Consider the following 56,648-nt stretch of genomic DNA (forward strand, 5'->3'; position numbering starts at 1 on the left):
GCGTCGGCGCTCCGCAGGTGACCCTCAGCGGCGCGGTACGTGGTCGCGCCACCAGCTTCGACGCGGCGTTCCGCAGCCCGGCCGGCCAGGACGCCTCGGTGACCGTCCGGATCGCCTGCACGGTGTCCTACCAGGACCTGCGCCTGTCGGCTCTGCCGGGAATGCCCGCCGGCAAGCGCGTGTCGGCGAGCTTCACCTCACCCCTGGACCGCTACCGGAGCCGGGGATGATCGCCCGTCGCCGCCTGCCCGGCGGACACGACGACGGGCGGGTGAGTGTCTTCCTCGCGGTGGCGATGGTGGGGGTACTGGCCGTCATCGGCATGGCCTTCGACGGCGCGGGCCAGTTGCGCACGTTGCAGCGGGCCGACAACCTCGCGGCCGAGGCCGCCCGCGCCGGTGGCCAGGCCATCGACCGGGCCGCCGCCATCGAGGGCGGGCCGACGCGGATCGACCGCCCGCAGGCCCGCCGGGCCGTCGCGGACTACCTCGCCGCAGCCGGCGCCACCGGCCACACCGTCAGCTTCCCGCGTGTCGACGGGGAGACCCGGGTCCGGGTACGGGTCACCGTCACGCACCACCGATCCATGCTCGGCCTGTTCGGCTTCGACGAGACCGTCACCGTCTCCGGCGAGGCGACCGCGCGGCCGCTCACCGGGGCACCGTAGGAAGGAAGGCAGCCATGGTCGCATCGGGACGTTCCGCCGTACGGCGGACCGGACGGATCCTGACCGGGTTCGGCGCGCTCGTCGTGCTCTGCGCGGTGCTGGTCGGCGCGCCGGTGGCGCTGCTCGCCCTCGCCGGCAATCCGCTGCCCGACCACCTGCCCACCGTCGCGGAGATCGGGACGACCCTGACCAGCCGCGACGACGGGCGCCTCTTCCTGCGCGCCCTGGCGCTGGCCGGGTGGTTCGGCTGGGCCACCTTCGCCTTCTCGGTGCTGGTGGAACTCTGCGCGCAGGCGCTGCGCCGCCCGGCGCCCCGGCTGCCCGGGATGAGCCGCCAGCAGCGGGCCGCCGCCGCGCTGGTCGGTTCGGTCGCGCTGATCGTCGCGGCCAGCCCGGCGGCGAGCGCGGCCACGGCGGTCGCCGGCCCGTACGCCCTGCCGGCACCGACCACGGCGGCCCCGACGGCATGGGCGGCTCCGACCGCGTCGGCGGCTCCGGCGGTGTCGACGGCTCCGGCGACATCGACGGCATGGGCGGCTCCGACAGCTTCGACGGCGTCGGCGGCTTCGGACGACGGCCCGGTGGTGTACCGGGTGGCCCGGGGCGACCACCTGGGCACGGTCGCCGAGCGCTACCTGGACGACTTCGGCGACTACCGTGAGCTGGCCGCGCTGAACCGGCTCGCCGATCCGGACCGGATCCACCCGGGACAGTTGCTGAAGCTCCCCCAGGAGGCCGAGGACCGGGGTGCCCGCCGGCACGCCACCGGTCGCCTCGTCGCCCGTCCGGCAGCGCCGGCCCCGGCTCCCCGGCCCGCGCCCGAACAGGTCACCCCGGAGCAGGCGGCGCCGACCCCGCCGGCGGATGCCCCGGCCCCATCGGCGGAGGCCCCGCTCCCGCCGGCGGACGCGCCCGGCAGTGACGGTCCGACGGTGACGGTCGGGGCGGCTCGGCCCGGCGAGCCCGACCGGGTGAACCGGCCGCTCGCGGTCACCGCTGTCCTCGCGGTGGCGAGCATCGTCGGGGCGCAGATCGGCGCGGTCCTGGGTCTGCGCCGCCGCCCGGCACACGTGTCGGCGGGCGCGGCCCGCACCGGCACCACCCGCCGCTCGGGCACCGGCACCGCCCGCCGCTCGGGCACCGGCACCGCCCTTCGCTCGGGTACCGGAGGAGCGAGGCGCTCGGGCACAGCGGCGCGCTCGGGCACCGGCGGCGCGGGTCAGTCGGGCACCGGCGGCGTGGGGCACGGCGGAGGCGGGCGCGCGACCGGCCGCGGCGGCGCGACCGGAAGCGCGACCGGCGGAACGATCGTCGGTGCCCAGGCGCGGGTGCACGCCGACGCCGTCGGCGAGGCCCCCGTCGGCCGCCACCGCCGCCCCTGAACCAACCGGGACCACCAGTTGGCCGACGCACCCCGGCAGCGGGTGGCGGCATGGGGTCACGCGGTCACGTACACGTCGTCGCGGCGGTACGCCGGTCAGGACGGCACGCGATGCGGCGGGCGGGCGGTCAGGGGAGGCGGGCCTCCAGCATGCCGTCGACGATGCGGGTCGGCAGGATCTGCTGGTCGTTGCCGGACGGCCCGTGCACGACCTCGCCGCCGTTGAGCCGGAACGTGCTGCCGTGCCAGGGGCAGACCACGCACTCGTGCCCGTCGACCTCACGCACCTCGCCCTGGGCGAGCGGGCCGCTCTGGTGCGGGCACCGCTCCAGCATCACGGTGACCTCGTCGCCGTGCCGATACAGGATCACCGAGACGTCGTCGATCTCCCGGGTGATCAGCTTCCGCTGCGGCAGGGCTGCCATGTCGGCGAGCGCGTGCCAGCCGTCGCTCATCCGGTGCAGCTCGGAGATGCTCTGGTTGACCTGCGCACCCTGCTTGTACGCCAGGTGCCCGCCGATGTAGGCCCCCATGCTCGCGGCGCTGAGCCCGAGGAAGCCGAGCGTACGGCCGAGGTTGTGCCGGCCGGACAATCGGGCGGCGACGGAGCCGGCGTAGAACACCAGACCGACGCTGTTGGAAGCGGCGTGCACCAGGCCGATCCGGCGCTGGTCGCGGGCGAGGGCCGCCCAGTCGTTGAGCCCGGCCACCGCCGCCGGCAGGGCGCTGACGGTGCCGACCGCGCACAGCGTGGTGGCCGCCCGACGCTGCCCCGGCAGCACGTCCAGCACGGCGGTGCTGATCCACGCGCCAACCGGCACCTGCACCATCGCCGGATGCAGCGGGTGCCCCAGCCAGACGCCGTGCAGCAGGTCCCTGACCCGCTGCGGACGGAGGGTCGCCTGGACGGCACGCTGCAGCCGGTCGCCGATCCGGTCCAGCCCGGAGGCCTGCTCGATCTTCGTCATCAGTGCTCGCACCCGTACCGACTTCCCGGCAGGAGCGACCGCAAACCGGTCCCCGGTGACGGATCCGCAGCCGTACGTGACAAGGCCCCTCCCGGCCCACAACCGGGCGCGCGGTGCCGGGCGACGGGGCTGCCGGTGCTCGCCGCCGGGGTCCGGTCTCGATTCCGTGGCATGGCAGCACCGGCGAGCACTCAGCGCTGACGCCCGTCGGCGGGAGTGTCGACGGCCAGGGTTCGGACCCGTCCAAGCGACCGGACCGCTGCCTGTCCCGGTTTGTTCAGGCCCAGGTACCGGGGTTGCTCGGGACTGTCCCGACCGCTGTCTGCACTTCCGGGACGTGGGCGCGGACAAGTGTCATGGGACGCGTGGGTGCTGGCCGAGCTGCCATTCCCCCACCGGTCCGGGAACGAGACGGGCCGCCCTGCCGGCCAGGCGGCAGGTGACCACGGCAGGCGTGACCTGAAGGAGCAGCGATGAGAAACAAGCACGAGCGGTGCCGCCCTGAGCGGAGCGGATGGCTGTTGGCGCAGTGGATGACGGTGTTGCGTCGTCGGCTGGTGCCGATGGTGGCGGTGGTCGCCGTCGCAGCGGGTCTCCTGCTGGCCGCACCGGCCTCTGCGGCGGCCCCCGATCCGAACGAGCGCCCGGCAGCGGGCCCGACGCCTGGCCCGGCCGACGCCGGCGACCCGATGGGGCGAGCCCGGCGGCTGCTCCTGCAGCTCGGCTACGAGGTCTCGGCCCTGGGGTCACCGGACCCGGATGACCCGAACTACCAGAGGAAGATCATCGCCAACCAGGTCATGAAGAGGGTCCAGGCCTGGGTGGAGGATGGCAAGACGAGCTTCGGTTGGAAGGACGTCTACGTCGCAGTCCAGGACGCCGAGGAGATCTACCGCAAGTCGCAGAAGAGTCTTGAGAGGTTGAAGGGCAAGCTCAAGAAGTCCGAGCGCAAGCTGCGGAAGCTGACGGAGGCTGCGCGGGACACCACGCTGTCGCCGAAGCAGCAGGCCAAGGCTGAGCGAAACCTGAAGCGGGCAAGAGCGAAGCATGCCGCAGCACGCCGGGCGTACCTCAAGACCAAGGCCGCGATCGCCGGCGGCGAGGACGACCGGGAGATCAAGGATCTGAAGAGCCAGGTTCGGGATCTGAAGCGTGACCTGGCCAAGGCCAAGCGGAAGCGCGCTCTCCCCGTCGCCCAGCGGAGGCTGGAGGAGAGGCTCGACGCCGCGCAGAAGAAGCTGGACGAGGCCAGGGCGGCGAAGGCCGATCGCGACCGCCGCCAGGACGGCGACGACTCTGACTCCTCCGGCACCACGGCCCGTCCCCCGAAGGGGCCGAAGGGGTCGCCTACCGGTGAGACGAAGGCAGGGCCGGACCGATCGCAGTCCGTCGGACCCGGGGGACCGCGCCCGGGCCGCTTCAGGCTCTGGCCGCGTGGCACCCGGACCGACAGCGGTGCGGCGGAGCTGATCGGTCAAGGCGTCGCCGAGGAGATCCGCGCTCGCGGCCGGGTGGAGGACGAGAAGCTGCTGGCACGCGCGAAGGAGGACCCGGCACTGCGCAAGCGCATCATCGACGACTACCGCGAGTACCCCCGGCGCAGCCCGTGGGAGAAGACCATGCGCGACTTCGACACCTCGAAGGGTTTCCGGCAGACCGAGGCCCTGCGGATCGGTCCAGAACTGATGACCTACCAAGAGGCCGAGGACATTGCGAACCGGTCGAACTCCGACCCGGCGTACCAGCAGGCCCGCAGGGACTGCGGCGGCTACGACACCTGCGTCAAGGAACGCACCCGCAAACTCCGCGAACAAAACACCAAGCTCAAGAAGCAGGCCGACCGATCCAACAACGACCCCGCATACCAGCAGGCCCGCAGAGAGTGCGGCGGCTACGACACCTGCGTCAAGGAACGCACCCGCAAACTCCGCGAACAAAACACCAAGCTCAAGAAGCAGGCCGACCGATCCAACAACGACCCCGCATACCAGCAGGCCCGCAGGGACTGCGGCGGCTACGACACCTGCGTCAAGGAACGCACCCGCAAACTCCGCGAACAAAACACCAAGCTCAAGAAGCAGGCCGACCGATCCAACAACGACCCCGCATACCAGCAGGCCCGCAGAGAGTGCGGCGGCTACGACACCTGCGTCAAGGAACGCACCCGCAAACTCCGCGAGCAGCGGGCCGGTGTCGGCGACGGTAGGCCCGACACGAGGAAGACGAACGGCAGCAGGACCACCACGAAGAAGACCGACGCCCCCGCGAAGACCACCAGCAGCGACAGCAAGCACCGGCAGGCGTACGAGCAGGCCAACCGGGAGTGCGGCGGCTACGACACCTGCGTGAAGGAACGCACCCGCAAGCTCCGCGAGCAGAACGCGGACGCAGGCGACGGCGGGCGTACCACGAAGAAGGCGACCGGCAGCAGGACCGGGAAGAAGACGGGCAGCAGGAAGTAGTACGCAAGCACCTGGAGAACGGCACGCGCGCGGCCCGGACCGACCGGGCGAAGCCTTCGGAGATCAGGAGTACGGAGTGGGCGTGCACACCGTCGACGCCGTCCGCGCGTCGGACCTGGATGCGGGCCGCCGGGCCGAGGGCTTCGACCGCGGAGGGCTACGGTTTGAAGAGGAACACCTGCACGTCGTCGTTGAAGCACGGCACCTGGGCCACGGCGGTACCCGCGGTCCGGCCCCCGTCGATCGGGCCGATGCACATCTTCGGCGCGGTCGCGGCATGCAGCCGGTAGCCCCGGCCCGCGTTCGTCTGGACCGGTTCGAGGATGAACCGCTGGTCCGGGCGGCTGCAGTAGCGGCGCGGCGCCAGCAGCACCCCGTCGGCGGTCGATGGTTCGCCGTTCGGATCGGGGTCGACCTGCAGGCATCCGCCGCCCCCGGACGGGTGCGCCCAGTAGATCTGGTAGGTGTTCGCTGCGACCTTCCGCAGCTCGCTGGTGGCGGGCTGGGCCTCGGCACAGGGAACGAGGACGGCCACCTCCGGCCGGTCGTTCCCGGGCTCCGGACCCACGCCCACGCAGAACGACTTCCCGGCGGTGGCCGCTGGCATCATGCGGTACTTTCCGGGCGCGGGCAGCGCGGTGGCCGCCCTCGTCGGCGACACCCTGGGCGGACTCGGCGCGGTGCTCGTGGGCGCCGGCGCGGCGCTGCTCGGCCGAGGGCTGGGGCTGGGGCTGGATGTCTTCACGCCGGCATCTTCCGACGGCAGGTGTTCCTCGGCGCCGGGCCCGACCGTCTGCTCAGCGCGCACGTCCGCCGGACCGTCACCCCTGTTGGATTCGCGAAGTGTCCGGACGGCCACGCCGGCGGCCACCAGGACCAGCACGGCGACGAGCATGCCGAGGATGCGCCTCGGCCAGCCGGCCCGGAAGGCCAGTGGCGGCACAAAATCCCGCAGACCCAGCGGCTCGGCAGTTGCGGTCGGCTTGCGGTGCAGTCCCGACCAGGTGGCGTCGCGCCGGTTCTTCACGGCCGTCGCCAGCGGCCCTTCCGAATAGGTGGGGAGGCGGACCGGCTTGTCCACGCTCGGGGCCGACCTGCCCCCGGCCGGCTCGGGCCGCGCCTCCGTCGGGTCGGGTCTGTGGGTCGAGTCTGTCCCCGGGCGCTCGCTCGCGGTAGACGAACCCGGCTCGGCGGCGTCCCGGTGCGGCTCGCTGGTGGGTGTTTCGACGGCAGTTGGCTCGACGCCGGTTGACGTGCCGTCAACCGGCTCGGCGGTCAGCCTCGCGGCACCAATGAGGTCCGGGTCGCCGCCGGTCGCCGCCTCCAGCCGCTCCCCGCCGCCGCGTTCCCAGCCAAGCACCTGCGAGAGTTCGTCCGGTAAGGGAGGTACCTCGTCGAGTAGTCCCCACGGCGGGCGAACCCTCGGCTCGTCGACGGATGAGCCGGCGGCAGCCTTGCCCGCGGCGTCAGTGGCGGCGACCGGCTCGGGTTGGCCCGCCATGGCTGCGGCAAGCCTCTTGCGCACCGTGATCCAGCCGTCCACCGTTTCCTGGTCACCGCCGCAGGCCCGGACGAAAGCCGCGACCAGCTCCTCTCTCGGCAGGGTGGCTCGGCCCAACGCCGTGTTCAGCGTGCTGTGCGGCAGCACGTCGCCGGCTTCCCGCGCCTTCCTCGAAACCTGCCGGATGGTCAGTCCGGACCACTGACGTAGCGCGCGCATCTGGGCCACGAACTCGGCCGCTGACCCGACGGCCTGTGGATCAGGCGCCCGGCCGGCGGTGGGCTGCTCGTTCGCCATCGACCGATCCTCCCCCGCGCGTAGGTCCAGCGCGTACAGCCGCGCCGCCCGATTCAAGCCGATCAGTCAACGGATCGCTACCTCGTCAGGATCAATTCAGAACAATCCTCAATAGACAGGACCACATACTCGGACGTGACCAGTTCTCGCGAACCACGGCACGCAGCGGTTCGTCGCGACGGCGGGACGATCTACCCGGCGCGCTGGCCACGGGGCGGCCGGCCACGCACGTCCGGCCCCTGCCAGCCACCGGCGTGGTCCCGTACCGTCCGGCGGCCGCTGGACAGCGACAACCTCGCCGACCCTCCACAGACGATGGGACAGCGGGCGCTGACGATTCGAACCGCGACCGCGCCGCCCGTAGCCGGCCGCCCGGTGCACCGCCCGCTCGAAAACTGGACACCGCCAACACCCACGCGAAGCGAACCCAGGATCCGGACAACTTCCCGGAACAGTGGCCCGGGTACGTCCGTACGTCCCGGAGGCCACTGTTTCCGGGAATCGCGCCGCCACCCGCCCGACGGCGCGGTGCGGGGCGCGGGGGTGTCAGAGGGTCGGTCGGGTCCAGCGGTCGTGGTGGATCGCCTCGGCCAGCGGGCGCTTCTGCCGCCAGCCGTGCCGGGCCAGGTCGGGTACGCGCTCGAAGTGGGTGACCGGGCCGACGCAGAGCCACGCCACCGGCCGGACGCCGTCGGGGATGCCGAGCAGGTCGGCCAGCCACGGCTCCCGGTAGAACGACACCCAGCCGACGCCCAGCCCTTCGGCGGTCGCGGCCAGCCAGAGGTTCTGGATGGCGAGGCAGGCGGAGTAGAGCCCGGTGTCGGCGATGGCGTGCCGACCGAGCACGGCGGGGCCACCCCGGGCCGGGTCGTAGGTGACCACCACCGAGAGGGTCGACTCCAGCACGCCGTCGATCTTGATGCGGGCGAACCGTTCGGCGGCCTCCCCGTCCAGCGTGGCGGCGAACGTGGCCCGCTCGGTGTGCACGTGCTCGTGGAACCGGCGCCGCAGTTCCGGGTCACGGACGACGATGAAGTCCCAGGGCTGGGAGTAGCCGACGCTCGGCGCGGCGTGTGCCGCCGCGAGCACCCGGTGCAGCGTCTCCTCGGGCACGGGCGCCCCGGTGAACTGGGCGCGTACGTCCCGGCGGAGGTGGATGACGTCGTAGAGATCCAAGGCAGGCTCCCGCTGCGCTCGGCCCACGCCCCGGGCGTGGGCACCTGACGCGAGGCCGGTCTTCGGACTCCCGGATCGACGCCTGGCCGTCCGCCTTCCCAGCCCGTCGGGCCAGTGGCTGCGCTCTCGCGCGTGGACGGTGGCTCCCCGGTCACCGCGGCGGGCCCGTGCCGGATTCGCACCGGCTTCCCGATTCTCCCCGCTCGCGCGGGGCACCTCACATGATCGTGCCGCCCGGCATGGTAGCGGGACCCGCCGCGCACCACCGACGGCCGGGGCGCACCGGACCGGCGCCGCCGACAGCCGGCGAGCCAGAACCCACCGGCAGCGATCGCCGGGTCGGCGTGGAAATCCGGTCGCGGCGCGCGCCGTCGCCGAGCACCGTGGTCCGGGTGTACGCGCTCGCCTCCCGCCCCCTGCCGGCCGGGCACCCGGCTGCCCGCCTGACCGTCGCCCTCGGCCGACCCCGGGCCGTGCCTCCGCCGCTGCTGATGCTGCTGGGCATGCTCTCCACCCAGGTCGGGGCGGCCGTCGCCAAACAGCTCTTCGGCAGCACCAGTGCCGGCGGAACGACCACGCTGCGGCTCGGCTTCGCCGCGCTGATCCTGCTGCTCGTGGCCCGGCCCGGGCTGCGGCTGGGCTGGCGCGCCGCCGGCCTGGTCGGTGCGTTCGGGCTCAGCCTGGCGCTGATGAACCTCTCCTTCTACGCGGCCCTGCAACGCGTGCCGCTCGGCGTCGCCGTCACCATCGGCTTCGCGGGGCCGCTGCTGGTCTCGCTCGCCGGCAGCCGCCGCGCCGCCGACGTGGCGTGGGCGGCCCTGGCGGGCGGCGGGGTGCTGCTGATCAGCGGGCTGGGCGGTGCCGGGCTGGACGGGGTGGGGCTGCTGCTCTGCGCCGCCGTCGCGGTCGGCTGGGCCGGGTACGTGCTGCTCGGCAAGGCGGTCAGCGCCCAGGTACCGGGCAGCCGGGGCCTCGCGCTGGGGATGGCCGTCGCCGCGCTGGCGGTGCTGCCGTTCGGGGTCGCGGACGGCGGCGCGGCGCTGCTCGATCCGTGGACCCTCGCGCTGGGCGTCGCGGTGGCCCTGCTGTCGTCGGTGCTGCCGTACTCGGCGGAGCTGGCCGCGCTGCGCCGTATGCCGGCCCGGGTCTTCGCGGTCCTGCTCAGCCTGGAGCCGGCGATCGGCGCGCTGGTCGGGCTGGTCCTGCTGGGCGAACTGCTGGCCTGGTCGCAGGCGCTCGGGGTGGCCTGTGTGGTCGGCGCGGCGCTGGGCGCGACCCTGGTCCGGGGCAGTTCCACCCCCGAGGAACGCGACGCGCCCCGGCGGAATGGGCCACGCGCCCGGTGAGCTGAGGGCCCTGGCGCCGCCGACACCGCCGGGGGCATGCTGTCCCGATGGGCGTACGGGTCGAACGCGACGGGCCGGTGACCACGGTGATCCTGGACCGGCCGGCGGCGCGCAACGCGGTCGACGGGCCGACGGCCCGGGCGCTGGCCGACGCGTTCCGTGCCTTCGAGGCGGACGCCGGCGCGGCGGTGGCCGTGCTCTGGGGCGCGGGCGGCACGTTCTGCGCCGGGGCCGACCTGAAGGCCATCGGCACGCCGAGCGGCAACCGGGTGGAGCCGGAGGGGGACGGCCCGATGGGTCCGACCCGGATGGCGCTCGGCAAGCCGGTGATCGCCGCGATCTCGGGTCACGCGGTGGCGGGCGGGTTGGAGCTGGCGCTCTGGTGCGACCTGCGGGTCGCCGAGTCCGACGCGGTGCTCGGGGTGTTCTGCCGGCGCTGGGGGGTGCCGCTGATCGACGGGGGGACGGTCCGGCTGCCCCGGCTGATCGGCGAGAGCCGGGCGATGGACCTGATCCTGACCGGCCGGCCGGTGCCGGCCGAGGAGGCGTACGCCATGGGGCTGGTGAACCGGCTGGTCGCGCCGGGCGAGGCGCGGGCGGCGGCCGAGCGGCTGGCGGCCGAGATCGCCCGGCACCCGCAGACCTGTCTGCGCAACGACCGGGCCGCCGTGCTGGCCGGCGCGGGCCAGCCGGAGCCGGTGGCGCTGGCGACGGAGCTGGCGTACGGGATGGACTCGCTGGCCGCCGACGCGGCGGTCGGGGCGGCCCGGTTCGCGGCCGGGGCCGGCCGGCACGGCGCGGCGGTCTAGCGGAGGTTGCGCAGGGCGTCCTCGATCGCCCGGTGGAACGTCGGGTACGCGTAGATCATGTGCCGGAGCCGGCTGAGCGGCACGGCCGCGTGCACCGCCACCACCAGCCCGGAGAGCACCTCGCCACCGGCCGGTCCGACCGACGTCGCGCCGATCAGCACGCCCTGGTCGGCGTCGGCGACCAGCTTGACGAAGCCCTCGTTGCCGCTGCGGTGGATCCAGCCCCGCGCCGACGACGGCAGCTCGGCCAGGCCGACCTGCACGTTGACGCCCCGCTCGCGGGCCTGCCGCTCGGTGAGGCCGACCGCGCCGACCTCGGGGTCGGTGAACGTGACCCGGGGCAACGCCCGGTAGTCGGCGCGCGGCACCGCGCCGGCGGACCCGCCCGACCCGGTGGTACCCGACGCGCTGACCGCGCCGGCCGCGCCGCCCGTGACGCGGGCGGTGCCGCTGGCGTCCGGCCCGCTGTCGGCGCGCCGGACGTGGTCGAGCACGTCGGCGACGACGATCCCCGCCTGGTACATGGCGACGTGGGTGAACGCGCCCTCGCCGGTGACGTCGCCGACCGCCCAGATCCCCTCGGTGACGCGCATCCGGTCGTCGACGGCCAGGTACCGCTGGCCGGCGTCCGATCCGACGCTGTCCAGGCCCAGCTCGTCCAGGTGGGCCCGGCGGCCGGTGACCACGAGCAGCCGCTCGGCGGTGAACTCCGCCCCGCCGGCCCCGTGCAGGGTGAAGCCGCGCCCGTCGTGGCGGACCCGCTCCGCCCGTACGCCGGTGTGGATCTCGACGCCGTCGGCGCGCAGCGCGGCGGCGGCCACCTCGGACGCCTCCGGCTCCTCGACGGCGAGCACCCGGTCCGCCGCCTCGACGACGGTGACGCGGACCCCGAACCGGGCGAAGACCTGGGCCAGCTCCAGGCCGATCGCGCCGCCGCCGAGCACCAGCAGCGACTCGGGCAGCTCCTCGACCTCGATCGCCTGGCGGTTGGTCCAGTACGGAGTGTCGGCCAGCCCGTCGACGGGCGGCACGGACGGCTTGGTGCCGGTGCCGAGCACGATTCCGTGCCGGGCCCGGAAGACGCGGTCGCCCACCCGGACCCGGCCGGGGCCGTCGAGGCGGGCGCTGCCCCGGACGAACCGGCCGCCCTTGCCGGTGAAGCGTTCCACCGCCACCGTGTCGTCCCAGGTGTCGGTGGCCTCCTCGCGGATCCGCTTCGCCACCGGCGCCCAGTCGGGCCGGACCTCGGCGGCGCCGGCGAGCCCGTCGATCCGGCGCGCCTCGGCGATCGCGTTGGCCGCCCTGATCATCATCTTGCTCGGGACGCAGCCCCAGTAGGGGCACTCCCCGCCGACCAGGTCGCGCTCGACGCCGACGACGGTCAGCCCGGCCTCGGCGAGCCGTCCGGCCACCTCCTCGCCGCCGACTCCAAGCCCGACCACGACCACGTCCACCAGTTCCGGCTCCGCCATCCCGCCAGCATTCCGCACCCCCCGGTCGCGGGCCAACGGGTCGCCCCGAAATTCCGCTGCCCGTCCGGCACCGGCCCGGCATCGGCGCGATCTGCCAGGACCGGCGGGACCCGGCCCCGGCTACCCGGTCAGGACCGGGCAGGACCGGGCAGGACCGGGCAGGACCGGGCGACGGTCACGGGACGGCAACGGTGACCGGGGTGGGCAGCACGGCCGGTCCGGGGATCACCACCGGCGTGCCGGGCGGGGTGAGCAGGGCGCGGGCCGCCACCGCCAGCCGGCGGCGGCGCGGCACGAGCGCCCGGCCGGCGAAGACGTCGTAGTCCTGCGCGGCCACCTCGTCGAGGATGCCGCCGTAGAGCGCGTACGCCGTGCGCATGCACGCCTGCGAGGCGGGCGCGAGCAGCGTGATCCCGGGCGCGGCGGCGGCGTAGTGCGCCTGCGCGCGGCTCACCTCGTACGCGATCAGCTCCCGGATCCGGGGCGTGGCGCGGCCCCGGGCGCGGGCCTCGACCAGCTCCTCCCGGGTCACGCCGAACAGGGCCAGGTCGTCGTCGGGCAGGTACGTCCGCCCGCGGTCGAGATCCTCGGCCACGTCCCGGATGAAGTTGGTGAGCTGGAAGGCGAAGCCGAGCTGGCGGGCCGGCTCCCGGGCCGCGGCGGGGTCGGAGCTGCCCAGGATCGGCAGCATCATGGTGCCGATGACGGCCGCCGAGCCCTCCATGTAGTCGAGCAGGTGGTCGTAGCTGCGGTACGAGGTGACCGTGAGGTCCATCGCCATGCTCTTGAGAAACGACGCGAAGTCGTCGCGGTCGAGGTCGAAGACGGCGATGGTGTGCAGCACGGCGGGGAGCAGCGGGTCGTCGACGGGCTCGCCGTGCAGCCCGGCGACGAACCGGCCGGCCCAGTCGTCGAGTCGGGCGGCGCGCTCGGCCGGGGGCAACTCCTCGGTCCGGTCGACGATCTCGTCGGCGTAGCGGGTGAATCCGTACAAGGCGTGAACGTGCCGCCGTTTCCAAGCGGGCAGCAGCCGGGTGGCGAGATAGTAGGTGCGGCCATGGTGTCTGTGCAGCTCACGGCAACGGTCATAGGCAGCGGTGAGATCGATGTCCACCGGCCCTCCTCAGTTATCGACGCACCAACCGACGCAACACGTAACCCTAGGGTACTCTCAGCCGCATGGCCAACGACGCAGTTGCGGGTAATACCCTCCGCGTGGCCCCGACAGGCCCGGCCGACGGAGAAGATCCGGTCGGCGCGGTCCTGGCCGCGTACACGAAGGATCTGGTCGCGGCGGTGGACGACACCCTCGCCGCCTTCCTCGCCACCGAGGTCGACTCGCTCACCGAGATCGACGCGGCGATGGGCGGTTTCGCCGCGACGGCGCGCGACAGCGTGCTGGCCGGCGGCAAGCGGGTGCGCCCCACGTTCGCCTACTGGGGCTGGCGCGGCGTGGTGGGCGGCGCGGAGCCGCTGCCGCCCGTGCTGCCGGCGTTCGCCGCCCTGGAGCTGCTGCACACCTTCGCCCTCGTGCACGACGACGTGATGGATGCCTCCGCCACCCGGCGGGGCAGGCCCACCGTGCACACGGCGCAGGCCGCCCGGCACGCCGCCGCCGGGCACCGGGGCGACCCGCGCCGGTTCGGCGAGGCGGTCGCGGTGCTGGTCGGCGACCTCTGCATGGTCTGGGCCGACCGGCTCCTCGCGCACGCCGCCCTGCCGCCGGCGCGGCTGCTCGACGTCCGCCGCTGCTACGACCAGATGCGGGTGGAGACGGTGGCGGGGCAGTATCTCGACGTGCTCGGCGAGAGCGACGCGGCGAACTGGTCGGTCGACCGCGCGCTGCGGGTGGCCCGCTACAAGACCGCGAGCTACACGGTGCAGCGTCCGCTGCTCTTCGGCGCCTGCGTGGCCGGCGTCGCCACCGACGCCCCGCTGATCGCCGCGTACACCCGCTACGGGCTCGCCGTCGGCGAGGCGTTCCAGCTCCGCGACGACCTGCTCGGCGTCTACGGCGACCCGTCGGCCACCGGCAAGCCGGCCGGCGACGACCTGCGCACCGGCAAGCCGACCGCGCTGCTCATGCTGGCCCGGCAGCTCGCCACGCAGGCCCAGCGGCGGGCGCTGGAGCGGGCCCGCCCGGGGGCGGGAGACGGGGAGATCGCCCGGCTCGCCGGCCTGGTCGCCGACACCGGCGCGGTGGACCGGGTCGAGCGCATGATCTCCGACCGGGTCACCGAGGCGCTCGCCGCGCTCGACACCGCGTCGATCGACGAGACCGCGCGCACCGCGCTCACGGGTCTCGCCACCGCCGCCACCGACCGGCGGGCATGATGGGCAACTTCGCACAAGGAGGTGGTCGCGTGCGCACCGTTGACGGACGTACGGACCGGGTGGTGGTCGTCGGCGCCGGCCTGGGTGGGCTGGCGTGCGCGCTGCACCTGGCGGGCAGCGGTCGACAGGTGACCGTGCTGGAGCGCGAGCCGGTGCCGGGCGGCCGGGCCGGCCGGCTCGGCGTGGACGGCTACGAGTTCGACACCGGCCCCACCGTGCTCACCATGCCGGACCTGATCGCCGAGGCGCTGGGCGCGGTCGGCGAGGAGCTGGACGACTGGCTCGACCTGACCCCGCTCGACCCGGCCTACCGGGCCTACTACCCCGACGGGTCGACGCTCGACGTCATCACCGACACCACGCGGATGGCCGCCGAGATCGCCCGGGTCTGCGGCCCCCGCGAGGCCGACGGCTACCTGCGCTTCGTCGACTACGCCCGCAAGCTGTGGCAGTGGGAGCGCGCCGACTTCATCGAGCGCAACCTGGACGCCCCCACCGACCTGCTCACGGGCAACCTCGTGAAGCTGCTCGCGGGTGGCGCCTTCCGCCGGCTCCAGACGAAGATCAACCAGTTCTTCCGGGACCCGCGCACCCAGCGGATCTTCTCCTTCCAGGCCATGTACGCCGGGCTCGCCCCACACGACGCGCTCGCCATCTACGCCGTGATCGCGTACCTCGACTCGGTGGCCGGGGTCTACTTCCCGCGCGGCGGCATCCACGCGGTCTCCCGGGGGATGGCCGGCGCCGCCGAGAAGCACGGCGTGCAGATCCGCTACGACACCACGGTCACCCGGGTGGAGACCGCGAACGGGCGGGCCACCGGCGTGGTGACCGCCGACGGCGAGCTGGTCCCGGCCGACGTGGTGGTGCTCAACCCCGACCTGCCGGTCGCCTACCGCGACCTGCTGCCGCCGACCCGCCCGCGCCGGCTCACCTACTCGCCGTCCTGCGTGGTCCTGCACGTCGGATCGCGGCAGGGTTATGGAAAGATCGCCCACCACAACATCCACTTCGGACGGTCCTGGAAGGGCACCTTCGATGAGGTCATCCGGCGGGGCGAGCTGATGAGCGACCCGTCCCTGCTGGTCACCAACCCGAGCCGCACCGACCCGTCGGTGGCGCCCGCCGGCCGGCACACCTACTACGTGCTCGCCCCGGTGCCCAACCTCGACCGGGCGCCGTTCGACTGGCGGGGCGACCTCACGGACCGCTACGCCGCCCAGCTCGTCGGCACCCTGGAGGAGCGGGGCTACGTCGGCTTCGGCGAGGGCGTCGAGGTGCTCCGGGCGGTCACCCCGGCCGAGTGGGCCGAGCAGGGGATGGCCGCCGGCACCCCGTTCGCCGCCGCGCACAGCCTCTTCCAGACCGGCCCGTTCCGCCCGTCGAACCTGCACCGGACGCTGCCGAACGTCGTCTTCGTCGGCTCGGGCACCCAGCCCGGCGTGGGCGTGCCGATGGTGCTCATCTCCGGCAAGCTCGCCGCCGGTCGCATCACCGGGGGATCCCGTTGACCCTTTCCCGCACATCCGAAAGGCGCGTGTCGTGACCACCCGCGAGGAGCATCTCGTCGAGCTCGTCGACGACGCCGGGCGGGCGCGCGGCGAGACCACCGTGGCCGCCGCGCACCAGCCCCCGGGCCAGCTGCACCGCGCCTTCTCGGTGCTGCTCGTCGACCCCGAGGGCCGGGTGCTGCTGCAACGGCGGGCGCCCGTGAAGACGCGCTTCCCGCTGCGCTGGGCCAACGCCTGCTGCGGCCACCCGGCGCCCGGGGAGTCGCTGACGGAGGCCGCGAACCGCCGGCTGCGCGAAGAGCTCGGCGCCGACCCGGTCGAGCTGACCGAGGTCGGGGTGTACGTCTACTACGCGGAGGACCCGGCCACCGGCCGGGTCGAGTTCGAGTACGACCACGTCCTGCGGGGCGGGTTCCGGCCGGGCAGCCCGCTGCTGCCCGACCCCGACGAGGTGGCCGAGCTGCGCTGGGTCGACCCCGTCGCCCTGGCCGCCGACCTCGACGCCGACCCCCGCGCGTACGCGCCGTGGCTGGGCGGGGTGGTGAACCGGCTGCTGCGACCGACGGGGCCGGCCCTCGACCCGCCGGATGCGGCCACGACCCCCTCCGGCCTGCCGGCGGACGACGCCTCGGAGCGGTCGGGTGGCCGATGAGGCGCTGAGCGCGGGGGCCGTGGCCCGGCGACTCGGGGTCGCCGTCACCACCCTGCGCACCTGGCACCAGCGCTACGGGCTCGGCCCGAGCGAGCACGTCCCCGGCCACCACCGGCGCTACACGCCGGCCGACCTCGCGCGCCTGGAGATCATGCGGCGGCTCACCGCCCAGGGGGTCACGCCCGCCGAGGCGGCCCGGTGGGCCCGTGCGGCCCCGGACGTCGCGCCGGCCGGCGACCGCCCGCGCGCCCGCGCCGCCGGCACCCGGGACGGCGGCGGCGCGACCATCCCGGTCGGCCGGGCCGGGCCGGCCGCCCGGGGGCTGGCCCGGGCCGCCATGCGGCTGGACTCGGTGGCGATCAGCGCGGCGATCGCGCACTCCATCGAGGCGGACGGCGTGGTCGCCACGTGGGACGGGCTGCTGCGCCCGGTGCTCGCCGGCATCGGCGAACGGCACGCCGCCACCGCCGGCCTGGTCGAGGTCGAGCACCTCGTGTCGCGCTGCGTGTCCGAGGCGTTCGCCGCGGTCGCCCGGGCCGCGACGCCCGGCGACCCCCCGCGCATCCTGCTCGCCTGCGCCGACGAGGAGCAGCACAGCCTGCCGCTGGAGGCGCTCGCCGCCGCGCTCGCCGAGGCCGGGGTCGGCTACCGGATGCTCGGCGCGCGGGTACCGGTGGCGGCGCTGGTCGAGGCGGTCAACCGGACCGGGCCGGCCGCAGTGGTGATCTGGTCACACACCCGGGCCACCGCCGATCCCGCCCAGCTCGCCGCCCTGCTCGCGGCGCCCCGCCGGCCGCTGCTGGTGCTCGCCGCCGGGCCGGGTTGGCTGGCGGACTCGCTGCCCGCCGGGGTGGTGCGGCCGGTCGACCTCACCGAGGCGGTCTCGCTCGCGCTGGCCGTACGTGACTCGCTGGGCCAGTCGACGGCGGACTGACCGGGGGTGCCGGGACGCGACGCCGTCCACTAGCGTCGGGGGTCCGCTGACCCCGACCCCCTCTTCGGGAGCGAACGATGCGCCCACGCGCCGTACTGGCGTCCGCCCTGGCCCTGGCACTCCTCCTCGGCGGCTGCGGCGACACCACCCCGGCCGGGTCCGGGGCGGCCGGCCCCAGCCCCGTCGCCTCCGCGCCGCTGCCGCCGGCACCGAAGCCGAGCGCCAGTCCACGGCCGAGCCGCACCACGCCGCCGCCCAGGCGCCCGGTCCGGCCGCTGCCGACCACGCTGCCGGCCGGCCTGCACCGCACCACGGGCGCACGGGCGGTGGCGCTGACCTTCGACGACGGGCCGGACCCGGTCTGGACGCCGAAGGTCCTCGACCGCCTCCGCGCGGCCCGGGTCACCGCCACGTTCTGCGTGGTCGGCACCCAGGCCCGCCGGCACCCCGACCTGATTCGGCGGATCGTGCGCGAGGGGCACCAGCTCTGCAACCACAGCTGGCGCCACGACCTGGACCTGGCCCGGCGGCCGGTCGCCGAGATCCGCGCCGACCTCGCCCGCACCAACGCGGCGATCCTGGCGGCGGTGCCCGGCGCCAAGGTGCCGTTCTACCGGCAGCCGGGCGGCCGGTGGACGCGCGAGGTGGTGACCGTCGCCAAGCAGCTCGGCATGCGCTCGTTGCACTGGAACGTCGATCCGCAGGACTGGGACAAGCCGACCGCCCCGACGATCACCAAGCGGGTACGCGCCGCCGCCCGGCCCGGATCGGTCGTGCTGCTGCACGACGGGGGCGGTAATCGGGCCGCGACGCTGGCCGCCTGCCCGCACCTGATCGTCGACCTGAAGCGCCGGTACGGCATCACCCGGCTCCGCTAGACCGCCCCTGACCTGCGCTTTTACGGGCCTGTGTGGCTCGGGCCATACCGGTTTGGTCGACCGGGGGGCCATCACGTAAGCTATCCAAGCCTCCGGCGGGGCCGGATGGGAGCAAGTCCGCTTGAAGTTGCGAGTGTGCAATGATGGCGGGGCCGCCCTCATCGTCTAGCGGCCCAGGACGCCGCCCTTTCAAGGCGGTAGCACGGGTTCGAATCCCGTTGGGGGCACGGTCCGGCTTCGGCCGGAGGCAACAAAGCTAGGTCCTGTGGAGCAGTTGGAGTGCTCGCCGCCCTGTCAAGGCGGAGGTCGCGGGTTCAAGTCCCGTCAGGACCGCAGCGCTTACGCCGCGCCCATATGCGCGGCGTTCTGCGTATCGGAGCGTGCGACCCTCCCGGCGGCGAGCCCGTCGTGCGGGTAGCATGAACCGAACACCACGGCCAGGTAGCTCAGTTGGTACGAGCGTCCGACTGAAAATCGGAAGGTCGGCGGTTCGACCCCGCCCCTGGCCACATAGCCTTTCGCCGGGCTACTGAAGCGCCGACCAGCGGAAACGCCGGTCGGCGCTTCTGCGTTCGGGGTGGTCCTGCGCGGCTCCGGATGGGCGGTTGCACGCGGTTCAGCCCTCCTCGGTAACGTCTTGTGACAGTCGTGATCTTCGTTCAGGATGGGCGGCGGCACGGGCCCACACCGCGGGTCCCGTCCGGACCACCTGGGAGCGTCATGACAAGCAGATTCACCGAGTTGGGCATCGACTGCCACGATCCGGAGAGACTCGCGGCCTTCTGGTGCGAGGTCCTGGGCTTCACGGTGATCGACCGGAGTGCGGGCAAGGTCGAGATCGGTTCCTGGGTGCCGACCGTCGAGGACGTTCGGGCCCGCCAGATGCCGCCCACCCTGCTGTTCACCAGGGTGCCCGAGGGCAAGACGGTGAAGAACCGACTGCACCTCGACGTCAGCCCGGTCGACGGCAGCACCGAGGACGAGGTGAGAAGACTGCTCGACCTCGGCGCCACCAGGGCGGACGTGGGCCAGGGCCCGGACCGGAACTGGGTGGTCATGGCAGACCCCGAGGGCAACGAGTTCTGCGTCCTACGCACCCTCGCACCGCAGGAGTAGGCGCGAGCGACAGCAGCCGACAAGCCTCCGCGTCGCCGACCTCAGTCACAGCGCCCCGAACAGGGGACGGTCATCCCGGACGAGGCGGTGAACCAGCATGCTCGGGCCCTGACGAAGGTGGGTGCGCCCGCCTGTCGTTCGGGCGCGGTGCCGACCCCGGGCGGATCCCTACCGTCGACGCGTCACGACGGATCCCCTGGGAGGCAGCATGATCACACCAATGACGCGCGCCGGCTCGACGGCACCGGCCGGCGGCCGCCTTGCGTAGCGGCGGCCGGGCACTGCTCGTACTCCTGACGCTCCTGGCCACGCTGCTGGCCGGCGGCCCGGTCGCGGCCCGGGCGTCGGCGCCGGCGTTGACGTTGCCGGCGCCGACGGGCCGCTATCCGGTCGGCACCACCTGGCTGCACCTGACCGACGACGCGCGGCCCGACCAGTGGCGGCCCGAGGTGCGCCGGGAACTGATGGTGTCGCTCTGGTATCCGGCGGTGGCCGCGCCGGGCACGCCGGCGCCCTACACCACGGCGGCGGTCTCCGCGCGGATCATCGCCGCCGAGGGGTTGCCCCTCCCACCCGACCTGTTGACCAGCGTACGCACCAACGCCCGCCGCGACGTGCCGGTCCGCCCGACCGTCCGGGGCTGGCCGCTGGTGGTGCTCTCCCCCGGCTTCAGCCTCAGCCGGGAGTCGCTGACCGGGCTGGCCGAGGAGCTGGCCAGCCGCGGGTACGTGGTGGCCGGCGTCGACCATCCCCACGAGGCGCGAGGCGTCGAGTTCCCGGACGGCAGGGTCGCCGACTGCCTCGCCTGCGAGGCGACCGGGCCGGACCGGATGCCCCGCGTGGTCGAGGGGCGGGCGGCCGACGTGTCGTTCCTGCTGGATCGGCTGACCGGACCGCGTCCGGTGTGGCGCGGCGCCCGGTTCCTCGACCCGACCCGGATCGGCATGGTGGGGCACTCCGTCGGCGGCGCCAGCGCCGCCCAGGCGCTGCGTACCGACCGGCGGGTCGACGCCGGGATCAACCTGGACGGCACCCACTTCGTCCCGGTCCCGGCGGGCACGGTGGCCAAGCCGTTCCTGCTGGTCGGCTCGGAGGGGCCGACGGACGGGAGCTGGCTGCGCGACTGGCCCGGCCTGGCCGGCTGGAAGCGCTGGCTCACCGTCACCGGCAGCGGTCACCTCTCCTTCACCGACCGGCCGGTGCTGGGCGCCCAGCTCGGCATGGACCCGGGCGCCATTCCGGGCGACCGGCAACTGCTGATCACCCGCGCGTACGTCGCGGCGTTCCTCGACACGCACCTGCGCGGGCGACCGCAGCCGCTGCTCGACGCGCCGGCCCCGGCCTACCCCGAGGTGCGCTTCCAGGACGGGGCGCCGTCACCGGTCGCGGCGGGATGAACGATCCGGTCCCCACCCGAGCAGGACACGGGTGGGGACCGGTCGTCGCGGCGTCAGCGCCCCTGCTGGCGGCGCTGGGCCATCCCGCTCTGGATCGCCTCCCACACGCTTCGCCCGGCCTGCCGCAGCGTCTCGCCCGCCTGCTCCGCGAGCTGCGCCGCGCTCGGCGGCCCGTCACCGCCGTCCTCGCCGCGTTGGTCGTCCGGCCCGCGCCCGCCCTGCTCTCCACGCTGCGCGGGGCCGCCCGGTTCGCGGTCGGCCTGCTCCCCGCGAGCCTGCGCGGGGCCGCCCTGCTCCCCGCGCTGCGGAGGTCCACTCTGGTCCCGGGACGGCTGGGCGGCCGGGGCCGCTTCCCGCCCTGCCTGCTCCCGGGCGCGCTGGGCCTGGCCCTGTTCGCCGCCTCCACCCGAACCGCTGGCGAGACCGCCACCCCGCGCCGCCTGACCGGCGTCGGGCCCGCCGCCCGGCCCGCGACCACCGCCCGGCCCGCCACCCTGCTCGCGACCACCGCCCTGACCGCCGCCCTGCTCGCCGCCAGCGGCCTGGCCAGCGGCCTGGCCACCCGGCTTCCCGCCCGGCTCGCGCAGGGAACGGTCGGCGACCGCGCCGATCGCGCCGACCTGCTGGCCTAGTTCGTCGGTCGCCCCGCCGGGCCGCTTGACCGAGCCGACGACCTGCCGACCGGGTTCGTGGGCCTCCCCGCGCGACCGCTCCGCCGCCCCGGCGGCCTGTCCGCCCCGGGCGGTCATCTGCTGCGTCGCCCGGTTGACGTCGTCGATCGACTGCGCCGCCGTACGCGACAGCGCCTCGATGATCTGCGGGTTGCGGTCGATGGTGGTCAGCGCGCGTTCCAGGATGTCAACCACCTTCTCCAGTCGCACCTTGAGCTGCGCCTCGGCGTGCACCCCGGTGATGTCCAGCTCCACGCCCTGCAGGTGCACCCGGACACCGGCGTCGAGTTGGAGGAGGTTGGCCAACCGTGCCCGCAGGGAGAGGTCGGCGTCCAGCCCGTCGACCGCGAGGCGGATCGAGTCGACCGACACCTTCGGCACGTCGAGCAGGACGTCCGGCTCGGCCGCCTCCCGTCCGGCTGGCCGCTGGGTGGTGCGCTCCGGTTCCCGCTGCTGCGCGTTCTCGCTCATGCTCCCCGCTCCGCATCCTCCGGCCCGGCCGGCCGGGACCGTCCGGCGCGGTTACCCGATATCCGGCCGACAATCCGCCCTCCGACCCGCCCCGGACGAGGCGCGGCGACCGGCCTCGCCGTACGTCCGGCACCGCGGCACACCGGATGAGGTGTCCGGAACCGGGCAGCGCGCGAAGCTGCACACCCGGGCATCAGCCGGTATGGTCCGGGCCTATGGGACAGGAGATGGCTGACCCGATCGACATCCGGCAGGAGTCCGAACGGTTCGCGTTGCGCGGCGTCCTCCTGGTCCCCGCCCCCGCGGATCAAGCGTTCGCCGTGTTCACCGACGCGCTGGCGAGCTGGTGGGTGACCGAGTACACGTGGTCGGGCCCGGAGCACCTGGCCGATCTGGGCATGGAGCCGCACGCCGGCGGCATGCTCTACGAGATCGGCCCGTACGGCTTCCGCTGCGACTGGGGCCGGGTGCTGACCTGGGACCCACCCCGGCGGCTGGTCTTCACCTGGCAGATCGGCGCGGACCGGGCGCCGGTGCCCGATCCGGCGCGGGCCAGCGAGGTGGAGGTGCTCTTCCACCCGGACGGACCGGAGCGGACCCGGGTGGAGGTCGAGCACCGGCACTTCGACCGGCACGGCGAGGCCGCCGAGGGCTACCGGCAGGCGTTGACCGCCGGCTGGCAGGAGCTGCTCACCCGCTACGCCGCCGCGGTGACCCACGGCGCCGGCTGACCCGCCCGCCCGACCCCCGATGACGGCTGACCCGCGCGACAGGTCAGGCCGCCGACCCGATATCGGCTGGCCCGCACGAGGGGCCAGGCCACCGGCCCCGATACCGGCTGACCCGCCCGACAGGCGACGCCACCCGCCCCGATGACGGCTGACCTCCGGTGCCCCCTCAGCGGCCGATGCCGGGGCGGGCGCCGGGGGCCGTGGCGACACCTCGGCCGCCGAGGTCGGCGCGGCGTCCCGCCTCGGCGCCGGAACCGAACCCGGTGCCGGCCAGCCGGCGCGGCGCGGCGGTGCGCAGCCGCGGATACACCTCGGCGACGCGGTGCCGCACGCGGTCGGAGCGGTCGGCCAGCACCAACGCGACCGACGGCTTGCCCGACCCGGCGACCGCGTCGGCCTCGGCGGCGGCCAGCCGGGCGCCGATCGCCTGGGCGAAGCCGGCCAGCCAGGAACGCCGGAAGGCGGCGGGGTGCTCGCCGGACGGCACGTGGGTCGCGGCCAACCCGTGCGCGGCCTGCACCAGCAGTGACGTGAAGAGCACGTCGACCCGTTCCAGGTCGCTGGCGAAGCCGAACAGGTGCATGGCGAAGCCGCTGCCCTGCCGGCGCCGCACGCAGCGACAGCGCAGCGGGTCGGCGACCGCCGCGAGCAGGCCGGCCTTGTCCCGGGCGTACGGGGCGACGACCTCGACCACCCGGTCGCCGACCGGGTCGGTGGCGGGGTCGCGGGCGGCCAGGAGCGCCCGGTCCACGCCGTAGCGGGCGATCAGCTCGGTCGCCTTGGCGGTGAACGCCGCCGACTCGGCGGGGGTGCAGGCCGGGTCCTCGGCCTGGGCCAGCAGCTTGCGCACCTTGCTGAGCATGGCCTCGGACATGCCCCCAGACTGTCACGCCGGCCGGTCGGCACCGGGCCGGCCCGGCCGGGCACCCGGCGCGGGAGACGGCGGACCGGCGGGCCGGCCGCGCGTCAGCCGGCCCGGCTGCGCAGGGTGGCCACCGTCGAGCCGGCCAGGGTGAGCAGGCAGTCGGGCAGCAGCCCGTCGGCCACCGCCGCCCCGAAGAGCGCTTCGCCGGTGTCGGCGTCGGCGTTGGCGTACGCGCTGACGAAGCGGGCCACCCAGCGGGTGTCGTAGTCGGCCTCGTCGATGCCGGGAAAGTCCAGGGCGCAGGTGCCCGGCGGCACCGGCTCGCCGACCATCGTCGCGGCGAGGCACCAGGCCACCCCGTACGCGCCGGCCAGGCCGGACCGGTCGACGACCGCGTCGAACGCCCCCACCACCGCGTCGCCGTCCCCGGCCAGCGCCGAGCGGAGCACGGCGGTCGCGTCGTCGAGCGTCTGCTGTGGTGATTCGGTCACGCACCGCACGGTAGGGCAGCGGGTCAAGCGGCCGGGCCAACGTCACTCTGCGTGAGCAGGGCGGGCGACCTGCGGATTGAGTCGCCTCCGTGGTCACGCCACCCGCCTCGGCACGCTAATGTGCGCAGCGGACCTTCGCCGGAGGAAGGACGACCATGCTCAAGTCACGCGCCTCGCGGGCAGCCACCCTGGCCACCTGCGTGACGTTCCTGCTCGCCAACAGCGCCTGCGGGACCGAAGGCCCCGAAGAGGCGACCACCCACCAGGTGCGCCTCTACGGCACCGACGGCAACATGCTCAACTCGTACCCCGCCGAGCTGAAGGACCGCGCCGGCCTCGTCGACGGCATGAAGGGCACCACGCCCATGACGCCGCTGCCGGAGAGCTTCAAGAGTCGGCTACGCACCGTCGACCCGAAGCTGAACGACTTCGTCTACTCCGCCGAGACGTACGACGCGGTGGTGATCAGCGCGCTCGCCGCCCAGCTCGCCGGCAGCACGGACCCGGCCGCGATCGCCCGGCAGATCGTCGGGGTCACCAACGGCGGGCAGCGCTGCGAGGACGCGGCGACGTGCCTCGCGCTGGCTCGCGCCGGGCAGGACATCGAGTACCGCAGCGTCTCGATGACCCGGGCCGGGTTCACCGACGCCGGCGAGCCGGCCACCGCCAGCTACGCCACCCTGCACTTCGACGGCCAGCAGCTCAACGACGGCAAGACGGAGTTCGTCGGCGCCGGGGACGAGTCGGCGGCGAGCACGAAGGCCCCGCCGAAGGGGAAGAAGCAGCGCGGGGGCCGCACCGACCGCAGCGACGGCTCCCCGCTGGTCGTGGGCGGTCTGCTGCCGAAGACCGGTGACCTGGCGCTGGCGTACCCGCAGATGGCCACCGCGGTCACCCTCGCGGTCAAGGACATCAACGCGGCCGGCGGCGTGCTCGGCGAGCCGATGGTCTGGATCGAGGGCGACGACGGCACCAACCCGGCGGTGGCCAAGGCCACCGTGGCCCGGCACGTCGAGCGGAACGTGCACGTCATCATCGGCGCCGGCGGCTCCGGGATCTCCCGCGAGGTGCTGCCCGACGTGGTGGCGGCCGGGAAGGTCCTCTTCTCCCCGTCCAACACCGACGCCAGCCTGACCGAGCTGGACGACAAGGGCCTCTACTTCCGCACCGCGCCGCCGGACAGCCTCCAGGGGCGGGCGCTCGCCGACGTGATCCTCCGCGACGGGCCGCAGAAGATCGCGATCGTGGCCCGGAAGGACTCCTACGGCGAGGGCCTCCAGGCCACCGTCAAGGCCGAGCTGGAGCGCGCCGGCGTCGGCGGCGACCGGCTGAAGCTGCTGACCTACGACCCGCCGGCCGACGCCAAGGCCAGCCCGGTCGACTTCTCGGCCAGCGCGAAGGAGATCAAGGACTTCGGCGCGGAGGCCGTGCTCATCATCGGCTTCGCGGAGTCGGCGCAGATGATCCGCGCGCTCGCGGACGCCGGCGTGGAGTTCCGGAACTGAGCCGCCGGCTCTGGCTGGTCGACGGCCGCACCGGTGATCCGGTGCGGCCGTCGTCGTGTCGGGGGTCTCCGAGGCGCGGCAGGGCGCCCGGCCCCCGGTAGCGGACGGTCAGCGGGGCCGGCGCCGCTCCAGGAACTCGGTCATCCGCCGGTGCTTCTCCTCGTCCTCGAAGAGGACCGCCTGGCTGACCAGGTCGAGGTGCGGGTGCGCGGCGGGGGGTGCGTCGACGGCCAGCTTGGTGAGCCGCAGGGCGAGGGCGGACCCCTTCGCCATCTCGTCCAGCAGGTCGTGGGCGGTGGGCAGCAGCTCGACGGGCTCGGCCACCACCCGGTTCACCAGGCCGATCCGCAGCGCCTCCTCGGCGTCCACCCGGCGGCCGGTGAAGAGCAGCTCCTTGGCCCGGGCCTCGCCGACCAGCGCCGGCAGCCGGTGGGTCGCGCCCGCGCCGGCCAGGATCCCCAACCGCACCTCCGGCTGGCCGAACACGGCCCGCGCCGTGCAGACCCGCAGGTCGCAGGCGTACGCCAGCTCGGCACCGCCGCCCAGCGCGGGCCCGTCCACGGCCGCCACGGTCGGCATCGGCAGCGCCCGGATCCGGGCGAAGGCGGCCGAGTTGATGGCCGCCAGGGCGTCCAGCCGGCCCCGCTCGCGCAACTGGCCGATGTCCGCCCCGCCGGCGAAGATCCCCTCGGCGCCGCCGGTGAGCAGCAGCAGGCGGGGGCGGGCCTCCAGCTCCGCGCAGACCTGGTGCAGCTCGGCGATCAGGTCGGCGTCGATGGCGTTGCGCTTCTCCGGCCGGTCGAGCGTGACGACCAGCCGGTCCGGCCGCTCCTCGATGCGCAGCCCGCTCACGCCGTGCCTCCTCTGCTCGCGTCCGCGGGGCTCGCGGGCGCACCCGACGCGCTCACCCGCGCCGACCTTCCGTTCGCGACTGCGGGGCTCGCAAGCTCACTCCTCGCGCTCACGAACGGACACCGCCTTCCCAGCGGTAGAAGCCCTGGCCGGACTTCTTGCCCAGCTTGCCGGCGGCCACCATCTCCACGAGCAGCGGCGGCGGCGCGAAGCGGTCCCCGTACGCGGCCTGGAGGGTGCGCGCGATGTCCAGCCGCACGTCCAGCCCGACCAGGTCGGTCAACTCCAGCGGGCCGACCGGGTGCCGGTAGCCGAGCACCATCGCCTTGTCGATGTCGGCCGGGGCGGCCACCCCGTCGGCGACCATCCGGATCGCCTCCAGGCCGAGGGTGACTCCGAGCCGGGAGGTGGCGAAGCCCGGCATGTCGCGTACGACGACGGGGTCCTTGCCCAGCCGGCCGGCGAGCGCGACGGCCGCGGCGGTGGTCTCGTCGGCGGTGGCCGGGCCGACCACGACCTCCAGCAGCGCCATCGCCCAGACCGGGTTGAAGAAGTGCAGCCCGAGGAAGCGCTCCGGCCGCGCCAGCCCGTCGGCCAGCTCCGCGATGGGGATGCTGGACGTGTTGCTGCCCAGCAGGGCCGGGCGCAGCGCCTCGGCCTCGCGCAGCACCGCCCGCTTGAGGTCCGGCCGCTCCGGCACGGCCTCCACCACCACGGCGGGTTCCGGCGCGACCTCGGCCAGCGCGGATCGCAGCGTGACCCGCTCGCGGTTCGTGGCGGCCTGCTCGGCGCCGAGCTTCCCGCGCCGCACCGCCTTGTCCCACAGCTCGGCGAGCCGGTCCACGGCGGTCGCGCCCCGGGCCCGGTCCACCTCGACCAGCTCGACGGCGTGCCCGGACCCGGCCGCCACGTACGCGATGCCGAGCCCCATCGTGCCGGCCCCGACGACGACAAAGCGGTCGCTCATGACGCCTCCCTGCCTGCGGCGGCGACCCGGGGTCGACCCGCGCTCCGCCACCCGCTCCACTCGCTCATGGGCCGACCCTATGCAGCGGCGCTCCCCCGGGCATGCGTGGGGGCGGCGCGGATCGGGTACGACGGCCGGCAACGACAGGGAAGGACGGGCCGAGATGAGCCAGGCACCGGAGACCGTGGACAGTGCGGGCACGGCGGAGACCGTGGAGACCCGCGGGGACGAGCGGGTGGACCTGCTGCGTGCCGACACCAACAACGACGGGCGCACCGACGTCTGGGTGGCCGACACCGACGGGGACGGCAAGCCGGACCTGTTCCAGTTCGACACCGACCACGACGGCAAGGTGGACATCACGATGGTCGACCTCGACGAGGACGGCACCCCCGACGAGGTGGTCGACGGCGACGGCGGCCTCCCGCCCGAGCAGCTTCCCCCGACCGTCCAGGTCTGAGGCGTACGCCGGCGGTCCGGGGCTCCGCCGTTGCGGCGGGGCTCCGGGCGTCAGCCGGCCAGGCGCAGCGTGGCCAGGTAGTAGGGCGCGTCCCGGTCGTCCACGTCGGTCAGTCGCCACGCGGTGCCCCGGACCAGCTCGGCCAGCTCGTCGGGCGAGCAGACCAGGTAGTCGAACCACTCGGTGCCCAGCTCCCGGTAGCGCAGGCGGAGCCGGAGCTGCCCGCCGAGCCGGCCCCGACGCCGGTTGCGCTCGTGGTAGCCGGTGTGCAGCGGGTCCCGGGTGCCGTACGGGTCGGTGCCCTGCGCGATGATCCGCGCGCCCGGGCGGGCCAACGCGGCGAGCGCGGCAAGCAGGGCCGGTGCCCGTTCCCGCCCCTCCAGCAGCCCGACGTTGTTGCCGAGCAGCAGGAACGTGTCGTAGCGCCGCCCGTCGGCCACGTGCGCGTCGACCGTGCCGTGCACCAGGTCGCGGACGCCCCGCCGCCGGCAGACGGCCAGCGCGCCGGCCGAGGTGTCCAGCCCGGTGACCGGCACGCCCCGCTCCTGGAGCAGCAGCGCGATCCGGCCCGCCCCCACCCCGACGTCGAGGGTGGCGCCCTCGACCCGGTCCACCGCCCGGCGGTCGTACGGTTCCCAGTCCGCCGGGCCGTCCAGGTAGTGCGCGGCGGGCGCGCCGTTGACCAGCCCGTCGTCCCGCTCGATGATCTCGATGACGGGCCTGGGCAGCCGCCCGCCCGCCAGGGGACGGGGGCCGACCCCGGTGGCCACGGCGAGGGCGTCGCGCAGCATCTCCCCGAACACGTCACCGATCCGTGGCTCCACCGTCACGGCTTCACGCTATCCGGCCGGTCAGTCAGCCGCGACCGCCGTATCCTGGCGGCGTGACCACTCTGGATCGCCTCGCGGCGGAGAAGTACGTCCTGCTGACGACGTTCCGCAAGGACGGTCGGGCGGTGCCGACACCGGTCTGGGCGGTGCGTGACGGCGACGCGCTGGCGGTGTGGTCGGCGGCGGATTCCGGCAAGGTGAAGCGGATCCGGCGCAGCGGGGACGTCACGGTCGCGCCGTGCGACGTCCGGGGCCGGCCGCACGGCGAGGCGGTGCCCGCCCACGCGACGCTCTGCGACCCGGCCGACACCCGGCGGGTACGCGACCTGATCAAGCGGAAGTACCGGCTGATCGGCCGGCTCAGCCTGCTCGGCAGCCGGCTGCGGCGGGGCGAGGGCGGCACGGTCGGCATCCGGGTCTCGCTCGCGGAGCGACCCTCGGGCGGCTGACCGTCGCGGCGCGGGCGGCGGCGCCCTTCCGCCCCCGGACACGACGAAGGCGGCGGACCGGGGTCCGCCGCCTTCGTGCACACCTGTTGACTTCCGGCCGTCAGTCCCCCTGGCGCTGCTGGGGGATCTGCCCCTGCAGCAGGGCCCTGACCTCCGACTCGCGGTACCGGCGGTGGCCCCCCAGGGTCCGGATGGCGCTGAGCTTGCCAGCCTTGGCCCACCGGGTCACCGTCTTCGGGTCGACACGGAACATCGACGCCACCTCGGCCGGTGTGAGTAGCGGCTCTGGTTCGTGCGTTCGCGATGCCATCGGTCACTCCTCCACATGTATAGACATCGGCCGGGGTCCCGCCGGCCGACGCGTCTCCCATGGTCCGGCTAGTCCCCGATGTCCGACATGGGCCGAACGGCCGAACGTCCCTAGACGGACGGATGAACCATGCCCGATTTATGCGACTTTTACACGGCAGAAAGTACCTTATTCGGACTCATGATCACGGTTCGTGATGCGTCGACTACGAAGACGCCTCGAATTCGAGGCGCTTCCTGGGCGTTTTGGGGCTAGTTGCACCGTTCCAACAACTGCACCGCGCGCCACCGCGCGACCAGCTTGTCGTACGCCGCCGACGCCTCCTCGGCCTCGCCCCGGGACAGCCCGGCGAGCCCGCTCGCCACCAGCTCGGGCGAGTCGTCGGCGGCCAGCGTCTCGTCGGAGAGCAGCTCGACCAGGCCGCCGTAGTCCAGCTCCACCACCGAGCGCGGGTGGAACTCCTCCAGCCAGCGGGCGGCCTCCTCGACCGCCTCGGTGATGGGCGCGTCGCCGACCGACTTGCGCAGCACCGACAGGGCGCGGGACGACCGGCGCCGGGCCTTGGAGATCTCCGTGCGGTAGCGCAGCGCCCGCCGCCCGGGGCTGGTCACGTGGTGCCGCTCCTCCGGGTCGAAGAGCACGAACCAGCGCAGCGGCACACCCCACGTGGCGATCTGCTCGTGCAGCCGGGGGACGCCGTGCTCCAGCACCCGGGCCCCGCTGCGCCAGTCCTCCACGACGGCCTTGGCCTGCCCGGCGAGCACCGGCGGGACGAACGCGTCGGCCAGCACCGGCGGCACGCCGTCGCGCGCGCTGAGCGCCGCCTCGGCCACCCGGACGCGCAGGTTCCACGGGCAGACCAGCAACGACTCGTCGGTCTCCAGGACGTACGCCTCGTCGGGCAGGTCGGGCAGCCGCGTCCAGCCCGCGCCGAGCGCCTCGATCACCGACGTCCGCTGCCGGCCGGGCCCCTCCACCGGGGCGACCGCCCGCCCCTGCTCGACGTAGCGACGCCAGTACGTCTGGCGGTCCCGGTCGAAGGCGGTCAGCGGCTCGTACACGCGCAGGTATGAAGCGAAGAGCGACGGCACGGCGCGATCCTCCCACGAATCGGAACCCGACCGTCGTCGGCGCCGCGATCACGCGTGCCGTGGGCGGTCGGACGGCGTCGGCCGATACTAGGCTCAGCGGCACCGGCAGCATCCCGCCGGCGTCCACGGTCCACGTCCCACAAGGGCGCACCCCACACCAGGAGCTAGTCATGGGCGTATTCGCCACCACAGACGACCCGGGATCCACCGGTCACGAGCAGGTCGTGTTCTGCCAGGACAAGCAGTCCGGCCTCAAGGCGATCATCGGCATCTACTCCACCGCGCTCGGCCCCGCGCTCGGCGGCACCCGGTTCTACCCGTACGCCAGCGAGGAGGCCGCCCTCGCCGACGTGCTCGACCTGTCCCGGGGCATGGCCTACAAGAACGCCCTGGCCGGGCTGGACCTGGGCGGCGGCAAGGCGGTCATCTGGGGTGACCCCGAGCGGATCAAGAGCGAGTCGCTGCTGCGCGCGTACGGCCGGTTCGTGGAGTCCCTGGCCGGGCGCTACTACACCGCCTGCGACGTCGGCACCTACGTCGCCGACATGGACGTGATCGCCCGCGAGACGTCGTACGTCACCGGCCGCAGCGTCGAGCACGGCGGCGCCGGCGACTCCTCGATCCTCACCGCGTGGGGCGTGTTCCAGGGCATGCGGGCCGCCGCCGAGCACGTCTGGGGCGCACCGACGCTGGCCGGCCGCCGGGTCGGCGTGGCGGGCCTGGGCAAGGTCGGCAAGTATCTGGTGGGCCACCTGCTCGACGACGGCGCCGAGGTCGTGGCGACCGACGTCAACCCGAAGGCCCTGGAGTGGGCGCGCACCACCCACCCGCAGGTCGCCCTGGTCGACGACGTCGCCTCGCTGGTCGCCGCCGACATCGACGTGTACGCCCCGTGCGCCCTGGGCGGCGCGCTCAACGACGACACGGTGCCGGTGCTGCGCGCCAAGGTGGTCGCCGGCGCGGCGAACAACCAGCTGGCCCACTCCGGCATCGAGAAGCTGCTGGCCGACCGCGGCATCCTCTACGCCCCCGACTACGTGGTGAACGCCGGCGGCGTCATCCAGGTGGCCGACGAGATCGAGGGCTTCAACTTCGAGCGGGCCAAGCTGCGGGCGACCCGGATCTACGACACCACCCGGGAGATCCTGCGGCTGGCCGACGCCGAGGGCGTGCCGCCGGCGGTGGCGGCGGACCGGCTCGCGGAGCGGCGGATGGCCGACGTCGGCCGGCTGCGCACGATCCTGCTGCGATGAGCGTCACGGGGCGGAGCCGGGCCGGTTCCGCCCCACCCCGCCACCCCGGTGCCGGGCGCCGTTAAGCTGAGTTCGTAGGGCTTTGTCCGGTGTCACGGGCGCTCCCGGCACCGGTCCTTACCCGGTACAATCGGTGACGGCTGGATGACCGCGACGCGCGGTGCCGGTCGACGGTAACCCGAGGTGCCGAACGATGGCATCCCCATGTACCGTAAGAGCCACGAGAGATGCCTGACGTCATCGGGGCCCGCCTTCGGGCTGCCCCGCATTCTGTGCGAGGGGGTCGAGCCATGGGGCGCGGCCGTGCTAAGGCCAAGCAGACGAAGGTGGCCCGGGAGTTGAAGTACCACTCCCCGAACACCGACCTCACCGCCTTGCAGCGCGAGTTGGCGGGTGCTGGTAAGTCTGAGCACAACTTCGACGACGACTACAAAGAGTATGTCGACGACGATGATGAGGATCACGCGGACGAAGACCCGGATCCCTGGGTACGTCCGACCCGCTGACCTCCGGTCGCAGCTGAGCACGCGGTAATCCCCCGCGTGCTCACGCATGTGCCCATCCGAAGCGGCGCCAAGACGACGATCAGGGAACCTGCCGACGCCGGAGGCGACTCCGGCCGCTCGGCAGGTCCCCTGATCGCGGTGCGCCCTCAGCGGGGCCGGTTGTTCCAGTTGTAGAACGTCGGAATGTTCTCGAAGTGGTTCCAGGCGCAGACGGCGCTCGCGCCGTCGCCGCCGGCCACCTCCGCCCGCATCCGTCGCGCGGCCTCGGCCTCGTGGAGGAGCGCGGTGAGTCCCGGCGCGGCTTCCCGCACCCGATCGGCGATCCGACCCGCGGCGGCGTCCACCCCGCGCTCAGGCTGCCGGTGACTGGTGGTCTCGGGCATGCTCCAACACTCCCTCCAGTAGGTGGATCTTGCTGTTGCGGCAGTGCGCGGTCTCCGTACCGTCGAAACGCCCCAGCTCGAAGTAACGGTTGGCCGCGTGGCCACCGCCGCAGAAACCGAAGTAGGGGCAGGACGAACGGCACGCCTCGACGCCGGCGAGGAACTCGCCGACCCAGGGCGTCCGGTCCGCCCCGGCGAGGATCTCGGCCAGCGGGGCGGTCAGCACGTTGCCGCTGCTGAAGTCGCCGTACCGGGCGTCGGTGAAGCCGGCCAGCTCGGGCGAGAGCACCGTCACCGAGCCGTCATGGCCGACCGTCGGAATCGGGTCCAGCCGCCGGGGCAGCACGTCGTCGGCGGTGCCGTCCAGCACGGCGGCGGCGTACCGCAACGACCACTCGACCTCGCGCAGGTGGATCCGGGGATCCCGGCGCCAGGCCGCCACCAGCTCCGCCCAGAACGCGGTCACCGCCCGGGCGTCATGGGAGTTGTCGCGGAGGTTGACCCCCTCGGTCTCCTCGATGTTGACGCCGAGCACGTCACAGCCGAGGTCGAGGAAGTAGTCGTACAGCTCCGTGGCGAGGCCCGGCCCGGGGCGACCCACCACCGCCAGCGCGGAGAACGGCAGCCCGTGCCGGCGCAGCGCCGCCACCCCGCGCACGATCCGGTCGTACGCCGGCCCGCCCGCCCGGGTGACCCGGTCGCCGTTGCGCTCGCGCGGACCGTCGACGCTCACGCTCACCCGCACCCGGTGCTCGGCGAAGAACGCACACCAGGCGTCGTCTATCAGCGTGGCGTTGGTCTGCACGTGGTGCTCGACCTCGGGCCCGAAGGGCGCGATCAGCGCGGCCAGGTGCTCCCGGCCGGCGGCGAGCGGCTCCCCGCCGTGCCACACCACCGAGAAGCGCCCGGCCGCCGCCCACGGGTTGACCGACTCGGCCACCGCCTCGGCCACCGACACCGGCATCCGCCGGTCGGCGGCCCGGAACGGCAGGTAGCAGTACGCGCAATCCAGGTTGCACAGGGTGGTCGGCTGCATCACGACGTACGAGGGGACGGCGGCCAGGCCGCGCATCCCGCTGAACGACTGTCCCCGAGCAGCCATTGCCCTCCTCAGCGCCTGAAGGGCTGCCGGGAAACTCCGGTGAGGGGTTGCCCCGACAGCTTTGAGGGTGCCCTTCAGGCTAGGCGGCGACGGCCACTCGGGTGAAGCCCTGATCAGGTGCCCGTACGGTCACCGGAGCGTGATCATCCCCGGGTGTGCTGGCCGATCATCTGCACGTTGCCGGAGCCCTCGATGATCTCGCCGGCCTGCCACGCGTCGACGCCCCGACCGGTCAGGGTCGCCAGCGCGCGGTCGGCGTCCTCGGCGGAGACGATCGCGAACATGCCGACGCCCATGTTGAAGGTCGCCTCCATCTCCGGGTCCTCGATCCGCCCCTTGGACTGGATCAGGTCGAAGATCGGCTGAGGCTTCCAGGTGGACCGGTTGACCACCGCGTCGACGTGCTCGGGCAGCACCCGCACCAGGTTGCCGGGGATGCCGCCGCCGGTGACGTGGGCCAGCGCCCGCACCTCGGCCTCGGCGATGAGCTTGAGGCAGTCCTGCGCGTAGATCTTGGTCGGGGTCAGCAGCTCCTCGCCGAGGGTGCGCTGCCGGCCGAAGTCGTCGATCACCACGTCGAGCCGCATCCGGCCGGCGCCCAGCAGCACGTGCCGCACCAGCGAGTAGCCGTTGGAGTGCAGGCCCGAGGAGCGCATGGCGATGACCACGTCGCCCACCTCGACCCGCTCCGGGCTGAGGATGTCGGCCTCCTCCACCACGCCGACGCCGGTGGCGGAGATGTCGTACTCGTCCGGGCGCAGCACGCCGGGGTGCTCGGCGGTCTCGCCGCCCAGCAGGGCGCAGCCCGCGTAGCGGCAGCCGTCGGCGATGCCGGCGCCGATCTCGGCGACCTTGTCCGGCACGACCTCGCCGGTGGCGATGTAGTCGAGCAGGAAGAGCGGCTCGGCGCCGCAGGCGACCAGGTCGTCGACGACCATCGCGACCAGGTCGATGCCGACCGTGTCGTGGATGTCCATCTGCTGCGCGATCACCAGCTTGGTGCCCACGCCGTCGGTGGACGACGCCAGGATCGGGTTCTTGTACTTCTTCGTGTCCAGCCGGAACAGGCCCGCGAAGCCGCCCAGGTCGCCCATCACCTCCGGGCGCCGGGTCTGCTTCACCTTCGACTTGAGCAGCTCGACCGCCCGGTCGCCCGCCTCGATCGAGACGCCGGCGTCCGCGTACGAGACCGAGCGTTTGCGCGCCTGGCGGCCGGCGCCGGCCGTCCAGGGCTGGCGGTCGCCGCCGGCGCCGGTCGGGCTGCTTCCTGCGCCGCTGCGCTCGGACACGTGCGTCACGGTTCTCCCCTTTGTGGTTCTGGCGCCGTGCCGGCGGTGACCGGCCGCGCCGGGTGGTGCTACGGGCGGTGTGTGGTCACGCCGCCCGGAGTGGCGACGAGCGGAGGGGCGGTGTGCTCGGAGGCGTCGGGCGCCGCGGCGACCCGCCGACCCACCCCCTCGAGCACGTGCTTGCCGATCAGGTTGCCGGCCGGCAGCTCGATCGGGTATTCCCCGTCGAAGCACGCGCGGCACAGCCGGGTCTTCGGCTGCTCGGTGGCGGCGATCAGACCGGAGAGCGAGACGTAGCCGAGCGTGTCGGCGCCGATCGAACGCCGGATGCCCTCGTTGTCCAGCCCGTTGGCCAGCAACTCGGCGCGGGTGGCGAAGTCGATGCCGTAGAAGCAGGGCCAGTTGACCGGCGGCGAGGAGATGCGCACGTGCACCTCCAGCGCGCCGGCCTCGCGCAGCATCCGCACGATCGCCCGCTGCGTGTTGCCGCGCACGATCGAGTCGTCGACCACGACCAGCCGCTTGCCCCGGACGTTCTCCCGCAGCGGGTTGAGCTTGAGCCGGATGCCGAGCTGGCGCAGGGTCTGCGACGGCTGGATGAAGGTGCGCCCGACGTACGGGTTCTTCATCAGGCCGGCGCCGTAGGTGATGCCGGACTCCTCGGCGTAGCCGATGGCTGCCGGCGTGCCGGACTCCGGCACCGGGATGACCAGGTCGGCCTCGACCGGGTGCTCCTTGGCGAGCTGGCGGCCGATCTGCACCCGCGCGGAGTGCACGTTGCGCCCGGCGATGGTGGCGTCCGGGCGGGCGATGTAGACGTACTCGAAGAGGCAGCCCTTGGGCTCCGGGGCGGCGAACCGGCTGGAGCGAAGGCCGTCCTCGTCGATCGCGATCAGCTCGCCCGGCTCGACCTCGCGGACCACGCTCGCGCCGACGATGTCCAGCGCGGCGGTCTCACTGGCCACCACCCAGCCGCGCTCCAGCCGGCCCAGCACCAGCGGGCGTACGCCGTGCGGGTCGCGGGCCGCGTAGAGCGTCGACTCGTCCATGAACACGAAGCTGAACGCGCCGCGCAGCTGCGGCAGCACCTCCAGCGCCGCCGCCTCCACCGACAGGTCGGGGCGGCTGGCCAGCAGCATCGTCACCAGCGAGGTGTCGTTGGTCGAGCCGTCGGCGACCAGGCCCCGCTCGGTGACCTCGCGCTGGAGCTCGGCCGTGTTGACCAGGTTGCCGTTGTGGGCCAGCGCGATGGTCGTGCCGGAGGTGGTGGACCGGATGGTCGGCTGGGCGTTCTCCCAGGTCGAGCCGCCGGTGGTGGAGTAGCGGGCGTGGCCGATCGCCACGTGCCCGCGCAGGCTGGCCAGGGTCGGCTCGTCGAAGACCTGTGCGACGAGGCCGAGGTCCTTGTAGACCACCACGCCCGAGCCGTCGCTGACCGCGATGCCCGCCGCCTCCTGGCCGCGGTGCTGGAGGGCGTAGAGCCCGAAGTAGGTGAGGTTGGCGACCTCCTCACCGGGCGCCCACACGCCGAAGACGCCGCACGCGTCCTGCGGGCCGGGTCGTTGGGGGTCAAGGTCGTGGCTCAGCCGGCCGTCGCCTCGGGGCACCTGCGCTCCCTCATGCTGGTCTGGACCGGCCGTGCGCACCACGCGGGGGCGGATCCGCACTCCTCGACCGGGACCACTGTCGTCGCCTGACAGTGTACGCGAATCGCCGTCGACACAGAAAGTCACGGCCCGGCTCCCCAACGTCACCCGTCGATGCGCGTCGCCGCAGCTAGAGCGGCAGGTACGCGGAGAGATCCGCCCGAATTCCACTCACCTGTACGCGACCCTGGGTGATCGCCTCGGCCCATTCGAGCCGCCCGGTGGCCACCGCCAGCCAGGTCCCCGGGTCCATCTCCACCACGTTCGGCGGGGTGCCGCGGGTGTGTCGAGGACCGGGAATGCACTGAACTGCGCCGTAAGGTGGGACACGCACCTCCACCGATCGGCCGGGGGCGCGCTCCGCGAGGACGGTCAACAGGGCACGGACCGCGTCTCGGAGGACCGGCCGCTCGGGCGTACGCCCCTCGTCGAGCGCCGACAACGCCGCCGCGACCGCGGCGGACTTAATGTGCGGAGAGGACACGACGGGACGATACGGCTTCAGCGCGCCACGCCTGACGCTGGCCCTGGGTCGCGCCGATCCGGTCAGACAAGGCATAGTTGCCGACGGCGTATTCGTACCGTGATGATCCCCGGCCCGGCGCCCCGCCGGTCGAGGGAAGTCAGTCCGGAAGGCGGTGGACGTGTCAACACACCGACGTGCCTGGAAGCAGCGGGCCGGTGTGGTCGTGGCGCTGGTTGTCGGCGCTGTGCTCGCTGCCCCCGCCACACCGGCGCTGGCCGCCGACGTCAGCGTGTCGCCCGGCTCGGTCACCGTCAGTGCCGGCAGCGACGCCACCGTCACCGTGCAGATCACGCCCGGCCTGGAGGACAAGAGCGGCGAGATCAGCCTGACCGGCCTCCCCTCCGGAGTGAGCTGCGGCGGCTGCGGCGGATTCCAGTTCAACGGGCCGCCCGGCGCGCCGAAGACCCACCTGCTCACCCTTCGCGCCAGCGACAATGCCGGCGACGCCAACGCGTCGGTCACCGTGCGTGTCGTGCCGGACAAGTCGAACCCCGACACCGGCAGCTTCCAGCTGACCGTCAAGGGCAAGGCGCAGCCGACCCAGCCGCAGACGCAGACCGTCCGGTCGGTCTCCGGCAAGGTGGTCGCCCAGGCCAACGGCAAGGCCGTGCCGAACGCCGTGGTGATGCTCCAGGACGGCGCCGGCAACAAGCGGGACACGGTCAGCGACGACAGCGGCAACTTCCGCTTCACCGGCACCACCGAGAAGCCGATCGCGCCGGGCCGGCTCGCCGTCGGCGCCAGCGTCGGCGAGGTGTACGCCACCAAGAGCTTCGACGCGGCCGCCGGCCAGAGCATCACCGGCCAGCGCATCGCCCTGGCGATCAAGGTCGAGACCACCCCGAGCCCCACCCCCTCGGCCAGCGCGGAGACCCTCCCCACCGAGGAGGCCCTCGACGAGACCGCCGAGGAGAGCACCGAGGCGACCCCGGGCGCGGCGGCCAACGCCAGCAACGAGGACTCCGGCGGCATGGGGAACTGGCTGTTCATCCTGCTCGGCGGCCTGCTCGTCGCCGCGGGTGTCGGCACCATCGTGCTGCTCTGGATGCGGCGCAAGGACAACGACGACGAGCCCGACGACGCCCCGGCGGGCGCTGCGGCGGGCGCGGTTCCGGCGGCCCGTGGGGGCTACCGTGGCGCCGGCGCGGACGACCAGACCCGGGTGGTCAACCGGGTCGGCGCCGGGCCCGACCCGACGATGGTCGGTGGCACCTCGCTCAGCGACGCCCCGACGATGATGCACCGCCCCGTGGTCGACGACGTGCCGCCGGACCCGTACGGCGCGCCCCCGCAGCCGTACGGTGCGGCGGGAGCCGGGGCGGGCTGGGCCGGCAACGGCTACGGCGACGAGCCGGCCGGCGCGGGCGGCTACGGCAACGCCCCGTCCTCCGGCAGCGGCTACGGCAACGCGCCGTCCTCCGGCAGCGGCTACGGCAACGCGCCCTCCTCCGGCGGTGGCTACGGCAGCCGCGACTACGGCGCGGCCGGTGCCGCGGGGGCGGCGGGTGCGGCCGGCTACTCGTCGGCCTCCGGGGGCGGCCGGGGCTACGGCGAGCGGTACGACGAGCCGACCGGCCGCTACACCGGCGAGGCCACCCAGTACCCGGCCCCGGCCGACCCGTACGCGACCGGCCTCTACCAGCAGGAGCAGGAGCAGGGCTACGGCCGGTCCGAGCCCGCGCCGTACGGCCGGGGCGGGGAGCCGACCGGCGGCTACGACCAGCGCGGCGGCTACGACCGGCAGGGCGGCTACGACGAGCCCGGCTACGGCCAGCAGGGCGGTTACGGCAATGAGCCCGCCCCGCGCGGCGGCTACGGCCAGCAGGGCGGCTACGACCAGCCCACCTCCTACGACCCGGGTGGCTACGGCCAGCAGGGCGGCTACGGTCAGGAGCCCCCGCAGCAGCGCGGCGGCTACGACGACCGCGGCTACGGCCAGCAGGGCGGCTACGACGACCCGCAGGCCGGGCGCGGCCGGGCGGACGGCCCGCCGCAGCAGGACCGGGGCCGCCGGCTGGACTGGCTGGACGACTGAACCGGCGGGCCACGCGCCCGACGGCACGACAGCACGGCGAGGGCCGCTCGGGATTTCCCGGGCGGCCCTCGCCGTTCGTGCGAGACTCCGCGCCCTGGAGTAGCCCGACGGCCCCCGGCCGCGCCAGGCACACCGGAGAAGCCCGACGGCCCCCAGGCCACGCCCCAGGCACACCGGAGAAGCCCGACGGCCCTCAGGCGTCGCCAGGCGCGACGGCCGCCCAGGCAGGGAGACCCGGACGACCGGCAGCCGGGGGCGGATGCGGGGACCGCCGGGCGGCGGAACCGGACGACCGTCAGGCCGCGGAGAAGACCCCTTGGCGCAGCACGGGGACCACGTCCGACACGCCGACCCGGACGGCGACCTCCACGTCCTGGGCGAAACCACCCTCGATCAGCTCGCGGCCGGACACGCTCCCGCGCACGGCGGCGGGAACGTCGGGGGTGCTGGCGAGCGCCGCGAGCGCCATGGCCGCCTCGACGGAGAGACCGCCGGGCACCCCGGAGAGGGCGTCCAGCACGCTGGCCGCCCCGAGCTGGTCCTCCACCGAGGGGCGCAGCGACCCGTCCGGCCACCGCTCGCCGGAGGCGACGACGCCGATCGGGGCGTCCGTCGAGCCGTACCCCTGGTGGCGCAGCCAACGCCCGACGGCGGGCGCGTTGCGCAGGCAGGCCGCGACGACCGGCATGCCGGTGGCGCTGGCCGCGGCGCTGATCGCCGAGCCGTTCGGCGACGGCAGCACGAGGTCGGCGACGACCGGCGCGGTGCTCAGCGCCGCCGGTGAGAGCGACCACGGGTGTTCCGGGGTCGTCCGCCGGCGGCCCACCGCAGCGACCGCGCCGACTCGCCGCGCGTAGTCGCCGGCCTGTTCGCCCCACGGGAACGGGTGCACCCGCATGCCACGCCCCACGGCGACCTCCACGGCGGTGGTGAACGACAGCACGTCCACCACCACCAGCACCGCGCAGACCCGGCCGAGCTCGGCCGCCCCGGTCAGCCCCCAGTCGAACCGGGCGCCGGATCCGGGTTGGCCGTAGACCGCCGCGGCCAACGCCTCAGCGCTTGTCGGGCGCGGCGGGCTGCTCGGTCTCACCGGAGTCGGGCTCGGACGCCGCGGCGGGCTCCGTCGGGGCCTCGGCCGGAGCGTCGACGGCCTCGGCCGCCGGCTGCTCCGGGGTGGCGGCCTCGGCCGGGGTCACCGGCTCCACCGCGCCGGTCGCCGGGACCGGGGCAGCCGACGCGATCGGCTCGACCGCGACCTCCGCCGGGTCCACCGGCGCCGCCTCGGCCCGCTCGTCGTCGGGCAGCGGCACGGCCTCGACCGCGCCGGCCACGCCGGCGGCCGGCGCGGGCACCTCGACGAGGGCCGGACCCCCGAAGAGGCGCGGCAGGGTCGCGGTGTGCGCGGCGCGCAGCTCGTCCAGGCCGATCCGGAACTGGCCGTGCACCTCCAGCGTGCCGCCGGCCGGGTCGGTGACACCGATCAGCTCGAACGGCACGCCGCGCTCGGCGCAGAGGGCGGTGAACGCCTTCTCGTGGCCGCGCGGCACCGAGACCAGGGCCCGCCCGGCGGACTCGCTGAACAGGTAGACGAACGGCATCGAGCCGCCGGCGAACCGCTCCGGCACCGCGATCCGCGCGCCGACCCCGCGCCGCAGGCAGGACTCGACCAGGCTCTGCGCGAGACCGCCGTCGGAGAGGTCGTGCGCGGAGCTGAGGTGCCCGACCCGGGCGGCCTCGGCGAGCAGTTCGGCCAGGAGCCGCTCGTGGGCCAGGTCGACCTGCGGGGGTACGCCGCCGAGGTGCTCGTGGGTGACCCACGCCCACTCCGAGCCGGACAGCTCCACGTGCGTCTCGCCGAGCAGGAAGAGCTGGTCGTGGTCGCCGCCCGGGCGCGGCACGAAGCCCATCGGCACCCGGTTGGCCACGTCGTCGAGCACGCCGAGCACGCCGACCACCGGGGTCGGGTGGATCGCGGCCGCACCGGTCTGGTTGTAGAAGCTGACGTTGCCGCCCGTCACCGGGATGCCCAGCTCGGCGCAGCCGTCGGCCAGGCCGCGGACGGCCTCGGCGAACTGCCACATGACGCCCGGATCCTCCGGCGAGCCGAAGTTCAGGCAGTTGGTGACGGCGATCGGCTTCGCGCCGGTGACGGCGACGTTCCGGTACGCCTCGGCCAGCGCCAGCTTGGTGCCGTGGTAGGGGTCGAGGCGCGCGTAGCGGCCGTTGCCGTCGACCGACAGCGCCACGCCGAGCCCGGTCCGCTCGTCGATCCGGATGACGCCGGAATCCTCCGGCTGGGCGAGCACGGTGTTGCCCAGCACGTACCGGTCGTACTGCTCGGTGACCCAGGTCTTGTCGGCCAGGTTGGGCGACGCGATCATGCGCAGCACGGTCTCGCGCAGCGCCTCCGGGTCGGCCGGCCGGGGCAGCGTCTCCGCGCGGTCGGCCTGGAGCAGGATCAGGTCGGCCGGCTCGCGCATCGGACGGGCGTAGACGGGACCGTCGTCGACCAGGGAGCCCGGCGGCACGTCGACCACGAGCTGGTCCCGCCAGGTGATCAGCAGGCGGCCCGGCTGGCCGTCCGGCGACGGCGGGGTGACCTCGCCGATCGCGGTGGCCCAGACGCCCCACTTCTCGGCGGTCTTGAGCACCGCGTCGAGCTTCGCCGGCTCGACGACCAGCAGCATCCGCTCCTGGGACTCGCTGGCCAGGATCTCGTGCGGCTCCATCGAGGGCTCGCGCAGCGGCACCCGCTCCAGCCAGACCCGCATGCCGGTGCCGGCCGCCGCGGCGGTCTCGGTCAGCGCGCAGGTCAGGCCGGCGCCGCCGAGGTCCTGGATGCCGACGACGAGCTGGGCGTCGTAGAGCTCGAGGCAGGCCTCGATGAGCAGCTTCTCCATGAACGGGTCGCCCACCTGCACCGACGGGCGGCGCTGCTCGCTGCCCTCGTCGAAGGTGGCGCTGGCCAGCACGGAGACGCCGCCGATGCCGTCGCGGCCCGTCTTGGCGCCCATCAGCACCACGACGTTGCCCGGGCCGGCGGCGGCCTTGTTCTGCAGCCGGTTGACCGGCAGCACGCCCAGGCAGAGCGCGTTGACCAGCGGGTTGCCCTGGTAGCAGGGGTCGAAGACGACCTCGCCGCCGATGTTCGGCAGGCCGAGGCAGTTGCCGTAGCCGCCGACGCCGGCGACCACGCCGGGCAGCACCCGCGCCGTGTCGGGGTGGTCGGCCGCGCCGAAGCGCAGCGGGTCCATCACCGCGACCGGGCGGGCGCCCATGGCCAGGATGTCCCGGACGATGCCGCCGACGCCGGTCGCCGCGCCCTGGTAGGGCTCGACGAAGCTCGGGTGGTTGTGCGACTCGACCTTGAAGGTGACCGCCAGCTCGTCGGAGACCTGCACCACGCCGGCGTTCTCGCCGATGCCGGCGAGCAGCCGGTCGCTGGGCGGGGCCTTCTCGCCGAACTGGCGCAGGTGCACCTTGCTGGACTTGTAGGAGCAGTGCTCGCTCCACATGATCGAGTACATGGCCAGCTCGGCCTGGGTGGGCCGGCGGCCGAGGATGTGCCGGATCCGGTCGTACTCGTCGTCACGGAGCCCCAGCTCGGCGTACGGCTGCAGCTCGCCGGGGGTGTCCCCGGCGCGCGGGACCGTGTCCACACCGGCGGCCCAGTCGGCGGCCGGCGGCGCGACTGCGGCCGGACGCGGCTCCACCGGCTGCGCCGGGGCGGCCGGGAACGCCTCCGGGGTCTCGCGAACCTCGTCCGGATGGGTGGTCATGACCTCTCCTCGCTGCGCTCAACGCCGCCCGGAAGGCGGCTGAGCAGACCGATGATGCCGCCGCGCACGGTCACGCCGGCGCCCCCACCAGGTGCTTGAGCACCGAGGTGAAGAAGCCGAGGCCGTCCAGGGAGGGGCCGGTGAGCGCCTCCACGGCGTGCTCGGGATGCGGCATGATGCCGACCACGTTGCCGGCGGGGTTGGTGATCGCGGCGATGTCGCGCTGCGATCCGTTGGGGTTGCCGCCGACGTAGCGGGCGACCACCCGGCCCTCGGCTTCGAGCTGGTCCAGCGTCGCGGTGTCGGCGACGTAGCAGCCCTCGCCGTTCTTGACCGGGATCAGCACCTCCTGGCCGGGCTGGAACGCGTTCGTCCACGCCGTGCCGGCCGACTCGATGCGCAGGACCTGGTCCCGGTTGCGGAAGTGCAGGTGCTGGTTGCGGGTGAGGGCCCCGGGCAGCAGGTGGGCCTCGCAGAGGATCTGGAAGCCGTTGCAGACGCCGAGCACGGGCAGGCCGCCCCGGGCCGCGTCCACGATCGTCTCCATGACCGGCGCGAACCGGGCGATCGCGCCGCAGCGCAGGTAGTCGCCGTAGGAGAAACCGCCGGGCAGGACGACGGCGTCCACCCCGTGCAGCCGGGGGTCACCGTGCCAGAGGCGGACCGGTTCGGCGCCCGCGATGCGGACGGCCCGGGCCGCGTCCCCGTCGTCGAGCGAACCGGGGAACGTGACCACACCGACCCGGGCGGTCACGAGCGGGCGTCCGCGGTCTCGTCGGCCTCGACCAGGCGGACGGTGAAGTCCTCGATGACCGGGTTGGCGAGCAGCTTGTCGGCGATCTCCCGGGCCCGGTCCAGGTCCGGTTCACCGGAGAACTCGATCTCGATCCGCCTGCCGATCCGAACCGAGGCGACGTCGCTGACGCCGAGCCGGGGCAGCGCGTTTGCGACGGCCTGGCCCTGGGGATCGAGGATCTCGGGCTTGAGCATGACGTCGACGACGACGCGAGGCACTGGGCACTCCTGACTGTGTACGCAGTTGGGTGCCGACCCACAACGGGCGAGCGCAGCCAGCCTACCTGGCAGATACGGCCCTGGACGCACCGGCCGGACGCAGTTCAGGCAGTGATCGACATTCCCGGCGCGGGGGCCGGGAGACCGATACGGGTTCGTTGCGATCCCGATGCGTTTCCGTAGCCGACCGGCCCGATTCGCCCCACTGCGCCGGGCCGCCGCACACCCGTCACGCTCGACCCGGCCGGCCGTTCTTCATCGAAGAAAATCGATCGCACTCTTGTGAACGACATCTCAGGGGCCCTACCGTACATCGTCGTACGTCGATTGGACGTACGCGACCGTCGGGCCACCCCCGCCCGCCGGCCGACAGCTCGACCCGGTGAACCCGGACCCGTCCCCGAAGGAGCCCCACCATGCGCATCCGATCCATGATCGCGGTGCTGGCCACCGCAGCGGCCGGCCTGCTCGGCGCCAGCTCCGGCGCGGTCGCCGCCCCGGCCGGCCCGCAGCCGATCATCGGCGGCGGCACCGTCTCGTCCGCCCCGTGGGCCGCCGCCGTGTTCAGCAACGGATCGTTCACCTGCTCCGGCACGATCATCGCGCCGCAGTGGGTGCTCACCGCCCGGCACTGCGTGAGCGGCACGATGTCCGTCCGGGTCGGCAGCGTCTACCGCTCCTCCGGCGGCCAGACCCGCACCGTCAGCGCCAGCTACAGCCGCTACGACCTGGCCCTGCTGCGCCTGTCCAGCTCGGTGAGCACCTCGTACGTCACGCTGGCCACCAGCAACCCGCCGATCAACTCGACCAACTCGATCTACGGCTGGGGCATGACCTGCTACAGCGGCTGCTCGGCCTCCACCCAGCTCAAGACCGCGTCGGTCCGGGTGACCAGCAACAGCGCCACCGACGCGTACGGCGGCCAGGCGATCCGGAGCACCCGGATCGACGGCAACGCGTGGCGGGGCGACTCGGGCGGCCCGCAGTTCTACAACGGCCGGCAGGTCGGCGTCGCCTCCACCGCCGACGGCCAGAGCATCCAGAACTACGGCAGCGTCGCGTACAACCGGGCCTGGATCACCCAGACGGCCGGTGTCTGACGGTTAGCGCCCCGGCGGCGCGGATGGTCGGCTACGCGCCGGCCGTCCGCGCCGCGCCGTTTTGCAGCATCCGATCAGGTGAACAAGGCTCACGATCGGGTCCGCACAACCCTGCGACCATCGGAAACGTGCTGGTCGTGACGACGGAGCAACTACCCGGGTACGAGATCCGCCAGATCCTCGGCGAAGTGGTGTCATCGATGGCCAGGACGCGGAACCCGTACCGCGAGGGGGTCAAGAACCTGCGCGGTGGCGCGTACGACCCGATGGCCCCGGACAACCTCACCCGGTGGCGTACGGACTCGGTGGCCCGGCTCGGCGAGGAGGCCCGCCGCCTCGGCGCGAACGCCGTGGTGGGCATGCGCTTCGACAGCCGCGACTGCGGCGAGATGTGGATGGAGATCTGTGCGTACGGCACCGCCGTGATCGTGGCGCCCAAGATGCCCGACGTCATGCCGCCCGACCAGCCGCTGGTCGCCGCGGAGACCGCGCACGACCCGGCCTTCGCCGAGTCCCCGGGCGGCATCGCCGAGCCGGCCAGCGCCCCCAACCTCGGCACGGCGGCGGAAACCCCCACCCGAGACGCCTGACCCACCCACCCACCACCTGCCCGCCCCGCCCGCGCCCGCCCCGACCCCGTTGATCATGACGTTGGCGGCGGTCCTCGAGATCGACTTCGCCGCCAACGCCATGATCAACCGCGGGGTTCCGGGGAGAGGTCAGAGGATGGGGGGTGGGGTGTAGGTCGCGGCGGCGGGGTGGGCGTCGACGACCTTGGCGACGCGGCGGGCGACGGCCTCGACCTGGGCGGGGGCGGCGCCGACGAAGGCGGTACGGTCGGCGACGAGGGCGTCGATCTCGCCGCGGGTCAGGCCCAGCCGGCCGTCCGCCGCGAGGCGGTCGAAGAGGTCGTTCTCGGCGGCGCCCTTCTCGCGCATGGCGAGCGCGACGGCGACCGCGTGCTCCTTGATCACCTCGTGGGCGACCTCACGCCCGACACCCCGCCGGACGGCCGCCACGAGAAGCTTGGTGGTGGCCAGGAACGGCAGGAAGCGCTCCAGCTCGCGGTTGATCACGGCCGGGTACGCGCCGAACTCGTCCAGCACGGTGAGGAACGTCTGGAACAGCCCGTCGGCGGCGAAGAACGCGTCCGGCAGGGCGACCCGGCGAACCACCGAGCAGGAGACGTCGCCCTCGTTCCACTGGTCGCCGGCCAGCTCGCCGACCATCGACAGGTAGCCCCGGATGATCACGGCGAAGCCGTTGACCCGCTCGCTGGAGCGGGTGTTCATCTTGTGCGGCATCGCGCTGGAGCCGACCTGGCCCGGCTTGAAGCCCTCGGTGGCCAGCTCCTGGCCGACCATCAGCCGGATCGTGGTGGCCAGCGAGGACGGCGCGGCGGCGATCTGCGCCAGCGCGGAGAGCACCGCCAGGTCGATCGAGCGCGGGTAGACCTGGCCGACGCTGTCGAGCACCCGGGCGAAGCCGAGGTGCTCGGCCACCCGGCGCTCCAGCTCGGCCACCTTGTCGGCGTCCCCGTCGAAGAGGTCGAGCTGGTCGGCGGCGGTGCCCACCGGGCCCTTGACGCCGCGCAGCGGGTACCAGTTGATCAGGTCGTCCAACCGCTCGTACGCGATCAGCAGTTCCTCCGCGGCCGACGCGAAGCGCTTGCCGAGCGTGGTGGCCTGCGCGGCGACGTTGTGCGAGCGACCGGTCATCACCAGGCCCGAGTGCTCGACGGCGAGGCGGGCCAGTCGGGCCAGGGTGGCGACCACCCGGTCCCGCACCAGCTCCAGCGAGGCCCGCACCTGGAGCTGCTCGACGTTCTCGGTGAGGTCCCGCGAGGTCATGCCCTTGTGCACGTGCTCGTGCCCGGCGAGAGCGCTGAACTCCTCGATCCGGGCCTTCACGTCGTGCCGGGTGACCCGCTCCCGCTCGGCGATCGAGGCCAGGTCGACCTGGTCCAGCACCCGCTCGTACGCCTCGACCACGCCGTCCGGCACGGCCACGCCGAGGTCCCGCTGCGCCCGGAGCACGGCGAGCCAGAGTCGCCGTTCCATCCGGATCTTCTCCTCGGGGGACCAGAGGGCGACCAGCTCGGGTGAGGCGTACCGGTTGGCGAGCACGTTCGGGATCGTCGTCACGTGGCTCATTCTCTCGTATCCGCAGGCGGGGACGTCGCCGGGCGGGCCACGTCGCCGGGCGGGCCGTGTCGCCGGGCGGGCCGTGTCGCCGGGCGGGCCGCGCCTGGGCCAGCGGCAGCGGAGGCTGGACCGCCGACGGCAGGGTCATCTACAACATCAACAACGACGGCAAGGGCGACATGGTCTGGTCGCTGACGGGCTCACCGTCGATCAGCTGAGCCACGCCGGGGCCCGCCGGTGACCGCCCGGCGCCGGCGGGCCCGACCGGGAACGCGGGGACGCAGTCAGCGCCCCCGCGACGGCCCCGACCGGAACGCCGGGCGGGCGCAGTTCAGTCCTTCACGACTTCCGGGACGGCCTGGGCGGGGAGGTCGGGCGTCGGGGCGTCGGCCGGCGCCGCCTGCCGCCGGCCCGCGACGATGACGAGCCGGTCCAGGTAGAACAGCTGCAACGCCACGAACGCGGCCAGGAAGAGCAGCAACATCGGCAGCGGCAGCACCTGGGCGACGAACCCCCGCATGGCCTCCGGGGCGCCGAACGACTCCGCCAGCCGCAGGAGGACGAGGTTCGCCGCCGGCGCGTGCTGGACGTCCCGGACCACCAGTTGCGGCCACAGCCAGCTCTGCGCGCCGACCAGCCAGCTCAGCAGCCCGGCGGCGGCCACCATGGGCAGGGCGGGCAGCAGCATGGTCGAGGCGAACCCGTTGCCGGCCTCCCAGCGTTCCCGCTGGCCCCGGAAGAACAGGGCGAACACCACGAGCGCGGGGACGGAGAGCCAGCCCGGCGGGATCAGCCCCGCGAAGGTGTCCAGCTGGTCGGCCTCCTCCGCCCGGAGGAAGTGGGCGATGGCCAGCGGGCCGTCGCCCACGAAGAGCCAGGGCGCGAACGGCAGCAGGAGCAGCTCGCTGGCCCGGCCCAGCGGGCGCAGGCCGCCGATGGCGAAGCCGGCCAGCGCGGCGAGGCCCACCCCGACCACCGCCGAGATCAGCGGCGGAAGCCAGGTGTTGGCCTGGACCCGGCCGGTGGAGACGCCGGAGGGCAGCGGCGGCGCGTCGGCGACGAGCATCCGCAGCCACGGCCCCAGCACGTACGCGAGCACGCCGAGGAGCACCAGCAGCCCCACCACCAGCGCGCCGAGCGCGACCGGACTCCGCGGGGCGGGCGCGCCGCCCGCCGGGCGCTCCCGCCGGCCGGTGAACGCGATCCGCGTGCGGGTCGTCACGAGCAGGGCGACGGCGAGGACGCCGAGCACGGCGAGGAACGCCAGCAGCAGCACGCTGCCCGCGGCGCCGACGCCGAACTCCAACCGCCTCAGGCTGTCCTGCATGATCCGCACCATCGGGGCGACCTGCTCGTTCCGCCCGCCGACGACCGGCCACTGGAGCGACCAGGACTGCACGGTCACCGCGACGACGGTCAGCGCGAGCACGCCGCCGACGGCCAGGGCCGCCGGGGCGGAGCGACCGCCGCCGGGGCGGCGACGCAGCGCGGCGAGGAAGGCGGTGGCGCCGACCGCGACCACCAGCCCGGCCGTCAGCAGCGCCACGGTGCGTACGGCGGTCAGCGTGGGCGACTGTGTCCAGGCGTCCCGGTCGGCCTCGACCCGGTCCAGGGCCCAGGCCACTCCGACGGCGAGCGGGGCGTAGGCGGCCAGCGGCAGGGCCAGCAGCGCCCGGGTCACCAGGCGGGGCACCCGGCCGGCCCGCTCCGCGGCGAGCGCGAGCAGCGGGGCGACGAGCAGCGCCAGCAGCAGCGGCACGAGGGCGAGGAGGAGCGCGTAGGCCAGGTCGCCGAAGAACCCGCGCTCGATCACCTGCGCGTAGTTGTCGCCCCCGGCGGACTCGGTCCGGTCGCGGAACGCCTGGCCCCGCCGGAAGCTCTCCACCAGGGTGCTGACCGACGGCAGCACGTACGACCAGAGCAGGGCGACGACCGCCGGCACGAGCAGCACCAGGCCGGTGACGACCTGCGCGCCACGGCCGATCCCGACGCCCCGGGACGACGCCGGGCCGGGCGGGGCCGGAAACGGCGGCGCGGGACGGGCGTGGGGATCGGGCACGGACGTCGAGGCGGCAGACACCGGGCACTCCTCCGGTCGACGGTGGCAGGGAGCTACCCAGGCTAGGCCAGCGGGCCGGGACCGCGTCCAGGCGAGGCCCCGGCACGGTGCGTTCGCGTCCAGGCGAGGCCCGACACGGTGCACCCGAGCGCCCCCGAGGGGCGCGGTCAGCGCTCCAGGATGGCGGTCACGCCCTGCCCGCCGGCGGCGCAGATCGAGATCAGCCCCCGCCCGCCGCCGGACTCCGCGAGCAGCTTCGCCAGGGTCGCCACGATCCGGCCGCCGGTCGCCGCGAACGGGTGCCCGGCGGCCAGCGAGGAGCCGTTGACGTTGAGCTTGTCCCGGTCGATCGCGCCGAGCGGGGCGTCCAGCCCGAGCCGGTCCTTGCAGAACTCGGGGGACTCCCAGGCGGCCAGGGTGGCGAGCACCTGGGAGGCGAACGCCTCGTGGATCTCGTAGTAGTCGAAGTCCTGGAGCGTCAGTCCGGCCCGGGCCAGCATCCGGGGCACCGCGTACGCGGGGGCCATCAGCAGCCCCTCGTCGCCGTGCACGAAGTCGACGGCGGCGGTCTCCGACCAGGAGAACCACGCCAGCACGGGCAGGCTGTGCGCGCGGGCCCACTCCTCGCTGGCCAGCAGCACGGTGGAGGCGCCGTCGGTCAGCGGCGACGAGTTGCCGGCGGTCATGGTGGCCCGCTCGGCGTCCGGGCCCTTCGCGCCGAAGACGGGCTTGAGCGAGCCGAGCTTCTCCAGGCTGGTGTCCGGGCGCAGGTTCGCATCGCGGGTGAGCCCGAGGTACGGCGTCAGCAGGTCGTCGAAGAACCCCCGGTCGTACGCGGCGGCGAGCCGTTGGTGCGAGCGCAGCGCCAGCTCGTCCTGGGCCTGCCGGTCGATCTGCCAGCGCAGCGCGGTGCGGGCGGCGTGCTCCCCCATCGACAGCCCGGTACGCGGCTCGGCGTTGCGCGGGATCTCGGGCCGGAACGGCTGGCTGGGGCGCAGCTTCGCGGCGATCTTCAGCCGCTCGCCGACCGTGCGGGCGCTGTTCAGCTTGAGCAGCGTGCGGCGCATGTCCTCGTTGACGGCGAGCGGTGCGTCGGAGGTGGTGTCCACGCCCCCGGCGATGCCCACCTCGATCTGCCCGAGGGCGATCTTGTTGGCGACCAGGATGGCCGCCTCCAGCCCGGTGCCGCAGGCCTGCTGGATGTCGTAGGCGGGGGTGTGCGGGTCGAGCTTCGAGCCGAGCACGACCTCGCGGGTCAGGTTGAAGTCCCTCGCGTGCTTGAGCACCGCGCCGGCCACCACCTCGCCGACCCGCTGGCCGGCCAGGCCGAACCGCGCCACGAGCCCGTCCAGCGCCGCGCCCAGCATGTCCGCGTTGGACGCGCTCGCGTACCGCGAGTTGGACCGGGCGAAGGGGATGCGGTTGCCGCCGATGACCGCGACCCGCCGGATGCTCTGCACGATCCCGCCTCCTCGAAACGCTTGCCCTCAACCTACTCGCCAGTAGGCTACGCCTATGACCGACAGGTACGCGAGCTTCGTCCAATCGGGGGCCGGTCGCGCGCTGGTCAAGCGCCTCGGGCTGCCCGACCCGCCGCGACTGCGCCGACACGCCCCCGGCGACCCCCTCACCCCCGGTCCCGTCCTGCTGGGCGCCGCGACCGGGGGCCGGCTCGCCGAGCCGGTCGGCAAGCTCCTCGCCGCCGCCGGGGTCGAGCTGCGCGACCCCGACGCCGTGGAGTCCACCGAGCGCTTCGCCGCCCTGGTGTACGACGCCACCGGCGTCACCGACTCCACCGACCTGCGCCAGCTCTACGACTTCTTCCACCCGCACGCCCGGTCGGTGCTGCCGAGCGGGCGGGTGATCGTGCTCGGCACCCCGCCCGCCGAGGGCGGCTCGCCCCGCGAGGCCACCGCCCAACGCGCCCTGGAGGGGCTGACCCGCAGCATCGGCAAGGAGTTCGGCCGGGGCGTCACCGCCCAGCTCGTGTACGTCACGAAGGACGCCGACCCCGGCACCTGGACCAGCCTGGAGGCCACCCTCCGGTTCCTGCTCTCCGGCCGGTCCGCGTACGTCTCGGGGCAGGTCGTCCGGGTCGGCGCCGGCACGGCCGCCGCCCCGGCCGACTGGGACCGCCCGCTGGACGGGCAGGTCGTCCTGGTCACCGGGGCGGCCCGGGGCATCGGCGCGGCGCTGGCCCGGGTGCTGGCCCGCGACGGCGCGCGCGTCGTCGCGCTGGACGTCCCGGCGGCGGGCGACGAGCTGGCCGCGGTCGTCAACGAGATCGGCGCGACGGCCGTGCAGCTCGACCTGACCGCGCCCGACGCGCCGGCCCGGCTCGCCGCGCACCTCGCCGAGCGGCACGGGCGGGTCGACGTGGTCGTGCACAACGCGGGCATCACCCGGGACAAGACCCTCGGCCGGATGGACGCCGACCGCTGGGACTCGGTCATCGACGTCAACCTCTCCAGCCAGGAGCGGATCAACGACGTGCTGCTGGAGCGGGAGCTGATCCCGGCCGGCGGGCGGATCGTCTCGGTCTCCTCCATCGCCGGCATCGCCGGCAACCGGGGGCAGACCAACTACGCCGCCAGCAAGGCGGGCGTGATCGGGCTGGTCGACTCGCTCGCCCCGGCCCTGCGCGAGCGCGGGATCAGCGTGAACGCCGTCGCCCCCGGGTTCATCGAGACACGGCTGACCGCGCGCATCCCGCTGGCGCTCCGCGAGGCGGGCCGGCGGATGAACAGCATGTCGCAGGGCGGGCTGCCGGTGGACGTCGCCGAGACCATCGGCTGGCTGGCGTGGCCGGCCTCCGGCGCGGTCAGCGGCAACGTCGTCCGGGTCTGCGGCCAGAGCCTGCTGGGGGCGTGATGGCCGGGCGGAGGGAGCCGGCGGAGGGCCCGGCGGACGACCTGTCCCTGCACGAGCTGATCGACGGCCCCACGGAGGTGCTGCCGGAGGAGACGCTGGCGGCGGTCCGCCGGCCGGGGCCGTCCGGCCACGACCTGAGCGTCGAGGAGACGCACGACCTCTCCGGGGCGGCCGACGAGGTGACGCGGGACCTGGCCGGGCACGCCGCGACGGGTGCCCGGGAGCGCGTGGAGCTGCCCCGGATGCCGGCGGCCGGTGCGCTGTACCGGCGGGCGCTGCTCGGCGCGCTGCCCGGTCTCGGCGGCGGTCGCCGGTCGGCCGACGTGCCGGCGGTGGAGCTTTCCGTCGCCGGGGCCGCCGTCGACCGGGCGCACCTGGCCGACTACGACCGGGTCTGCGGGTTCCGGCTCACCGACCAACTGCCGGCCACGTACCCGCACGTCATGGGGTTCCCGCTGGCCCTGCGGCTGATGACCGCGCCGGAGTTCCCGATCCCGCTGACCGGCGTGGTGCACGTCGGCAACCGGATCACCGTGCACCGCCCGGTCAGCGCCGACGAGACCCTCGACTTCCGCGCGTACGCGGAGCACCTGCGCCCGCACGACCGGGGGCGGCAGGTCGACGTGGTGCTCGTCGGCTCGGTGGACGGGGAGGAGGTCTGGCGGGGCGTCTCGACGTACCTCGGCCGGGAGCGCACGCCGGGCGGGGAGCGGCGGCGCGACCCGGGCGAGCGGCCCGCGGCGCCGGCCGGCTCCGCCCGCTGGCGGGTCGAGCCCCGCGTCGGCACGGACTACGCGCGGGTCTCCGGCGACCACAACCCGATCCACACCTCCCGCCTCGGCGCCCGGTTGTTCGGCTTCCCCCGGCCGATCGCGCACGGGATGTGGAGCAAGGCCCGCTGCCTGGCCGCGCTGGAGAACCGGCTGCCCGACGCCTACACCGTCGAGGTGGCCTTCAAGCTGCCGGTGCCGCTGCCGGGCACGGTGAGTTTCGCGCGCCTGCCGGACGGCGGATTCGCCCTGCACGACCTGCGCGGTCGCCCGCACCTGGTGGGTCTCGTGCGCTGAGCCGCCCCTGCCGATCCGGACACCGGGCTTGGCAGGGGCGGCTTCGTGCGCTAGGTTCTTCTCAGATCGAGATGTTCTCAAGATGAGAGGGACGACGTGGACGAGCGGGAGTTCCTGGCCGCGTACGACCCCCGGGCCTATCCGGCGGTCGCGGTCACCGTCGACGTGGTGGCGCTGACCATCCGGCACGGCGCGCTGCACCTGCTGCTGATCCGGCGCGGCGAGCCCCCCTTCGAGGGGCACTGGGCGCTGCCCGGCGGCTTCGTCCGCCCCGCCGAGGACCTGCTCGCCGGCGCCCGGCGCGAGCTGGCCGAGGAGACCGGGCTCGGCGGGGAGGGGCTGCGCCGCGTACACCTGGAGCAGCTCGCCAGCTACGGCGACCCCGACCGCGACCCGCGGATGCGCGTCGTCTCGGTCGCCCACCTCGCGTTCGCGCCCGACCTGCCCGACCCGGCCGCCGGCAGCGACGCCGACGAGGCGGCCTGGCTGCCGGTGACCGGCCTGGCCAGCCGGCAGCTCGCCTTCGACCACGGCCGGATCATCGACGACGCGCTGGAGCGGGCCCGGTCCAAGCTGGAATACACCCCGCTCGCCACCCGCTTCCTCGCCGGCGAGTTCACCATCAGCGAGCTGCGCGCCGTCTACGAGACGGTCTGGGGGCACCCCCTGCACGCCGGCAACTTCCACCGCAAGGTGCTCTCCGTGCCCGGCTTCGTGGAGAGCACCGGCGCCAACACCGAGCGCGGCGGCGCGCGCGGCGGCCCCCGCGCCAGGCTCTACCGGGCCGGCGACGCCCGGCTGCTGCACCCGGCGCTGCTGCGCCCCGCGCGGGAGGAGACGGTGCGATGAGGACCGCGGAGGCCATCCGCCTGGTCACGGCGGCCCGCAGCGACGCCGACCTGTTCGGCGCGGACCAGCCGGCCCGCCGCTACCGCGAGCTGGTCGCGGCCCTGCACCCCGACCGCCTGCCGGCCGACCCGGCCGTACGCGCCGAGGCCACCGACGCGTTCGTCCGGGTCACCACCCGCTGGAAGGCCCGCCGGGTCACCGTCCTCGGCGACTACCGCCTCGGCACGCCGGCCCACTCGGGTGACCTGGCCGACCTCTACGACGTCGGCGCCGACCGCCTGCTCAAGCTGCCCCGGCGGCCCTCCGACAACGACCTGATGGCCCGCGAGGCGCACGCCCTGCACACCATCGCCGAGCGCGGCGACCCGCGCTACCTGCCGTACGTGCCCCGGCTGGTGGACTCGTTCCGGCACTCCGACGCCGCGACCGGCGCCGAACGGCGGATCAACGTGCTCGCCACCGCGCCCGGCCTGCACGACCTGACCGAGGTGCGGCGCGCGTACCCCGACGGGCTGGACGCCCGCGACGTCGCCTGGATGTGGCGGCGGCTGCTGGTCGCGCTCGGCCTGGCCCACCGGGCGGGCATCGTGCACGGCGCGGTCCTGCCGCCGCACGTGCTGATCCAGCCCGACCAGCACGGCGTGGTGCTCGTCGACTGGTGCTTCTCCGCGCCCGTCGGCAGCACCGTCCCCGCGCTGGTCCCCGGCCACGACGCACGGTGGTACCCCGACGAGATCCTCCGGAAGCGGCCCTGCGGGCCGGGCACCGACATCGCCATGGCCAGCGGATGCATGAGCTGGCTGATGGGGCCCCGCGCGCCGCGCGAGCTGGACGCCTTCGCGCGGGGCTGCCGCCAGCGGGCCCTGGGCGCCCGGCCCGACGACGCCTGGCGCCTGCTGCACGAACTGGACGAGGTGCTGGAACGGCTCTACGGGCCGCGCACCTTCCGACCCTTCACCCTCAACCCGTAAGGAGCTGTCATGGGCAGTGGAATGTGGTCCACCGACGTGTACGACGCCGCCGACCGCTACCGCCGGAAGACCGGCAGGAGCGCGTTCTCGTACAGCGACAGCGGGGCGCGCACCGTGCACCCCTCGCTCGACCCCCGGGGCGTGGTACGCGAGAGCCGCGACTCCGACGAGCACCCCCGGTCGACGCCCATCGCGGTGCTGTTCGACGTGACCGGCTCGATGCGCAACGTGCCACGCGTCCTGCAGACCAAGCTGCCGCGGCTGCTCGGGCTGCTGCAACGGCAGGGCTACGCCAGCGACCCGCAGATCATGTTCGGCGCGATCGGCGACGCCACCTGCGACCGGGTGCCGTTGCAGGTGGGGCAGTTCGAGTCGGACAACCGGATGGACGACGACCTCGGCCGCATCGTGCTGGAGGGCGGCGGCGGCGGACAGATGACCGAGTCGTACGAGCTGGCCATGTACTTCATGGCCCGACACACCGTGACCGACGCCTGGGAGAGGCGCGGCCGGCGCGGCTACCTGTTCATCATCGGCGACGAGCTGGCGTACCCCCAGGTGAAGGCGCGCGAGGTGGCCCGCCTGATCGGCGACGGCCCGCGCGAGGACGTGCCGCTGCGGCAGGTCGTCGACGAGGTGACCCGCCGCTGGGACACCTACTACCTGCTCCCCGCCGGCAGCCACTACTCGGGCAACGCCAAGGTGCTGGACTTCTGGCGGAGCCTGCTCGGGCAGAACGCAGTCGTGCTGGACGATCTCGACGCGGTCTGCGAGACCATCGCGCTCACCATCGGGCTCGGCGAGCAGGCCGTCGACCTGGACGAGGGCCTGCGCCACCTGGACCGGGCCGGCTCGAACGCCACCGGCACGGTGTCCAAGGCGCTGGCCCGGCTGGGCCGGGGGCGGCGCGCCGAGGTGTCGACGCTGCCCGCCTTCCGCGACACCGGCGGCGAGGTGACCCGGCTGTGAGGCACGAGGCGGTGGCCGACCCCGGCCACGACGGCTCCCGCAGCTCCCGCGGCCACGGCGGCCACGGCGGCTACGGCGGCTACGGCGGGGAGGCTCCGTGAGCGGGCACGTGGCGGTGGTCGACCTCGGCTACGGCGACGCCGGCAAGGGCACGGTCGTGGACTGGCTCTGCGCCACCCGGCCCGTGCACACGGTGGTCCGCTTCAACGGGGGCGCGCAGGCGGCGCACAACGTCGTGCTGCGCGACGGGCGGCACCACACGTTCGCGCAGTTCGGGGCCGGGACCTTCCACCCCGGCGTCCGTACGCACCTGTCGCGGCACGTGGTGGTGGACCCGCTGGCGCTGGCCGCCGAGGCCGACCACCTCGCCTCCGTCGGGGTGCCCGACGCGCTCGACCGGCTGACGGTGGACGGGGAGGCGCTGCTCGCCACCCCGTACCACCGGGCCGCCAACCGGGCCCGGGAGATCGCCCGGGGAGCCGACCGGC

51 protein-coding genes, 3 tRNA genes, 1 pseudogene, 1 CRISPR repeat array and 1 riboswitch (2 of these 57 cut by a window edge) are annotated in these 56,648 nt (G+C 74.2%); of the genes and pseudogenes, 30 read left to right on the top strand and 25 right to left on the bottom strand.

What is annotated here, in order from left to right:
• From GA0070606_RS14895 to GA0070606_RS14905, 3 genes and pseudogenes are all read left to right on the top strand, one after another.
• A protein-coding gene (locus GA0070606_RS14895) for a TadE/TadG family type IV pilus assembly protein (protein WP_091099731.1) crosses the window boundary here: on the top strand, positions 1 to 230 show its 3' end. 250 nt of this gene lie to the left of the window's left edge; 230 of the gene's 480 nt are visible here — the last part of the coding sequence; the start codon falls outside the window, past its left edge; its stop codon occupies positions 228 to 230.
• Complete coding sequence (locus tag GA0070606_RS14900; RefSeq protein WP_091099735.1) at positions 227 to 667, top strand: pilus assembly protein TadG-related protein; 441 nt, start codon at positions 227 to 229, stop codon at positions 665 to 667. Before GA0070606_RS14895 ends, GA0070606_RS14900 begins: the two co-directional genes overlap by 4 nt.
• Positions 668 to 681: 14 nt before the next feature.
• Positions 682 to 1,773, top strand: a pseudogene (locus GA0070606_RS14905) (LysM peptidoglycan-binding domain-containing protein); the annotation flags it as partial.
• A gap of 403 nt (positions 1,774 to 2,176) precedes the next feature.
• Here GA0070606_RS14905 and GA0070606_RS14910 read toward each other — a convergent pair.
• Positions 2,177 to 3,016, bottom strand: coding sequence for a Rieske (2Fe-2S) protein (locus GA0070606_RS14910; protein WP_245724692.1), 840 nt, complete (start codon positions 3,014 to 3,016; stop codon positions 2,177 to 2,179).
• Between the two features lie 473 nt (positions 3,017 to 3,489).
• Here GA0070606_RS14910 and GA0070606_RS14915 point away from each other — a divergent pair, with 473 nt between their 5' ends.
• A complete protein-coding gene (locus GA0070606_RS14915; protein ID WP_141721693.1) occupies positions 3,490 to 5,478 on the top strand; it encodes a hypothetical protein in 1,989 nt (662 codons plus the stop codon).
• Between the two features lie 157 nt (positions 5,479 to 5,635).
• Here the strand turns inward: GA0070606_RS14915 and GA0070606_RS14920 are convergent, their stop codons facing one another.
• Positions 5,636 to 7,276: a helix-turn-helix domain-containing protein gene (locus tag GA0070606_RS14920; RefSeq protein WP_091099749.1), complete on the bottom strand. Its 1,641-nt coding sequence runs from the start codon at positions 7,274 to 7,276 to the stop codon at positions 5,636 to 5,638.
• A gap of 546 nt (positions 7,277 to 7,822) precedes the next feature.
• A complete protein-coding gene (bluB, locus tag GA0070606_RS14925) occupies positions 7,823 to 8,452 on the bottom strand; it encodes a 5,6-dimethylbenzimidazole synthase (protein WP_091099755.1) in 630 nt (209 codons plus the stop codon).
• A gap of 36 nt (positions 8,453 to 8,488) precedes the next feature.
• A riboswitch (cobalamin riboswitch) is annotated at positions 8,489 to 8,682 on the bottom strand.
• Between the two features lie 162 nt (positions 8,683 to 8,844).
• Between bluB and GA0070606_RS14930 the strand changes: the two genes are divergently transcribed.
• Positions 8,845 to 9,798 carry an EamA family transporter gene (locus GA0070606_RS14930; protein WP_176737326.1) on the top strand — a complete coding sequence of 318 codons (954 nt, stop codon included), beginning with the start codon at positions 8,845 to 8,847 and terminating at the stop codon, positions 9,796 to 9,798.
• A gap of 47 nt (positions 9,799 to 9,845) precedes the next feature.
• Positions 9,846 to 10,607, top strand: coding sequence for a crotonase/enoyl-CoA hydratase family protein (locus GA0070606_RS14935; RefSeq protein ID WP_091099761.1), 762 nt, complete (start codon positions 9,846 to 9,848; stop codon positions 10,605 to 10,607).
• Here GA0070606_RS14935 and GA0070606_RS14940 read toward each other — a convergent pair.
• Positions 10,604 to 12,079: a dihydrolipoyl dehydrogenase family protein gene (locus GA0070606_RS14940; protein WP_091099764.1), complete on the bottom strand. Its 1,476-nt coding sequence runs from the start codon at positions 12,077 to 12,079 to the stop codon at positions 10,604 to 10,606. The two genes, GA0070606_RS14935 and GA0070606_RS14940, sit on opposite strands and share 4 nt — an antisense overlap.
• Positions 12,080 to 12,254: 175 nt before the next feature.
• Positions 12,255 to 13,193 carry a phytoene/squalene synthase family protein gene (locus GA0070606_RS14945; protein WP_091099768.1) on the bottom strand — a complete coding sequence of 313 codons (939 nt, stop codon included), beginning with the start codon at positions 13,191 to 13,193 and terminating at the stop codon, positions 12,255 to 12,257.
• A 65-nt stretch (positions 13,194 to 13,258) separates the two neighbouring features.
• On the opposite strand from GA0070606_RS14945, the gene GA0070606_RS14950 reads away from it, so the two are divergent.
• From GA0070606_RS14950 to GA0070606_RS14995, 10 genes are all read left to right on the top strand, one after another.
• A complete protein-coding gene (locus GA0070606_RS14950) occupies positions 13,259 to 14,413 on the top strand; it encodes a polyprenyl synthetase family protein (protein ID WP_091099773.1) in 1,155 nt (384 codons plus the stop codon).
• Positions 14,413 to 15,924: a phytoene desaturase family protein gene (crtI, locus tag GA0070606_RS14955; protein ID WP_091099776.1), complete on the top strand. Its 1,512-nt coding sequence runs from the start codon at positions 14,413 to 14,415 to the stop codon at positions 15,922 to 15,924. The genes GA0070606_RS14950 and crtI overlap by 1 nt, the downstream gene beginning before the upstream one ends.
• A 31-nt stretch (positions 15,925 to 15,955) precedes the next feature.
• On the top strand, positions 15,956 to 16,576 hold the full coding sequence (gene idi, locus GA0070606_RS14960; protein ID WP_091099780.1) for an isopentenyl-diphosphate Delta-isomerase: 621 nt from the start codon (positions 15,956 to 15,958) through the stop codon (positions 16,574 to 16,576).
• The gene (locus tag GA0070606_RS14965) at positions 16,566 to 17,510 is read left to right on the top strand and encodes a MerR family transcriptional regulator (RefSeq protein WP_091099784.1); all 945 of its coding nucleotides are present in this window, start codon (positions 16,566 to 16,568) and stop codon (positions 17,508 to 17,510) included. Before idi ends, GA0070606_RS14965 begins: the two co-directional genes overlap by 11 nt.
• 77 nt (positions 17,511 to 17,587) lie before the next feature.
• Positions 17,588 to 18,388, top strand: coding sequence for a polysaccharide deacetylase family protein (locus tag GA0070606_RS14970; RefSeq protein WP_091099787.1), 801 nt, complete (start codon positions 17,588 to 17,590; stop codon positions 18,386 to 18,388).
• 154 nt (positions 18,389 to 18,542) lie between these two features.
• Positions 18,543 to 18,615, top strand: a tRNA-Glu gene (locus GA0070606_RS14975).
• 32 nt (positions 18,616 to 18,647) lie between these two features.
• Positions 18,648 to 18,721 (top strand) — tRNA-Asp (locus GA0070606_RS14980).
• Positions 18,722 to 18,823: 102 nt separating this feature from the next.
• A tRNA-Phe gene (locus GA0070606_RS14985) sits at positions 18,824 to 18,897 on the top strand.
• A gap of 211 nt (positions 18,898 to 19,108) precedes the next feature.
• Positions 19,109 to 19,504: a VOC family protein gene (locus GA0070606_RS14990; protein ID WP_091099790.1), complete on the top strand. Its 396-nt coding sequence runs from the start codon at positions 19,109 to 19,111 to the stop codon at positions 19,502 to 19,504.
• Between the two features lie 260 nt (positions 19,505 to 19,764).
• Complete coding sequence (locus tag GA0070606_RS14995) at positions 19,765 to 20,901, top strand: alpha/beta hydrolase family protein (RefSeq protein ID WP_218106020.1); 1,137 nt, start codon at positions 19,765 to 19,767, stop codon at positions 20,899 to 20,901.
• Positions 20,902 to 20,954: 53 nt separating this feature from the next.
• On the opposite strand, the gene GA0070606_RS31975 is transcribed toward GA0070606_RS14995, so the two are convergent.
• Positions 20,955 to 22,043, bottom strand: coding sequence for a hypothetical protein (locus GA0070606_RS31975; protein WP_141721695.1), 1,089 nt, complete (start codon positions 22,041 to 22,043; stop codon positions 20,955 to 20,957).
• A gap of 215 nt (positions 22,044 to 22,258) precedes the next feature.
• On the opposite strand from GA0070606_RS31975, the gene GA0070606_RS15000 reads away from it, so the two are divergent.
• Positions 22,259 to 22,774 carry an SRPBCC family protein gene (locus GA0070606_RS15000; RefSeq protein WP_091099794.1) on the top strand — a complete coding sequence of 172 codons (516 nt, stop codon included), beginning with the start codon at positions 22,259 to 22,261 and terminating at the stop codon, positions 22,772 to 22,774.
• A 166-nt stretch (positions 22,775 to 22,940) separates the two neighbouring features.
• Here GA0070606_RS15000 and GA0070606_RS15005 read toward each other — a convergent pair whose 3' ends face one another.
• Positions 22,941 to 23,648 carry a DUF2786 domain-containing protein gene (locus GA0070606_RS15005; RefSeq protein WP_091099798.1) on the bottom strand — a complete coding sequence of 236 codons (708 nt, stop codon included), beginning with the start codon at positions 23,646 to 23,648 and terminating at the stop codon, positions 22,941 to 22,943.
• A gap of 92 nt (positions 23,649 to 23,740) precedes the next feature.
• Positions 23,741 to 24,130, bottom strand: a complete 390-nt coding sequence (locus GA0070606_RS15010; RefSeq protein WP_091107753.1) for a hypothetical protein — start codon at positions 24,128 to 24,130, stop codon at positions 23,741 to 23,743.
• A 155-nt stretch (positions 24,131 to 24,285) separates the two neighbouring features.
• Here GA0070606_RS15010 and GA0070606_RS15015 point away from each other — a divergent pair, with 155 nt between their 5' ends.
• Positions 24,286 to 25,635, top strand: a complete 1,350-nt coding sequence (locus GA0070606_RS15015; protein ID WP_091099802.1) for an ABC transporter substrate-binding protein — start codon at positions 24,286 to 24,288, stop codon at positions 25,633 to 25,635.
• A gap of 108 nt (positions 25,636 to 25,743) precedes the next feature.
• Here the strand turns inward: GA0070606_RS15015 and GA0070606_RS15020 are convergent, their stop codons facing one another.
• Entirely contained in the window at positions 25,744 to 26,487 is a 744-nt protein-coding gene (locus tag GA0070606_RS15020) for an enoyl-CoA hydratase/isomerase family protein (RefSeq protein WP_091099805.1), read from the bottom strand.
• 109 nt (positions 26,488 to 26,596) lie between these two features.
• On the bottom strand, positions 26,597 to 27,454 hold the full coding sequence (locus GA0070606_RS15025) for a 3-hydroxyacyl-CoA dehydrogenase family protein (protein WP_091099809.1): 858 nt from the start codon (positions 27,452 to 27,454) through the stop codon (positions 26,597 to 26,599).
• Between the two features lie 163 nt (positions 27,455 to 27,617).
• Between GA0070606_RS15025 and GA0070606_RS15030 the strand changes: the two genes are divergently transcribed.
• A complete protein-coding gene (locus tag GA0070606_RS15030) occupies positions 27,618 to 27,914 on the top strand; it encodes a hypothetical protein (RefSeq protein WP_091099812.1) in 297 nt (98 codons plus the stop codon).
• A gap of 50 nt (positions 27,915 to 27,964) precedes the next feature.
• On the opposite strand, the gene GA0070606_RS15035 is transcribed toward GA0070606_RS15030, so the two are convergent.
• On the bottom strand, positions 27,965 to 28,744 hold the full coding sequence (locus GA0070606_RS15035; RefSeq protein ID WP_091099815.1) for a class I SAM-dependent methyltransferase: 780 nt from the start codon (positions 28,742 to 28,744) through the stop codon (positions 27,965 to 27,967).
• 53 nt (positions 28,745 to 28,797) lie between these two features.
• Between GA0070606_RS15035 and GA0070606_RS15040 the strand changes: the two genes are divergently transcribed.
• A complete protein-coding gene (locus tag GA0070606_RS15040; RefSeq protein WP_091099818.1) occupies positions 28,798 to 29,193 on the top strand; it encodes a PPOX class F420-dependent oxidoreductase in 396 nt (131 codons plus the stop codon).
• Between the two features lie 100 nt (positions 29,194 to 29,293).
• On the opposite strand, the gene GA0070606_RS15045 is transcribed toward GA0070606_RS15040, so the two are convergent.
• Both GA0070606_RS15045 and GA0070606_RS15050 read right to left on the bottom strand, forming a co-directional pair.
• Positions 29,294 to 29,503: a BldC family transcriptional regulator gene (locus GA0070606_RS15045; protein ID WP_007073996.1), complete on the bottom strand. Its 210-nt coding sequence runs from the start codon at positions 29,501 to 29,503 to the stop codon at positions 29,294 to 29,296.
• A 251-nt stretch (positions 29,504 to 29,754) separates the two neighbouring features.
• Positions 29,755 to 30,594 (bottom strand): DUF8083 family protein, encoded by an 840-nt coding sequence (locus GA0070606_RS15050; protein WP_091099821.1) that lies wholly within the window; start codon positions 30,592 to 30,594, stop codon positions 29,755 to 29,757.
• Between the two features lie 170 nt (positions 30,595 to 30,764).
• On the opposite strand from GA0070606_RS15050, the gene GA0070606_RS15055 reads away from it, so the two are divergent.
• Entirely contained in the window at positions 30,765 to 31,847 is a 1,083-nt protein-coding gene (locus GA0070606_RS15055) for a Glu/Leu/Phe/Val family dehydrogenase (RefSeq protein ID WP_091099825.1), read from the top strand.
• A 290-nt stretch (positions 31,848 to 32,137) separates the two neighbouring features.
• Positions 32,138 to 32,353 carry a DUF3073 domain-containing protein gene (locus GA0070606_RS15060; protein ID WP_091099829.1) on the top strand — a complete coding sequence of 72 codons (216 nt, stop codon included), beginning with the start codon at positions 32,138 to 32,140 and terminating at the stop codon, positions 32,351 to 32,353.
• Between the two features lie 146 nt (positions 32,354 to 32,499).
• Here the strand turns inward: GA0070606_RS15060 and amcA are convergent, their stop codons facing one another.
• The 9 genes from amcA to purS form a co-directional block, all read right to left on the bottom strand.
• Positions 32,500 to 32,736 carry a multiple cyclophane-containing RiPP AmcA gene (gene amcA, locus GA0070606_RS15065; protein WP_091099835.1) on the bottom strand — a complete coding sequence of 79 codons (237 nt, stop codon included), beginning with the start codon at positions 32,734 to 32,736 and terminating at the stop codon, positions 32,500 to 32,502.
• Positions 32,705 to 33,808: a cyclophane-forming radical SAM peptide maturase AmcB gene (amcB, locus tag GA0070606_RS15070; RefSeq protein ID WP_342672189.1), complete on the bottom strand. Its 1,104-nt coding sequence runs from the start codon at positions 33,806 to 33,808 to the stop codon at positions 32,705 to 32,707. The genes amcA and amcB overlap by 32 nt, the downstream gene beginning before the upstream one ends.
• 173 nt (positions 33,809 to 33,981) lie before the next feature.
• On the bottom strand, positions 33,982 to 35,136 hold the full coding sequence (gene purM, locus GA0070606_RS15075; protein WP_091099842.1) for a phosphoribosylformylglycinamidine cyclo-ligase: 1,155 nt from the start codon (positions 35,134 to 35,136) through the stop codon (positions 33,982 to 33,984).
• A 59-nt stretch (positions 35,137 to 35,195) separates the two neighbouring features.
• Complete coding sequence (purF, locus tag GA0070606_RS15080) at positions 35,196 to 36,734, bottom strand: amidophosphoribosyltransferase (protein ID WP_091099845.1); 1,539 nt, start codon at positions 36,732 to 36,734, stop codon at positions 35,196 to 35,198.
• Between the two features lie 169 nt (positions 36,735 to 36,903).
• Positions 36,904 to 37,257 carry a sterol carrier family protein gene (locus tag GA0070606_RS15085; RefSeq protein ID WP_091099849.1) on the bottom strand — a complete coding sequence of 118 codons (354 nt, stop codon included), beginning with the start codon at positions 37,255 to 37,257 and terminating at the stop codon, positions 36,904 to 36,906.
• 1,753 nt (positions 37,258 to 39,010) lie between these two features.
• A CRISPR array of direct repeats spans positions 39,011 to 39,251; the repeat unit is 25 nt; unit sequence GGCTACGGCCAGCAGGGCGGCTACG.
• Positions 39,252 to 39,629: 378 nt separating this feature from the next.
• Positions 39,630 to 40,385 carry a 2-phosphosulfolactate phosphatase gene (locus GA0070606_RS15095; protein ID WP_091099852.1) on the bottom strand — a complete coding sequence of 252 codons (756 nt, stop codon included), beginning with the start codon at positions 40,383 to 40,385 and terminating at the stop codon, positions 39,630 to 39,632.
• Between the two features lie 4 nt (positions 40,386 to 40,389).
• On the bottom strand, positions 40,390 to 43,116 hold the full coding sequence (purL, locus tag GA0070606_RS15100) for a phosphoribosylformylglycinamidine synthase subunit PurL (RefSeq protein ID WP_091099856.1): 2,727 nt from the start codon (positions 43,114 to 43,116) through the stop codon (positions 40,390 to 40,392).
• A gap of 70 nt (positions 43,117 to 43,186) precedes the next feature.
• A complete protein-coding gene (purQ, locus tag GA0070606_RS15105; RefSeq protein WP_091099859.1) occupies positions 43,187 to 43,870 on the bottom strand; it encodes a phosphoribosylformylglycinamidine synthase subunit PurQ in 684 nt (227 codons plus the stop codon).
• Complete coding sequence (gene purS / locus GA0070606_RS15110; RefSeq protein ID WP_091099864.1) at positions 43,867 to 44,130, bottom strand: phosphoribosylformylglycinamidine synthase subunit PurS; 264 nt, start codon at positions 44,128 to 44,130, stop codon at positions 43,867 to 43,869. Before purS ends, purQ begins: the two co-directional genes overlap by 4 nt.
• 416 nt (positions 44,131 to 44,546) lie before the next feature.
• Between purS and GA0070606_RS15115 the strand changes: the two genes are divergently transcribed.
• Together GA0070606_RS15115 and GA0070606_RS15120 are read left to right on the top strand one after the other, a co-directional pair.
• A complete protein-coding gene (locus GA0070606_RS15115) occupies positions 44,547 to 45,230 on the top strand; it encodes a S1 family peptidase (protein WP_091099868.1) in 684 nt (227 codons plus the stop codon).
• Positions 45,231 to 45,253: 23 nt separating this feature from the next.
• Complete coding sequence (locus tag GA0070606_RS15120) at positions 45,254 to 45,820, top strand: YbjQ family protein (RefSeq protein ID WP_091099871.1); 567 nt, start codon at positions 45,254 to 45,256, stop codon at positions 45,818 to 45,820.
• Positions 45,821 to 45,949: 129 nt separating this feature from the next.
• Here GA0070606_RS15120 and purB read toward each other — a convergent pair whose 3' ends face one another.
• From purB to GA0070606_RS15135, 3 genes are all read right to left on the bottom strand, one after another.
• The gene (gene purB, locus GA0070606_RS15125) at positions 45,950 to 47,374 is read right to left on the bottom strand and encodes an adenylosuccinate lyase (protein WP_091107756.1); all 1,425 of its coding nucleotides are present in this window, start codon (positions 47,372 to 47,374) and stop codon (positions 45,950 to 45,952) included.
• A 331-nt stretch (positions 47,375 to 47,705) separates the two neighbouring features.
• The gene (locus tag GA0070606_RS15130; protein ID WP_245724693.1) at positions 47,706 to 49,454 is read right to left on the bottom strand and encodes a sugar ABC transporter permease; all 1,749 of its coding nucleotides are present in this window, start codon (positions 49,452 to 49,454) and stop codon (positions 47,706 to 47,708) included.
• Positions 49,455 to 49,600: 146 nt separating this feature from the next.
• Positions 49,601 to 50,893, bottom strand: coding sequence for an acetyl-CoA C-acetyltransferase (locus GA0070606_RS15135; protein WP_091099875.1), 1,293 nt, complete (start codon positions 50,891 to 50,893; stop codon positions 49,601 to 49,603).
• A gap of 55 nt (positions 50,894 to 50,948) precedes the next feature.
• Here GA0070606_RS15135 and GA0070606_RS15140 point away from each other — a divergent pair, with 55 nt between their 5' ends.
• From GA0070606_RS15140 to GA0070606_RS15165, 6 genes are all read left to right on the top strand, one after another.
• Entirely contained in the window at positions 50,949 to 52,304 is a 1,356-nt protein-coding gene (locus GA0070606_RS15140; RefSeq protein ID WP_091099878.1) for a 3-oxoacyl-ACP reductase, read from the top strand.
• 242 nt (positions 52,305 to 52,546) lie between these two features.
• Entirely contained in the window at positions 52,547 to 53,371 is an 825-nt protein-coding gene (locus tag GA0070606_RS15145) for a MaoC/PaaZ C-terminal domain-containing protein (RefSeq protein ID WP_091107760.1), read from the top strand.
• Between the two features lie 96 nt (positions 53,372 to 53,467).
• On the top strand, positions 53,468 to 54,220 hold the full coding sequence (locus tag GA0070606_RS15150; protein WP_091099881.1) for an NUDIX hydrolase: 753 nt from the start codon (positions 53,468 to 53,470) through the stop codon (positions 54,218 to 54,220).
• Positions 54,217 to 55,191, top strand: coding sequence for a serine/threonine protein kinase (locus GA0070606_RS15155; protein ID WP_091099885.1), 975 nt, complete (start codon positions 54,217 to 54,219; stop codon positions 55,189 to 55,191). Before GA0070606_RS15150 ends, GA0070606_RS15155 begins: the two co-directional genes overlap by 4 nt.
• A 9-nt stretch (positions 55,192 to 55,200) precedes the next feature.
• A complete protein-coding gene (locus GA0070606_RS15160) occupies positions 55,201 to 56,160 on the top strand; it encodes a hypothetical protein (protein WP_091099888.1) in 960 nt (319 codons plus the stop codon).
• Between the two features lie 97 nt (positions 56,161 to 56,257).
• Positions 56,258 to 56,648 carry the beginning of an adenylosuccinate synthetase gene (locus GA0070606_RS15165; RefSeq protein WP_091099892.1) on the top strand. Its footprint extends 890 nt past the window's final position, so the window shows 391 of its 1,281 coding nt (coding positions 1-391); its start codon is at positions 56,258 to 56,260; its stop codon lies beyond the right edge, outside the window.

This window comes from Micromonospora citrea (genome assembly GCF_900090315.1).
Taxonomy (GTDB): Bacteria; Actinomycetota; Actinomycetes; order Mycobacteriales; family Micromonosporaceae; genus Micromonospora; species Micromonospora citrea.

Bases quoted from the DNA above. Each gene is read 5' to 3' on its own strand.
- GA0070606_RS15005 (WP_091099798.1), bottom strand. From the start codon at position 23,648: ATGTCCGAGGCCATGCTCAGCAAGGTGCGCAAGCTGCTGGCCCAGGCC.
- GA0070606_RS15000 (WP_091099794.1), top strand. From the start codon at position 22,259: ATGGGACAGGAGATGGCTGACCCGATCGACATCCGGCAGGAGTCCGAA.
- GA0070606_RS14940 (WP_091099764.1), bottom strand. From the start codon at position 12,079: ATGGCGGAGCCGGAACTGGTGGACGTGGTCGTGGTCGGGCTTGGAGTC.
- GA0070606_RS15140 (WP_091099878.1), top strand. From the start codon at position 50,949: ATGACCGACAGGTACGCGAGCTTCGTCCAATCGGGGGCCGGTCGCGCG.
- GA0070606_RS14920 (WP_091099749.1), bottom strand. From the start codon at position 7,276: ATGGCGAACGAGCAGCCCACCGCCGGCCGGGCGCCTGATCCACAGGCC.
- GA0070606_RS14935 (WP_091099761.1), top strand. From the start codon at position 9,846: ATGGGCGTACGGGTCGAACGCGACGGGCCGGTGACCACGGTGATCCTG.
- GA0070606_RS15015 (WP_091099802.1), top strand. From the start codon at position 24,286: ATGCTCAAGTCACGCGCCTCGCGGGCAGCCACCCTGGCCACCTGCGTG.
- crtI (WP_091099776.1), top strand. From the start codon at position 14,413: ATGGGCAACTTCGCACAAGGAGGTGGTCGCGTGCGCACCGTTGACGGA.
- purL (WP_091099856.1), bottom strand. From the start codon at position 43,116: ATGACCACCCATCCGGACGAGGTTCGCGAGACCCCGGAGGCGTTCCCG.
- amcB (WP_342672189.1), bottom strand. From the start codon at position 33,808: ATGCGCGGCCTGGCCGCCGTCCCCTCGTACGTCGTGATGCAGCCGACC.
- amcA (WP_091099835.1), bottom strand. From the start codon at position 32,736: ATGCCCGAGACCACCAGTCACCGGCAGCCTGAGCGCGGGGTGGACGCC.
- GA0070606_RS14915 (WP_141721693.1), top strand. From the start codon at position 3,490: ATGAGAAACAAGCACGAGCGGTGCCGCCCTGAGCGGAGCGGATGGCTG.
- GA0070606_RS14990 (WP_091099790.1), top strand. From the start codon at position 19,109: ATGACAAGCAGATTCACCGAGTTGGGCATCGACTGCCACGATCCGGAG.
- GA0070606_RS15160 (WP_091099888.1), top strand. From the start codon at position 55,201: ATGGGCAGTGGAATGTGGTCCACCGACGTGTACGACGCCGCCGACCGC.
- GA0070606_RS15145 (WP_091107760.1), top strand. From the start codon at position 52,547: ATGCCGGCGGCCGGTGCGCTGTACCGGCGGGCGCTGCTCGGCGCGCTG.
- GA0070606_RS15060 (WP_091099829.1), top strand. From the start codon at position 32,138: ATGGGGCGCGGCCGTGCTAAGGCCAAGCAGACGAAGGTGGCCCGGGAG.
- GA0070606_RS15025 (WP_091099809.1), bottom strand. From the start codon at position 27,454: ATGAGCGACCGCTTTGTCGTCGTCGGGGCCGGCACGATGGGGCTCGGC.
- GA0070606_RS15055 (WP_091099825.1), top strand. From the start codon at position 30,765: ATGGGCGTATTCGCCACCACAGACGACCCGGGATCCACCGGTCACGAG.
- GA0070606_RS15030 (WP_091099812.1), top strand. From the start codon at position 27,618: ATGAGCCAGGCACCGGAGACCGTGGACAGTGCGGGCACGGCGGAGACC.
- GA0070606_RS14970 (WP_091099787.1), top strand. From the start codon at position 17,588: ATGCGCCCACGCGCCGTACTGGCGTCCGCCCTGGCCCTGGCACTCCTC.
- GA0070606_RS15155 (WP_091099885.1), top strand. From the start codon at position 54,217: ATGAGGACCGCGGAGGCCATCCGCCTGGTCACGGCGGCCCGCAGCGAC.
- GA0070606_RS31975 (WP_141721695.1), bottom strand. From the start codon at position 22,043: ATGAGCGAGAACGCGCAGCAGCGGGAACCGGAGCGCACCACCCAGCGG.
- GA0070606_RS15045 (WP_007073996.1), bottom strand. From the start codon at position 29,503: ATGGCATCGCGAACGCACGAACCAGAGCCGCTACTCACACCGGCCGAG.
- GA0070606_RS15115 (WP_091099868.1), top strand. From the start codon at position 44,547: ATGCGCATCCGATCCATGATCGCGGTGCTGGCCACCGCAGCGGCCGGC.
- GA0070606_RS15120 (WP_091099871.1), top strand. From the start codon at position 45,254: ATGGTCGGCTACGCGCCGGCCGTCCGCGCCGCGCCGTTTTGCAGCATC.
- GA0070606_RS14950 (WP_091099773.1), top strand. From the start codon at position 13,259: ATGGCCAACGACGCAGTTGCGGGTAATACCCTCCGCGTGGCCCCGACA.
- GA0070606_RS14900 (WP_091099735.1), top strand. From the start codon at position 227: ATGATCGCCCGTCGCCGCCTGCCCGGCGGACACGACGACGGGCGGGTG.
- GA0070606_RS14910 (WP_245724692.1), bottom strand. From the start codon at position 3,016: ATGACGAAGATCGAGCAGGCCTCCGGGCTGGACCGGATCGGCGACCGG.